Annotated in this window: 54 protein-coding genes, 1 tRNA gene and 1 pseudogene (1 of these 56 only partly in view); 18 read left to right on the top strand and 38 right to left on the bottom strand. The window is 72.7% G+C overall.

Going from position 1 to position 55,580, the window contains the following annotated elements:
* Nucleotides 1–447 (top strand): annotated as a pseudogene (locus ACFYT9_RS33615) (DEAD/DEAH box helicase); the annotation flags it as partial.
* A 128-nt stretch (nt 448–575) separates the two neighbouring features.
* A complete protein-coding gene (locus ACFYT9_RS33620; RefSeq protein ID WP_389169727.1) occupies nt 576–1,487 on the top strand; it encodes an alpha/beta fold hydrolase in 912 nt (303 codons plus the stop codon).
* Here ACFYT9_RS33620 and ACFYT9_RS33625 read toward each other — a convergent pair.
* A complete protein-coding gene (locus ACFYT9_RS33625; RefSeq protein ID WP_387270709.1) occupies nt 1,471–2,409 on the bottom strand; it encodes an NYN domain-containing protein in 939 nt (312 codons plus the stop codon). The two genes, ACFYT9_RS33620 and ACFYT9_RS33625, sit on opposite strands and share 17 nt — an antisense overlap.
* 181 nt (nt 2,410–2,590) lie before the next feature.
* Between ACFYT9_RS33625 and ACFYT9_RS33630 the strand changes: the two genes are divergently transcribed.
* Entirely contained in the window at nt 2,591–2,743 is a 153-nt protein-coding gene (locus tag ACFYT9_RS33630; protein ID WP_099054331.1) for a hypothetical protein, read from the top strand.
* Between the two features lie 150 nt (nt 2,744–2,893).
* Here ACFYT9_RS33630 and ACFYT9_RS33635 read toward each other — a convergent pair whose 3' ends face one another.
* The 4 genes from ACFYT9_RS33635 to ACFYT9_RS33650 form a co-directional block, all read right to left on the bottom strand.
* A complete protein-coding gene (locus ACFYT9_RS33635; protein WP_387270708.1) occupies nt 2,894–3,499 on the bottom strand; it encodes a MarC family protein in 606 nt (201 codons plus the stop codon).
* A gap of 195 nt (nt 3,500–3,694) precedes the next feature.
* Nucleotides 3,695–4,558 (bottom strand): PHP domain-containing protein, encoded by an 864-nt coding sequence (locus ACFYT9_RS33640; protein WP_389169891.1) that lies wholly within the window; start codon nt 4,556–4,558, stop codon nt 3,695–3,697.
* 146 nt (nt 4,559–4,704) lie between these two features.
* A complete protein-coding gene (locus tag ACFYT9_RS33645; RefSeq protein WP_376597626.1) occupies nt 4,705–5,343 on the bottom strand; it encodes a DUF6758 family protein in 639 nt (212 codons plus the stop codon).
* A 97-nt stretch (nt 5,344–5,440) separates the two neighbouring features.
* Entirely contained in the window at nt 5,441–6,031 is a 591-nt protein-coding gene (locus tag ACFYT9_RS33650; protein ID WP_389169731.1) for a suppressor of fused domain protein, read from the bottom strand.
* A gap of 429 nt (nt 6,032–6,460) precedes the next feature.
* Between ACFYT9_RS33650 and ACFYT9_RS33655 the strand changes: the two genes are divergently transcribed.
* Complete coding sequence (locus tag ACFYT9_RS33655) at nt 6,461–7,588, top strand: magnesium and cobalt transport protein CorA (RefSeq protein ID WP_376597630.1); 1,128 nt, start codon at nt 6,461–6,463, stop codon at nt 7,586–7,588.
* 25 nt (nt 7,589–7,613) lie between these two features.
* The gene (locus ACFYT9_RS33660) at nt 7,614–8,114 is read left to right on the top strand and encodes a hypothetical protein (protein ID WP_387270705.1); all 501 of its coding nucleotides are present in this window, start codon (nt 7,614–7,616) and stop codon (nt 8,112–8,114) included.
* A gap of 3 nt (nt 8,115–8,117) precedes the next feature.
* Here the strand turns inward: ACFYT9_RS33660 and ACFYT9_RS33665 are convergent, their stop codons facing one another.
* Complete coding sequence (locus ACFYT9_RS33665; RefSeq protein WP_389169735.1) at nt 8,118–8,915, bottom strand: hypothetical protein; 798 nt, start codon at nt 8,913–8,915, stop codon at nt 8,118–8,120.
* A 299-nt stretch (nt 8,916–9,214) separates the two neighbouring features.
* Between ACFYT9_RS33665 and ACFYT9_RS33670 the strand changes: the two genes are divergently transcribed.
* The 3 genes from ACFYT9_RS33670 to ACFYT9_RS33680 are packed head-to-tail and all read left to right on the top strand — an operon-like array spanning nt 9,215 to nt 12,235.
* The gene (locus tag ACFYT9_RS33670; protein ID WP_376597640.1) at nt 9,215–10,483 is read left to right on the top strand and encodes a magnesium transporter MgtE N-terminal domain-containing protein; all 1,269 of its coding nucleotides are present in this window, start codon (nt 9,215–9,217) and stop codon (nt 10,481–10,483) included.
* Nucleotides 10,476–11,057, top strand: a complete 582-nt coding sequence (locus ACFYT9_RS33675) for a DUF1003 domain-containing protein (protein WP_387270702.1) — start codon at nt 10,476–10,478, stop codon at nt 11,055–11,057. The genes ACFYT9_RS33670 and ACFYT9_RS33675 overlap by 8 nt, the downstream gene beginning before the upstream one ends.
* Nucleotides 11,058–11,101: 44 nt before the next feature.
* Complete coding sequence (locus ACFYT9_RS33680) at nt 11,102–12,235, top strand: Mrp/NBP35 family ATP-binding protein (protein WP_376597644.1); 1,134 nt, start codon at nt 11,102–11,104, stop codon at nt 12,233–12,235.
* A gap of 88 nt (nt 12,236–12,323) precedes the next feature.
* Here the strand turns inward: ACFYT9_RS33680 and ACFYT9_RS33685 are convergent, their stop codons facing one another.
* The 5 genes from ACFYT9_RS33685 to sigE all read right to left on the bottom strand — a co-directional run bounded on the left by ACFYT9_RS33685 (nt 12,324) and on the right by sigE (nt 17,048).
* On the bottom strand, nt 12,324–12,926 hold the full coding sequence (locus ACFYT9_RS33685) for a hypothetical protein (protein ID WP_376597663.1): 603 nt from the start codon (nt 12,924–12,926) through the stop codon (nt 12,324–12,326).
* An 88-nt stretch (nt 12,927–13,014) separates the two neighbouring features.
* Nucleotides 13,015–13,458 (bottom strand): sec-independent translocase, encoded by a 444-nt coding sequence (locus ACFYT9_RS33690; protein WP_389169740.1) that lies wholly within the window; start codon nt 13,456–13,458, stop codon nt 13,015–13,017.
* 114 nt (nt 13,459–13,572) lie between these two features.
* Nucleotides 13,573–15,360: a S1C family serine protease gene (locus ACFYT9_RS33695; protein ID WP_389169743.1), complete on the bottom strand. Its 1,788-nt coding sequence runs from the start codon at nt 15,358–15,360 to the stop codon at nt 13,573–13,575.
* A gap of 75 nt (nt 15,361–15,435) precedes the next feature.
* A complete protein-coding gene (locus tag ACFYT9_RS33700) occupies nt 15,436–16,293 on the bottom strand; it encodes an anti-sigma factor family protein (protein ID WP_376597650.1) in 858 nt (285 codons plus the stop codon).
* A complete protein-coding gene (gene sigE / locus ACFYT9_RS33705; RefSeq protein WP_360313431.1) occupies nt 16,290–17,048 on the bottom strand; it encodes an RNA polymerase sigma factor SigE in 759 nt (252 codons plus the stop codon). Before sigE ends, ACFYT9_RS33700 begins: the two co-directional genes overlap by 4 nt.
* Nucleotides 17,049–17,190: 142 nt before the next feature.
* Between sigE and ACFYT9_RS33710 the strand changes: the two genes are divergently transcribed.
* Complete coding sequence (locus ACFYT9_RS33710) at nt 17,191–17,856, top strand: O-methyltransferase (protein WP_376597652.1); 666 nt, start codon at nt 17,191–17,193, stop codon at nt 17,854–17,856.
* Nucleotides 17,857–18,186: 330 nt separating this feature from the next.
* Here ACFYT9_RS33710 and ACFYT9_RS33715 read toward each other — a convergent pair whose 3' ends face one another.
* Nucleotides 18,187–18,354, bottom strand: coding sequence for a DUF3117 domain-containing protein (locus ACFYT9_RS33715; RefSeq protein ID WP_009997451.1), 168 nt, complete (start codon nt 18,352–18,354; stop codon nt 18,187–18,189).
* Between the two features lie 312 nt (nt 18,355–18,666).
* Between ACFYT9_RS33715 and ACFYT9_RS33720 the strand changes: the two genes are divergently transcribed.
* Complete coding sequence (locus tag ACFYT9_RS33720) at nt 18,667–19,470, top strand: enoyl-CoA hydratase/isomerase family protein (protein WP_387270699.1); 804 nt, start codon at nt 18,667–18,669, stop codon at nt 19,468–19,470.
* Between the two features lie 4 nt (nt 19,471–19,474).
* Here ACFYT9_RS33720 and ACFYT9_RS33725 read toward each other — a convergent pair whose 3' ends face one another.
* A complete protein-coding gene (locus ACFYT9_RS33725; RefSeq protein ID WP_389169747.1) occupies nt 19,475–20,059 on the bottom strand; it encodes a DNA-3-methyladenine glycosylase I in 585 nt (194 codons plus the stop codon).
* Nucleotides 20,056–20,382: a DivIVA domain-containing protein gene (locus ACFYT9_RS33730; RefSeq protein WP_389169750.1), complete on the bottom strand. Its 327-nt coding sequence runs from the start codon at nt 20,380–20,382 to the stop codon at nt 20,056–20,058. The genes ACFYT9_RS33725 and ACFYT9_RS33730 overlap by 4 nt, the downstream gene beginning before the upstream one ends.
* Nucleotides 20,383–20,503: 121 nt before the next feature.
* Here ACFYT9_RS33730 and folP point away from each other — a divergent pair, with 121 nt between their 5' ends.
* Both folP and ACFYT9_RS33740 read left to right on the top strand, forming a co-directional pair.
* Entirely contained in the window at nt 20,504–21,364 is an 861-nt protein-coding gene (gene folP / locus ACFYT9_RS33735) for a dihydropteroate synthase (RefSeq protein ID WP_376597659.1), read from the top strand.
* Nucleotides 21,365–21,598: 234 nt separating this feature from the next.
* Nucleotides 21,599–23,899: a M9 family metallopeptidase gene (locus ACFYT9_RS33740; RefSeq protein ID WP_389169754.1), complete on the top strand. Its 2,301-nt coding sequence runs from the start codon at nt 21,599–21,601 to the stop codon at nt 23,897–23,899.
* 48 nt (nt 23,900–23,947) lie between these two features.
* On the opposite strand, the gene ACFYT9_RS33745 is transcribed toward ACFYT9_RS33740, so the two are convergent.
* Both ACFYT9_RS33745 and dapE read right to left on the bottom strand, forming a co-directional pair.
* On the bottom strand, nt 23,948–24,697 hold the full coding sequence (locus ACFYT9_RS33745; protein ID WP_360313417.1) for a TIGR00730 family Rossman fold protein: 750 nt from the start codon (nt 24,695–24,697) through the stop codon (nt 23,948–23,950).
* Between the two features lie 75 nt (nt 24,698–24,772).
* Nucleotides 24,773–25,888: a succinyl-diaminopimelate desuccinylase gene (gene dapE, locus ACFYT9_RS33750; protein WP_387270696.1), complete on the bottom strand. Its 1,116-nt coding sequence runs from the start codon at nt 25,886–25,888 to the stop codon at nt 24,773–24,775.
* Nucleotides 25,889–25,917: 29 nt separating this feature from the next.
* On the opposite strand from dapE, the gene ACFYT9_RS33755 reads away from it, so the two are divergent.
* Both ACFYT9_RS33755 and ACFYT9_RS33760 read left to right on the top strand, forming a co-directional pair.
* Nucleotides 25,918–26,823: a hypothetical protein gene (locus tag ACFYT9_RS33755; RefSeq protein WP_389169757.1), complete on the top strand. Its 906-nt coding sequence runs from the start codon at nt 25,918–25,920 to the stop codon at nt 26,821–26,823.
* Between the two features lie 352 nt (nt 26,824–27,175).
* Nucleotides 27,176–27,616 (top strand): ATP-binding protein, encoded by a 441-nt coding sequence (locus ACFYT9_RS33760; RefSeq protein WP_389169759.1) that lies wholly within the window; start codon nt 27,176–27,178, stop codon nt 27,614–27,616.
* Nucleotides 27,617–27,694: 78 nt separating this feature from the next.
* On the opposite strand, the gene ACFYT9_RS33765 is transcribed toward ACFYT9_RS33760, so the two are convergent.
* The gene (locus ACFYT9_RS33765) at nt 27,695–28,789 is read right to left on the bottom strand and encodes a bifunctional succinyldiaminopimelate transaminase/glutamate-prephenate aminotransferase (RefSeq protein ID WP_389169762.1); all 1,095 of its coding nucleotides are present in this window, start codon (nt 28,787–28,789) and stop codon (nt 27,695–27,697) included.
* 92 nt (nt 28,790–28,881) lie between these two features.
* Nucleotides 28,882–29,202 carry a ferredoxin gene (gene fdxA, locus ACFYT9_RS33770; RefSeq protein WP_030207635.1) on the bottom strand — a complete coding sequence of 107 codons (321 nt, stop codon included), beginning with the start codon at nt 29,200–29,202 and terminating at the stop codon, nt 28,882–28,884.
* 112 nt (nt 29,203–29,314) lie between these two features.
* Between fdxA and ACFYT9_RS33775 the strand changes: the two genes are divergently transcribed.
* Both ACFYT9_RS33775 and ACFYT9_RS33780 read left to right on the top strand, forming a co-directional pair.
* The gene (locus ACFYT9_RS33775; RefSeq protein ID WP_389169765.1) at nt 29,315–30,319 is read left to right on the top strand and encodes a GNAT family N-acetyltransferase; all 1,005 of its coding nucleotides are present in this window, start codon (nt 29,315–29,317) and stop codon (nt 30,317–30,319) included.
* A 7-nt stretch (nt 30,320–30,326) separates the two neighbouring features.
* Entirely contained in the window at nt 30,327–31,184 is an 858-nt protein-coding gene (locus tag ACFYT9_RS33780) for a tetratricopeptide repeat protein (protein ID WP_389169767.1), read from the top strand.
* A gap of 17 nt (nt 31,185–31,201) precedes the next feature.
* Here the strand turns inward: ACFYT9_RS33780 and ACFYT9_RS33785 are convergent, their stop codons facing one another.
* Both ACFYT9_RS33785 and ACFYT9_RS33790 read right to left on the bottom strand, forming a co-directional pair.
* Nucleotides 31,202–32,002, bottom strand: a complete 801-nt coding sequence (locus ACFYT9_RS33785; RefSeq protein WP_389169769.1) for an inositol monophosphatase family protein — start codon at nt 32,000–32,002, stop codon at nt 31,202–31,204.
* 58 nt (nt 32,003–32,060) lie between these two features.
* Nucleotides 32,061–32,732 (bottom strand): MBL fold metallo-hydrolase, encoded by a 672-nt coding sequence (locus ACFYT9_RS33790; RefSeq protein WP_376602881.1) that lies wholly within the window; start codon nt 32,730–32,732, stop codon nt 32,061–32,063.
* Between the two features lie 160 nt (nt 32,733–32,892).
* Here ACFYT9_RS33790 and ACFYT9_RS33795 point away from each other — a divergent pair, with 160 nt between their 5' ends.
* Nucleotides 32,893–33,801 carry a GlxA family transcriptional regulator gene (locus tag ACFYT9_RS33795; RefSeq protein WP_387270713.1) on the top strand — a complete coding sequence of 303 codons (909 nt, stop codon included), beginning with the start codon at nt 32,893–32,895 and terminating at the stop codon, nt 33,799–33,801.
* Nucleotides 33,802–33,826: 25 nt separating this feature from the next.
* On the opposite strand, the gene ACFYT9_RS33800 is transcribed toward ACFYT9_RS33795, so the two are convergent.
* The 6 genes from ACFYT9_RS33800 to ACFYT9_RS33825 form a co-directional block, all read right to left on the bottom strand.
* A tRNA-Ala gene (locus ACFYT9_RS33800) sits at nt 33,827–33,901 on the bottom strand.
* Nucleotides 33,902–33,988: 87 nt separating this feature from the next.
* Complete coding sequence (locus tag ACFYT9_RS33805) at nt 33,989–34,351, bottom strand: DUF1304 domain-containing protein (protein ID WP_376602880.1); 363 nt, start codon at nt 34,349–34,351, stop codon at nt 33,989–33,991.
* A gap of 170 nt (nt 34,352–34,521) precedes the next feature.
* Nucleotides 34,522–36,834 carry a hypothetical protein gene (locus tag ACFYT9_RS33810; RefSeq protein ID WP_389169773.1) on the bottom strand — a complete coding sequence of 771 codons (2,313 nt, stop codon included), beginning with the start codon at nt 36,832–36,834 and terminating at the stop codon, nt 34,522–34,524.
* A 165-nt stretch (nt 36,835–36,999) separates the two neighbouring features.
* Complete coding sequence (locus ACFYT9_RS33815) at nt 37,000–37,353, bottom strand: DUF6113 family protein (protein WP_389169776.1); 354 nt, start codon at nt 37,351–37,353, stop codon at nt 37,000–37,002.
* Nucleotides 37,350–38,279: an N-acetyl-1-D-myo-inositol-2-amino-2-deoxy-alpha-D-glucopyranoside deacetylase gene (mshB, locus tag ACFYT9_RS33820; RefSeq protein ID WP_389169779.1), complete on the bottom strand. Its 930-nt coding sequence runs from the start codon at nt 38,277–38,279 to the stop codon at nt 37,350–37,352. Before mshB ends, ACFYT9_RS33815 begins: the two co-directional genes overlap by 4 nt.
* 41 nt (nt 38,280–38,320) lie before the next feature.
* The gene (locus ACFYT9_RS33825; protein WP_360314411.1) at nt 38,321–38,515 is read right to left on the bottom strand and encodes a hypothetical protein; all 195 of its coding nucleotides are present in this window, start codon (nt 38,513–38,515) and stop codon (nt 38,321–38,323) included.
* A 225-nt stretch (nt 38,516–38,740) separates the two neighbouring features.
* On the opposite strand from ACFYT9_RS33825, the gene ACFYT9_RS33830 reads away from it, so the two are divergent.
* Entirely contained in the window at nt 38,741–40,975 is a 2,235-nt protein-coding gene (locus ACFYT9_RS33830) for a prolyl oligopeptidase family serine peptidase (protein WP_389169783.1), read from the top strand.
* On the opposite strand, the gene ACFYT9_RS33835 is transcribed toward ACFYT9_RS33830, so the two are convergent.
* The 12 genes from ACFYT9_RS33835 to typA all read right to left on the bottom strand — a co-directional run.
* The gene (locus tag ACFYT9_RS33835; RefSeq protein WP_387270685.1) at nt 40,951–41,889 is read right to left on the bottom strand and encodes a hypothetical protein; all 939 of its coding nucleotides are present in this window, start codon (nt 41,887–41,889) and stop codon (nt 40,951–40,953) included. The genes ACFYT9_RS33830 and ACFYT9_RS33835 overlap by 25 nt on opposite strands.
* 189 nt (nt 41,890–42,078) lie before the next feature.
* Complete coding sequence (locus ACFYT9_RS33840; RefSeq protein ID WP_389169785.1) at nt 42,079–43,287, bottom strand: ABC transporter ATP-binding protein; 1,209 nt, start codon at nt 43,285–43,287, stop codon at nt 42,079–42,081.
* The gene (locus ACFYT9_RS33845) at nt 43,280–44,263 is read right to left on the bottom strand and encodes an ABC transporter ATP-binding protein (RefSeq protein WP_389169787.1); all 984 of its coding nucleotides are present in this window, start codon (nt 44,261–44,263) and stop codon (nt 43,280–43,282) included. The genes ACFYT9_RS33840 and ACFYT9_RS33845 overlap by 8 nt, the downstream gene beginning before the upstream one ends.
* A gap of 8 nt (nt 44,264–44,271) precedes the next feature.
* Complete coding sequence (locus ACFYT9_RS33850; RefSeq protein ID WP_376604824.1) at nt 44,272–45,258, bottom strand: ABC transporter permease; 987 nt, start codon at nt 45,256–45,258, stop codon at nt 44,272–44,274.
* Complete coding sequence (locus ACFYT9_RS33855) at nt 45,251–46,174, bottom strand: ABC transporter permease (RefSeq protein WP_376604826.1); 924 nt, start codon at nt 46,172–46,174, stop codon at nt 45,251–45,253. The genes ACFYT9_RS33850 and ACFYT9_RS33855 overlap by 8 nt, the downstream gene beginning before the upstream one ends.
* 113 nt (nt 46,175–46,287) lie before the next feature.
* A complete protein-coding gene (locus tag ACFYT9_RS33860) occupies nt 46,288–47,913 on the bottom strand; it encodes an ABC transporter substrate-binding protein (protein WP_389169791.1) in 1,626 nt (541 codons plus the stop codon).
* Nucleotides 47,914–48,088: 175 nt separating this feature from the next.
* On the bottom strand, nt 48,089–49,177 hold the full coding sequence (locus ACFYT9_RS33865) for an ABC transporter ATP-binding protein (protein ID WP_387278102.1): 1,089 nt from the start codon (nt 49,175–49,177) through the stop codon (nt 48,089–48,091).
* A complete protein-coding gene (locus tag ACFYT9_RS33870; protein ID WP_389169794.1) occupies nt 49,170–50,228 on the bottom strand; it encodes an ABC transporter ATP-binding protein in 1,059 nt (352 codons plus the stop codon). The genes ACFYT9_RS33865 and ACFYT9_RS33870 overlap by 8 nt, the downstream gene beginning before the upstream one ends.
* Nucleotides 50,229–50,242: 14 nt before the next feature.
* A complete protein-coding gene (locus ACFYT9_RS33875; protein ID WP_376603868.1) occupies nt 50,243–51,202 on the bottom strand; it encodes an ABC transporter permease in 960 nt (319 codons plus the stop codon).
* Nucleotides 51,195–52,124, bottom strand: a complete 930-nt coding sequence (locus ACFYT9_RS33880) for an ABC transporter permease (protein ID WP_376603870.1) — start codon at nt 52,122–52,124, stop codon at nt 51,195–51,197. The genes ACFYT9_RS33875 and ACFYT9_RS33880 overlap by 8 nt, the downstream gene beginning before the upstream one ends.
* 140 nt (nt 52,125–52,264) lie before the next feature.
* Nucleotides 52,265–53,881 (bottom strand): ABC transporter substrate-binding protein, encoded by a 1,617-nt coding sequence (locus ACFYT9_RS33885; protein WP_389169798.1) that lies wholly within the window; start codon nt 53,879–53,881, stop codon nt 52,265–52,267.
* Nucleotides 53,882–54,339: 458 nt separating this feature from the next.
* Nucleotides 54,340–55,580, bottom strand: the 3' portion of a protein-coding gene (gene typA / locus ACFYT9_RS33890; RefSeq protein WP_387278108.1) for a translational GTPase TypA. It continues 661 nt past the right edge of the window; only the last 1,241 of its 1,902 coding nucleotides appear in the window; the start codon falls outside the window, past its right edge; it ends in the stop codon at nt 54,340–54,342.

Consider the following 55,580-nt stretch of genomic DNA (forward strand, 5'->3'; position numbering starts at 1 on the left):
GAAGCCCCCAAGGCTCCCCGCAAGCGGACCGCCGCCAAGAAGACGGCCGAGGTCACCGAGACCCCCGCCGCCACCGAGGAGACCCCCAAGGCCCCCCGTAAGCGGACCGCCGCGAAGAAGACGGCCGCCGCCGTCGTCACCGAGGCGCCCGCCGCCGAGGAAGCCCCCAAGGCTCCCCGCAAGCGGACCGCCGCCAAGAAGACGGCCGAGGTCACCGAGACCCCCGCCGCCACCGAGGAGACCCCCAAGGCCCCGCGCAAGCGGGCCACCGCGAAGAAGACGGCCGCCGCCGTGGCGCCGGACGCGTCGGAGCCGCAGAAGGCGACGACGACCCGACGCCGCACGGTGAAGAAGGCCGTCGCCGAGGCTCCGGCCGAGGAGGCGCCGAAGGCTCCGCGCAAGCGGGCCGCCGCCAAGAAGGCCGCCCCGGCCCAGCCGGAGGCGTGACGACGGGCCCGGACGACCGGGCATGACGGCGGCCCGGCCCCCCCACCAGGGGCCGGGCCGCCGTCGTGTTCCCCGGGCCCGCGGGCCCGGCCCCGGCCCGGAGCACCTCCTCCGGTTACAGTCCTTGCATGAGCAAGCCGCGCTCCCTGTCGCTGCCGCCCCGCACCCGGGCCCACCGCCTGGAGACGGTGCGCGGCGGATTCGCCGTGCTCGACACCGCCCCGGCGGGCGAGCGGCGCGGCACCGTCCTGCTGCTGCCCGGCTACACCGGCAGCAAGGAGGACTTCCTGGCGCTGCTCGGCCCGCTGAGCGAGGCCGGGTTCCGGGCCGTCGCCGTCGACGGGCGCGGGCAGAACGAGTCGTACGGCCCCCGGGGCCGCGCCGCCTACCGCCGCCGGGCCCTCGCGCTGGACGCGGTCGCCCAGGCGATGGCGCTGGGCGACGGGCCCGTGCACCTGCTCGGGCACTCCTTCGGCGGGCTCGTGGCCCGCTCGGCCGCGGTGCTCGCACCCCGGGCCTTCCGCTCGCTGACGCTGCTCTCCTCGGGACCGGGCAGGGTCGCCCGCCCCCAGCGGATCCGGATCCGGGCGCTGCGGGCCGGGCACGCGCTGCTGGCGAAGGAGCGGGTCTGGCAGACCACCCGGTGGCTGGACAGCCGCGGCGAGGAGCCGGACGAGGCGGTCGACTCCGTCGAGGTCACGGGCTTCCTGCGGCGGCGCTGGATGCTGACGAAGGTGGCCCAGCTGTCCGGCGCCGGCCGGCTGCTGCTGCGCGACCCGGACGGGCCGGCCGAGCTGGCCGGCCTGGCGCTGCCGGTGCACCTGGCGTACGGCTCCGACGAGATGGTCTGGCCGCCGGGCGAGCTGGCGGCGGTCGCCGCCCGTACCGGCGCGCACCACACCGTCGTCGCGGGCGCCGGGCACTCCCCCAACGTCTCCCACCCGCGCGAGCTGGCGGAGCGCCTGACCGCCTTCTGGGAGCGGGCGGACGCGGCGGGCGAGCGGGAGGAGCCCGTCCTCAGGGTCAGTACTGCGCCCTGAGGTGCTGCCAGAATCCGTCGCGCAGCGCGCGCCGGAGGGCGCCGTGGCCGCGCAGCGAGCGGCTGAGCCGGGTCTCGGCCTCGACGAGGAGGTCCTGGTCGACGGCGGCGGGGAGGTACGGGTCGCCGGGCAGGAGTTCGGCGAGCCGGTCGCGGCCCCGCTCGCCCAGCCAGGTGGCGGCGATCTGGGCGCCGACGAAGCGCACCTCGTCGCGCGAGGGCGGCGGCTCGGCCTCGTTCTCGTACATGCTGACGGGGCGCCGCGTGACGTAGGGCCGGCAGAAGTCCAGGTCGAAGGTGCGCTGGCTGTCGACCTCCCAGAGCAGGGCCTCGGCCTGGTTGGGTCCGTCGGCGGCCTCGATGCCCCAGAGGTGGACGCGGGCGCCGTAGCCCTGGGCCGCCTCGACCGCGGAGACGAGGTCCTCGTCGCCGCCGACGAGGGCGGCGTCGCTGATGGCGCGGTGGCGGGCGAGCGACTCCAGGTCGGTGCGGATGAGGGAGTCGACGCCCTTCTGCTGGTTGTTGGCGTTGAGGTTGCCGAGGCGGACCTTGACGTCGGGGAGCTCGGCGATCGACTGCTGCTCGGGGGTGTGGATGCGGCGGCGGGCGCCGTCGTACCAGTAGACCCGGAGCAGCCGGCTGTCGGCGAAGATCGTGCGGGCCGTGTCGATGAAGGCGTCGATCAGGCCCTCGGCGTCGAGGTCGAAGTTGCGCCGGTCCTCGGTGCCCGCGACCAGCAACCCGGCCGAAGCATGGACGTAACCGGCGTCGACGAAGATGGCGTGGGTGGACGGGGTCTTGGCCACCTCGGCCAGCATCCGCCGCAGGAGCTCGTTGGTGTGCTCCAGGCGGGCCTCCAGCGCGCCGAGGGCGCGTGAGGTGTCGTCGTCGGCGGGCGGGGCGGGGTGCGTGGCGTCGTTCATCGGCCCTCATTGTCCGCTGTGGGAGGGCGGGCCGCCACACCCGCTACCCATGAGTAGTTAGCCAGCCGAAAATTTTCTTTAGGCAAGGGAATGTTTCGGGTGGGGCCGCCGTTGAAGACAGATGTACACAGTCGTACACAGTTCTCCGCATGGAGGATCAACTCGGACGAAGGGAGAAGCCATGCGCTTCGAAATTCTGCGCCTCGACGACATCGACGGTACGCCCGTCGACTCGACCGTCGTGGACGCCGCCTCCGTCAACCGGATCGTGCAGCAGGCCGCGGCTATCGGCCAGCGCATCTGGATCCGACCCGCTGAGACCTCCGCCTCGTAACGGGGCAGGTCCACACCACGCACCGCGCCCCCGCGCGGACTCCGCTCGACGGAATCCGCACGGGGGCGCAGTGGTGTCCGGACCCGGGACGGGCCCCGGGGTGGGCCCAGGGCCGGCCCGAGGGTGGACCCAGGGTCGGCCCCGAGGGGGTCAGCTGCCCTGGATGACCTGGGTGACGCCGTTGATGATCTGCTGTACCGCGATCGCGGAGAGCATCATGCCGGCGAGCCGGGTCACGAGCACCACGCCGCCGTCCTTGATGACGCGGATGATCAGCAGCGAGTAGCGCATGGCCAGCCAGAGCACGAGGTGCATCGCGGCGATGGCGGCCCAGACGGAGACCTGGGCGGCGGCGCTGTCGGCGTGCTGGACGGCGAGGATCACCGAGACGATGGCGCCGGGCCCGGCGAGCAGCGGCATGCCGAGCGGCACGAGGGCGACGTTGACGTCCTTGGTCTGCTTCGGCTCGTCGGTCTTGCCGGTGAGCAGGTCGAGCGCGATGAGGAGCAGCAGGAGGCCGCCCGCGATCATGAGGGCGGGGACGGAGACGTGCAGGTAGTCCAGGATCTGCTGGCCGAGGAGGCCGAAGACGGTGATCACGCCGAAGGCGACGGCGACGGCCTGCCAGGCCATCCGGCGCTGGACCTTGGCGGGGCGGCCGGAGGTCAGCGCGAGGAAGATCGGCGTGATGCCGGGCGGGTCCATGATCACGAACAGGGTGAGGAAGAGCGAGCCGAAGACGGCGACGTCGAACACGGTGGGGTGCCTTGCGGTGAGGTCGAACGGTGGGGTGGGGGCACCCGGATCCGGAACTCTGCGTTCCGGCTCTGGGGCAGGAGAGTGGCCTCCCCCGCGCGGCGGACACGCGGGGACGGGGGAAGAAGGAGGGGCGGCGGACAGCACCGCGCCCCGCCGTCAGGCGACGACGGGGAGGGCGGCCCGCTAAAGGCCCTAGGCCGGGACTCCGCCGGCGCCGGGGACGGGGAAGGCGCCGGTGGCACGGCGGGTGATCTCGCCGTAGATCTCGGGGTCGGTGGTGAACTCGCCGAGCCGGCAGGTCTTGCGGCTGCCGTGGTAGTCGCTGGAGCCGGTGACCAGCAGGCCCAGCTCCTTCGCGAGCCCGCGCAGCCGCGCCCGGGTGGGCGCGTCGTGGTCCATGTGGTCGACCTCGATGCCGTCGAGCCCGGCCGCGGCGAGGGCCGCGATCGCGGACTCCGGCACCACCTGGCCGCGCTTGACGGCGGCCGGGTGGGCGAAGACCGTGACGCCGCCGGCCGCCTTCACGAGGCGGACCGCGTCCACCGGGTCCAGCTCGTGCTTCTGCACGTGGGCGCGGCCGCCGTCGGCGAGCCACGCGGTGGTGAAGGCCCCGGAGACGTCGGGGACGACACCGAGCTCCACCAGCGCCTCGGCGACGTGCGGCCGGCCGACCGAGCCGTCGCCGGCGATCCGGGCGACCTGCTCCCAGGTCACGGGCACGCCCAGCTCCTGGAGCCGGCCGACGATGGCGCGGGCGCGCGGCACCCGGTCGTCGCGGACCAGCTCGCGCTCGGCGAGCAGGGCCGGCTCCTCGGGGTCGAAGAGGTACGCGAGCATGTGCAGGCCGATGCCGTCGAGGCGGCAGGAGAGCTCGGCGCCGGGGACGACGGTCAGCCCCTCGGGTGCGGCGGCGATCGCCTCCGCGTGCCCGCGGGTGGTGTCGTGGTCGGTGAGCGCGACGACGTCGAGCCCGGCCGCGGCGGCGTTGCGCACGAGCTCGGCGGGGGTGTCGGTGCCGTCGGACGCCGTGGAGTGGCTGTGCAGGTCGATGCGCACGACGCGGTTCTCCAGGGGCTCGGCACGGACGGGGCGACGCTCCAGCATAACGGGCGGCGCACACCGGAATGTACGGATCCGACCCGCGGTGAGCCCATTACGTCGCCGGGTGGGTCCGTACGCCCTCCCGGGCGGCGGACGTGCCGTCAGCCCAGCAGGCGCGGAGTGAGCGCCCCGCAGGGCAGCAGCTCGACCTCGGCACCCGCGTCCCGCAGGTCGGTGAGGACGAGCTCGTCGTACATCAGCAGTCCGGACTGCTCGGGCCAGACGATCGCCCAGAGCCAGAGCCCGCGGGCCTCGCCGGCGAAGACGGCCCGGTCGTGCGGGGTGCCGGTGACGTGCCAGAGCGGAGTGGGGCGGCCCGCGGCGAGGACCTTCGCCTGCGGGGGCTTGTCGATGGCGATGCCGGAGCCGGGGTCGGGGCCGTCGATGCCCGCGTACCGGGCGCCGAGGCCGACGCCCAGCTCCTCGGCGACGAGCAGCAGCTCGCCGATCCCGCCGAGCGGGCCGGGCCCGGAGCAGGCGACGGCGGTGGCGCGACCGCCGCTGCGGTCGTCACCGGCGTAGGCGACCCCGGTGAAGAGCCAGCCGACGGGGAGCGGCCAGGGCATCCAGACGGGCACCTGGGAGCGGTGCACGACGACGCCGAGGGCTTCGACACTGGGCGGGATCACGGGCTGCAGCGGATGCACGGGCCCGTGGACGTCGCACTGCCAGGAGTCGGCGAAGAGACCGGGCGCCCTGACCCGACCACCACACTTCGGACAACTGGGTTCGCCCCTCATAGGGCTCAACGGTCCTACCGCGCGCGCCTCCCGTCAAGAACGGCCGCGCCCCGATCACCCGTCCGGCCCGCGCCCCCTCACCCGGGCGCCCGGGCCCTCAGTCCAGCGCCACCGAGCCGCGCAGCGGGTCGCGCAGGTCGGTGCCCCTGGCGAGCCAGCGCTCCTCCAGGGCCTGCGCCCCGTGCACCCGCTTCCAGGCGGCCTCGTTCGGCGTCATCGGGAGCAGCGGCAGGAACCGAACCGGGTCCAGGGGCTCGTTCAGATCCAGGTCCTCGACCAGTCCGCCGGACTCCGCGACCAGGACCGAGCTGAAGCCGGCCCCCGGCCACAGCGGCTCGCCCAGGTCGAGCGAGGCACCGGGGGCCACGACGACGCCTTCCACCTGCGGGGTGGCGGCGAGCACCGCCAGCGGGCGCAGCACCTTGTCGGTGTCGGCCCGGCCGAGCCGGACGGTCAGGACCAGCTCGGCGCGCGGCCCCTTCACCGGGTCGGCGAGGGCGGCGGTCGGGTCGGCCATCGGCGCGGCGGACATGCCGAGCGTGGCGTAGCGCACGAGCCCCGCCGCCGCGTCGACGAAGCGGAGCACCTCGATGCGGTCGGTGCCGAGGAAGGTCACTGCGGCCCGCGCGTCCGGTTCACCCAGGGCCGTGCGCAGCCGGGCCTCGACCAGTGCAAGAACTTCTCCCATGCGGCGAGCATAGATCGCGCATGGAACGGGCAAAGTAAGGGATTGACCCTCGGTCGGCTGATAGTGTTGGCCAGTGGTCGGGTTTCCCGACTGCTCGTCACACGTCGTCCCTCACGAGGGACCGGCCGGAGGAGGTGGGACTGCGATGGATCGAAGTCGATCGGGCAGTACCAGCCGCTCTTCCGCCGCACCGCACCCGAGCCCGGTGCGTTCCTCTCTCCGGTGAACCCGGGTCCCTGAACCGCGGACCCCCTTCTCCGGCATCGCGTCCGACGGAAGAGCACTCCCCTCTTTGCCTGTCTGTGTTGCGAACGCCGTCGCCACGAGCCGCCGGTGCCGCCCGCTTTGTGGACGAAGCTCTCTTCTCGCCCTCATTCCGGGTTGCGCCACGCTCTCGTCGACGGCCTGTCCGTGAAGGAGAGCACGCCCATGTCGATGATCCGCGACCTGCGCGCCGCCGTTCGTCCGAGCCTGCGCCAGAGCCCCCGCAAGACCCCGACCACGTACACGAACTACGACCCGACCCGCGACCACTCGGCCTCCAGCGCCATCGTCGACTGCGCGGTCTACCGCGACGGGGAGCGGGTCGAGGACCGCGCCTGCCTCACCCCGCGCGGCGCGATGGCGCAGGTGCGGGAGTCCGGCGGCTTCGCGTGGATCGGTCTGCACGAGCCGACCGAGGCCGAATTCGCCGGTATCGCCGCCGAGTTCGGGCTCCACCCGCTCGCCGTCGAGGACGCCGTCCACGCCCACCAGCGGCCCAAGCTGGAGCGGTACGACGACACCCTCTTCACCGTCTTCAAGACGATCCACTACGTCGAGCACGCCGAACTCACCGCCACCAGCGAGGTGGTGGAGACCGGCGAGCTGATGTGCTTCACCGGACCCGACTTCGTCATCACCGTCCGGCACGGCGGCCAGGGCTCGCTGCGCAACCTCCGCCACCGCCTCCAGGGCGAGCCCGAACTCCTCGCCAAGGGCCCCTCCGCCGTCCTGCACGCCCTCGCCGACCACGTCGTCGACGGCTACATCGCGGTCGCCGACGCCGTCGAACTCGACATCGACCAGCTGGAGATCGACGTCTTCTCGCCGGCCACCAAGGGCTCCAAGCGCGGCACCGACACCGGCCGGATCTACCAGCTGAAGCGCGAGGTGCTGGAGTTCAAGCGGGCCGTCACCCCGCTGCTGCGCCCGATGCAGCTGCTGAGCGAGCGGCCCATGCGGCTGGTCGACCCGGACATCCAGAAGTACTTCCGGGACGTCGCCGACCACCTCGCCCGCGTCCAGGAGCAGGTCGTCGGCTTCGACGAGCTGCTGAACTCGATCCTCCAGGCCAACCTGGCGCAGGCGACCGTCGCGCAGAACGAGGACATGCGCAAGATCACCTCGTGGGCGGCGATCGTCGCCGTCCCCACGGCGGTCTGCGGCGTGTACGGCATGAACTTCGACCACATGCCGGAGCTGCACTGGAGGTACGGCTACCCGATGGTGCTCGGCGGCATCGCCGTCATCTGCTTCACCATCCACCGCACGCTGAAGCGCAACGGCTGGCTCTGACGGGCCTGCCGCTAGGCTGCGGGCCATGACAGAAGAGCTGTTCCTCGTCGAGGAGGCCACCAAGAAGTCCGGCCTCGTGTGGGTCCGGGGCACCGGGCCCGCCCGGGCGCTCTGGCACGTCTGGCACGACGGTGCCGCCCTCGTGGTCGGCGACGGGCCCGGCGAGCAGCCACTGCCCGGCCTCGCCGACGGCGCCACCGCCGAGGTCACCGTCCGCAGCAAGGACAAGGGCGGCCGGATCGTCTCCTGGACGGCCGCCGTGCGCCAGCTCGTCCCCGGCACCGAGGAGTGGGACGCGGCCGTCGCCGAACTCAAGGGCAAGCGGCTGAACGCCCCCGACGGCGAGGCCGTGCCCGAGCGCTGGGCGCGCGAGTGCCGCGTCCTGCGCCTCGACCCGCGCACCGCCACCACCGACCTGCCGGACGGCTCCCTCGCCGCCGTACCCCTGCCGTCCGGGGCGACCACCCGCCACCCGATCCCGGCCGCCCTGCCGAAACTGCTGTTCCGGCGCAGGCGGAAGGGCTAGCCCTCAGGTCCGGGGCAGCTGGCGGCCGTAGTCGAGGGTCTCTTCGCGGCCCGGCTCGGTCAGGGGGAAGTCCGTGTCCCACTCGGTGAGCACCACCAGGCCCGCTCCCCCGCCCCGGGCGAACTGGAGCGGGTACGGGGAGCCCTCCAGGGCCACGTCGAGGGTGCCGCCCTCGCCGTCCGGGCCGCCCTTCACCTTCACCGTGCGGACGCCGCCGATCTGGTCCCGGTCGCCCTTGACGACGTCCCCGTGCAGCCCGATGAGGCCGCTCAGCAGCTGGTTCATCTCGGTGAAGCCGCGCAGCTGCTTGTAGGAGGGGTCGTCGCTCGGCACCTTCACGTACATGTCGTCCAGCTTGTCGGCGGCCTCCGTGTCGGCCTCGCTGGGCTTGTCGTCGCCCTGCTCCTCGTGCGTCCAGAAGCCGGCGTCCGCCTTGAGGTAGAGCGCGTCACCGACCCGCAGCAGCTCGAAGGTGCTGTTCTTCGTGGTGACCGAGCCGGCTCCGCCGTTCCGCTTCAGCCGCATGTTCAGCTTGAAGGTGCCGCCCTTGCTGACCAGGGTGCCGGAGAGCCTGACCGCCTTCGCCGTGCCCGCCGCCGTGCGGGCCTCGCGCTCGATCTCGGACGCCGGCAGCCTCCCGACCCCGTTCGTCCCCTCGTCCGGGTCGGCCCCGCAGGCCGTGAGGCCCACCGTGAGACCCGCGCACAGGGCCAGCGGCACGAAGGTCCTGCGGAAGCGGGCGGCGGGGGTGAGGGAGGGTCGTGCCGACGGGATACGCGATGACGGGGTGCGGACGGTCACCTGCGCTGCCTCTCGTTCTTCGGTGGGGGAACGGCCCCGGCCGTGCAGACACGGCGGAAGGGGCCGCCGGGGTGGGCCGGACGCGCCGACCGGTGCCGGTGGGGGGCGGCAGTCCGCAGCGTACCCGGGCGGACCCGGCGTCCCCGCAGGCAGCCGGACGGCGGCGCTGCCGGAGCGGGGTGGAACACCACGGGCTAGCCTGAACCGTGCGAAGCCCGACAAGGGCCCCGCAACGGACGCGCAGGCCCCGCGGGCGGCGCGGCGACCCTGGATCGTGCGGCACCGAGGAGGCGCGAGGCATGGCGGCAGGCGCCCCCCGGATCTTCGTCTCCCACCTCGCCGGCGTGGCCGTCTTCGATCCCGTCGGCGATCAGGTGGGCCGGGTCAGCGACGTGGTGGCGATGCTCCGCGTCGGCCGCCGTCCGCCCCGGCTGCTCGGGATGGTCGTGGAGGTGCTGAGCCGGCGGCGGGTCTTCGTCCCGATGACCCGGATCACCGGAGTCGAGTCCGGCCAGGTCATCACCACCGGCGTGGTGAACATGCGCCGCTTCGAGCAGCGGCCGACCGAGCGGCTGGTCCTCGGCGAACTCCTCGACCGCAGGGTGACCCTGGTCGAGACCGGCGAGGAGGTCACCGTCCTCGACGTCGCCATCACGCAGCTGCCCGCCCGCCGCGACTGGGAGATCGACCGGGTCTTCGTCCGCCGGGGCAAGGGCGGCGCCCTGCGCCGCAAGGGCGAGACGCTGACCGTGGAGTGGTCGGCGGTCACCGGCTTCTCCCTGGAGGAGCACGGGCAGGGCGCCGAGAGCCTGGTCGCCACCTTCGAGAAGCTGCGCCCCGCCGACCTCGCCAACGCGCTGCACCACCTCTCCCCCAAGCGGCGCGCCGAGGTCGCCGCGGCCCTCGACGACGACCGGCTCGCCGACGTCCTGGAGGAGCTGCCGGAGGACGACCAGGTGGAGATCCTCGGCAAGCTGAAGGAGGAGCGGGCCGCGGACGTCCTGGAGGCGATGGACCCGGACGACGCCGCCGACCTCCTCAACGAGCTGCCGGAGGACGAGAAGGAACGGTTGCTCACCCTGATGCAGCCGGACGACGCGGCCGACGTGCGTCGGCTGATGTCGTACGAGGAGCGGACGGCGGGCGGTCTGATGACGACGGAGCCGATCGTGCTGCGCCCGGACGCCACCGTCGCCGACGCGCTCGCCCGGGTGCGACAGCAGGACCTGTCGCCGGCGCTCGCGGCGCAAGTGTACGTGTGCCGGCCGCCGGACGAGACGCCGACCGGGAAGTACCTGGGCACGGTGCACTTCCAGCGGCTGCTGCGGGATCCGCCCTTCACCCTGGTCAGCTCGCTCGTCGACAGCGACCTGCCGCCGCTCGGCCCGGACACCCCGCTGCCGGCCGTGACCAGCTATTTCGCCGCGTACAACCTGGTGGCGGCGCCGGTCGTGGACGAGAGTGGCTCCCTGCTCGGCGCGGTCACCGTGGACGACGTGCTCGACCACCTGCTGCCGGACGACTGGCGGGAGACGGAGTTCCACGAGGAGGGGGTGCGCGGTGGCTGAGCGGTCGCAGGAACGGGACCGGGACCGGGAGCGGGAGCGCGACCGGCAGCTCCCCCGCATCCGGCTCGACCAGCCCCGGATCCGCCGCTCGCGCCTGCTGCCGGAGTACGACCCCGAGGCGTTCGGGCGCATGTCGGAGCGGATCGCGCGGTTCCTCGGGACGGGCCGGTTCATCGTCTGGATGACGGTGATCATCATCGCCTGGGTGGTGTGGAACATCTTCGCCCCGGCGTCGCTGAAGTTCGACGAGTACCCCTTCATCTTCCTGACGCTGATGCTCTCCCTCCAGGCCTCGTACGCGGCTCCGCTGATCCTGCTGGCGCAGAACCGGCAGGACGACCGGGACCGGGTCAACCTGGAGCAGGACCGCAAGCAGAACGAGCGCTCGATCGCCGACACGGAGTACCTGACCAGGGAGATCGCGGCGCTCCGGATGGGCCTGGGCGAGGTCGCCACCCGGGACTGGATCCGCTCCGAACTCCAGGACCTGGTGAGGGAGCTGGAGGAGCGCGGGCGGGATCGCGGTCTATTCCCGCCGGACGGCGAGCGGCGGAGTGACGTACCCGACCGTTGACAGCCCTTTCATGGCTACGTGGTCGTCGCCGTACCATCAGACCTATGGCTACGGAAGACGCGGTGCTCGAGGCACTGGCGACGGTGAACGACCCCGAGATCAATCGTCCGATCACTGAGCTCGGCATGGTCAAGTCGGTGGAGATCGAACCCGACGGCAAGGTCGCGGTGACGGTCTACCTGACGGTCTCCGGCTGCCCGATGCGCGACACCATCACGCAGCGCGTGACCGAGGCCGTCTCCCGCGTCGAGGGCGTCACCGGCGTCGACGTGACGCTGGACGTGATGAGCGACGAGCAGCGCAAGGAGCTGGCGGCGGCGCTGCGCGGCACCACCGCCGAGCGCGAGGTGCCGTTCGCGAAGCCGGGCTCGCTGACCCGGGTGTACGCGGTCGCCTCCGGCAAGGGCGGCGTCGGCAAGTCCTCGGTGACGGTCAACCTGGCCGCGGCGATGGCCGCCGACGGTCTGAAGGTCGGCGTCGTCGACGCGGACATCTACGGCCACAGCGTGCCGCGCATGCTGGGCGCGGACGGGCGTCCGACCCAGGTCGAGAACATGATCATGCCGCCGTCGGCGAACGGCGTGAAGGTCATCTCGATCGGCATGTTCACTCCGGGCAACGCGCCCGTGGTGTGGCGCGGCCCGATGCTCCACCGCGCGCTCCAGCAGTTCCTGGCGGACGTGTACTGGGGCGACCTGGACGTCCTGCTGCTCGACCTGCCCCCGGGCACCGGCGACATCGCGATCTCCGTCGCGCAGCTGGTGCCGAACGCGGAGATCCTGGTCGTGACGACCCCGCAGCAGGCGGCGGCCGAGGTCGCCGAGCGGGCCGGTTCGATCGCGGTGCAGACCCATCAGAAGATCGTCGGCGTGGTGGAGAACATGGCGGGCCTGCCCTGCCCGCACTGCGACGAGATGGTGGACGTCTTCGGCACGGGCGGCGGCCAGCTGGTCGCCGACGGCCTCTCCCGCACCACGGGCACGACGGTCCCGGTCCTGGGCTCGATCCCGATCGACGTACGGCTGCGCGAGGGCGGCGACGACGGCCGCCCGGTCGTCCTGTCGAACCCGGAGTCGCCGGCCGGTGCGGCCCTGCGCTCCATCGCCGGAAAGCTCGGCGGCCGCCAGCGCGGTCTCTCGGGCCTGAGCCTGGGCATCACGCCGCGGAACAAGTTCTGACCCCGGGGCGGACCCGGACACGTCCGGCCGCCGACGGACACGGCGAAGGGCGCCCCGGTGCGGGGCGCCCTTCGGCGTGTCGGGAGCCTCAGGCGTACGGCCCGAGGTCCTTGATCTGGGCGAAGCCGAGCCCGTAGGCGCTCATGCCCCGCCCGTACGCCCCGAGGTGCACGTCCCCCGTGGAGCCGGCCAGCACCCAGCCGAACTCGGACTCGCGGTAGTGGAAGGGCACCGGCACCCCGTCGACCGGCAGCGACAGCGCGGACCAGGCGGGCCCGTCGAGGTCGTCGGCCAGCTCGAAGGCCGTCTCGGTCTGCTGGTCGAGCCAGTGGTCCCGCAGCCCGTGGTCGAGCGAGGCGGGCCAGGTGTGGGCGAGCAGCCCGGAGCCGGCCAGCCAGGCGGCGGAGGAGACGGTGGTGGCGTCGAGGACGCCGGTGCCGTCACCGCTGCGGCGCACGGGGTGCGCGGCGACCGTCACGACGACGGCGAACCGCTCCTTCTCCGCGCCGGCGACCTCGGACTTTATCGACGGCTCGTCACCGTGGCCCACCGAGCCGTGCTGCACGGTGCCGTCCGCCGCCGTGCCGATCTGCATCAGCCGGCGGGGCCCGGTGAACGCCTCGTCGAGCCCGTACCAGGCGAAGGGCGCGCGCTGAAAGCCCTCGGCTTCCACCCGACTCGTCGTCTTCATCTCGGCCGCCTCCTCGTTCTTCCCCCGGACCTCGTCCAGGGGTACCCCCAACTCAAGGAGGATAGCGACCGGTCGGTGACCGCCCGTGTCAGGTCGCGTCGGAGTCGTACGGCGGCCGCTCGGGCGTGTCGGGCTTGTCCTGCTTCTTCAGCAGGTCGGGCGCGGAGCCGTTGACCGTCGCGGGGGCGGCGGCGGGTGCGCTCTCGCGGCTGTTGACCGCGTCGGCGACCTCGTTCATCTCCTTGCGGAGGTCGAACGTGGAGCGCAGCTCCATGAGCTCGCTGAGGTCCTCGTTGCCGTCGAGCTGCTTGCGGATGAAGGTCTTCGGATTGAGGTCCTCGAACTCGAAGTCCTTGAAGTCCGGGCCCAGCTCCGTGCGGATGTCCTGCTTGGCGCTGTCGGAGAACTCGCGGATCTTCCGGATGAAGCCCGAGATGTCCTGGATGACCTTGGGCAGCTTGTCCGGGCCGAAAATGAGCACGGCGAGCACGATGAGCGTCACCAGCTCGAGTGCGCCTATGTCGCTGAACACCTAGTAGCTCCTTCACGCCGGACCATGGCGGCCCGCACCACGGTACCCGCCCGGACTGCCGGACGGGTACCTTGCGATGTCCGCCACATGTACCTCGGGTGCCGCCCGTGCGGCTCAGCCGCCCTGGGCCGCACCGAGGGTGACGGTCCTGGTCAGTTCCTTTCCGCCCCGGGTCAGCGTGAGGGCGAGCTCGTCGCCGGGCCGGTGGGCGCGGATCTTCACGATCAGCTCCTCGCCGTTGTGCACCCGCTGGCCGTCGACCTTGGTGATGACGTCGCCGGGGCGCAGGCCGGCCTTGGCGGCGGGGCCGTCGGGGGTGACGGAGGGGGTGCCGTCCTTGCCCTTGTCGCCGACGCGTGCGCCGTCGCCGTTGAACTGCATGTCGAGGCTGACGCCGATGACCGGGTGGGTGGCCTTGCCGGTGTTGATGAGCTCCTCGGCGACCCGCTTGCCCTGGTTGACCGGGATGGCGAAGCCGAGGCCGATGGAGCCGGCCTGGCCGCCGCTGCCGCCGTCCCCGTCGCCGGAGCCGCCGGCGGCGCGGATGGCGCTGTTGATGCCGATGACGCGGCCCTTTCCGTCGAGGAGGGGGCCGCCGGAGTTGCCGGGGTTGATGGGCGCGTCGGTCTGGAGGGCGTCGACGTAGGAGATGTCGCTGCCGTCGCCCTTCTCGCCGCCGGCGGTGATCGGGCGCTCCTTGGCGCTGATGATGCCGGAGGTGACCGTGTTGGAGAGGTCGAAGGGGGCGCCGATGGCGACGACGGGGTCGCCGACGCGGACGTCGTCGGAGTTGCCGAGCGGGAGCGGCCTGAGTCCGGTGACGCCGGTGACCTGGACGACGGCGAGGTCGTAGCCGGCGTCCTTGCCGATGAGCTTGGCGGAGGCGGTCTCGCCGCTGGAGAAGGTGACGGTGATGTCGCCGGAGGAGGCGGCGGCGTCGACGACGTGGTTGTTGGTGAGGATGTGGCCGCGGTTGTCGAGGACGAAGCCGGTGCCGGTGCCGGCCGAGCCGCCGCCGCTGACGTGCAGGGTGACGACGCCGGGCAGGGCGGCGGCGGCGATGCCGGCGACGCTGTCGGGCGCGCGGTCGGTGGTCCCGGCCTCGGACTGCGGCAGTTCGACGCGGTTGAGGCCGCCGTTGCGCTCGACGTAGGCGCCGACGCCGCCGCCGATGACGCCGGTGAGGAGGGCGAAGGCGAGGGCGCCGACGAGGGCGAGGCCGCGCCGGGACTTCTTGCGGGCGGGCGGCGGTACGGCTCCGGCGGCGGCGCCCCAGGGGTCGTACTGGCCCCAGGCGGGCGTCTGCGGCGGCATGGGCCCCTGCGGCGGCGGCACGGCGGCCCCGTGCGGGGGTACGGCGCCGTGCGCGGGCGGGGCGGCCTGCGGGGGTACGGCGGGCTGCGGGGCCGGGAGGGGCGCGGTGGGGTGCTGTACGGGCGGTGCGGGGGCCCACGGGCCCGGCTCGCCGTAGGGCGGCGTGCGGTACTCGTCGGGCTCGTGGAGCGGCTGCTGCGCGGCGGCCGGCTCCGGCGCGGTGACCGCGGCGGTGACGGGCGCGGCGGTGGCGGGCGCGGACTCCGGAAGTTCCCGCGCGGCATCGGCGGCGACGGCCGGGGCGGGCTCCGGCGCGGGGGCCGGGGCGGGAGTCGGAGTGGGCTCCGGGGCGGGCTCCGGCGAGCGGGCCGGCGCAGGGGCCGGGGCGGGCTCCGGCGAGCGGGCCGGGGCGGGGTCCTTCGTCATGTCGACCTTGGGTGCGGCGGCCGGCTCCGGCGGGGCGGCCTCGGCCCGGTCAGGGGCCTGGAGGGCGAAGTCGTCCTCCTCCGCCGGGGGCGGCGTGGGTATCCGCGCCGCCTCCGGGGGCGTCGAAGGCCGGCTCCACCAGTTCGGCTTCCCGTCGTCCATGCTCTCCCCGCAACCGCTGACCCGTGAGCGTCCCTGTGTCGGGCGCTCTGACCGAGGATTCAACCAGGTCGGGGGTCAGCGAGGGGAGCCCGGCGGGGTGACGGGCGGGCTGGGGGCCGGGCTGGGCACCGGTCCGAAGGCCGGCTGGAGCGCGTGGGGCGTGGTGCGTATGAAGGGCGAGAGCGCGAAGAGGGGCTGGGCCTGCGCGACCCGGAGCCGTACCGGCGCGGCGGGTCCCGCCCGGTCCACGCCCGGGACGGCCCCCGAGGCGACCGTGCCGCCCGGGACGAGCGGGGCGCTGCCGATCGCCTGGGCGCCGCCGGTGGAGCCCTCGGAGCGGTCCGCCCGGCCGGCCGCCGTGCCCGACGCGGAGCCGGGGCCCGCGGAGGCGCCCGCGCGCATCGGGGTGACGGCGGTGCCCGTGCCCTGGCCGCCGCGGGCGGTGGTGTTCAGGGAGCTCTCGACGGGCAGGGTGCCGCCGAGGGCGATGGCCGCGAAGGAGACGGCGCCGGCGGCGGCGACCGCGAAGCGCCGGCCGCGGCCGGACTGGGGGAGGGAGTGGACCCGGAAGCCGGTGCCGGTGTCGGGGTCGCGGGGGACGGCGGGGGGCGCGGTGGCGAAGCCGTCGCTCTTCACACCGCCGGCTTCGAGAAGCTGCTCCAGCGGGGAGCGTCCGGGCTCCCCGGGACCGCCGGGAAGGCCCTGGAGGCGGGCGAGGAAGCCCTCGGAGGGCTGGGGGGCTCCGCTGGAGGCGAAGACGCTCTTCAGGGCGCGCTGGGCGTCGGCCTCGGCCTTGCAGCGGGCGCAGGTGGCGAGGTGGGCGAGGACCCGCTCGCGGGCGTCGTGGCCGAGCTCGCCGTCGACGAGCGCGGCGAGCCGGTCCCCGAGGTGGTGCTCCGCGGGGCTCGGGGACGGAGGACGGGTGGCGCTCACGCTGTCCCGGCCTCCCATCCGACGGTGGCCAGGGCGCGCTCCGCGCGGGCCTCGGGCGACCGGTGCTTGAGGGCCTTGCGCAGGTGGGAGCGACCGCGGTGGATGCGGCTGCGGACGGTGCCGAGCTTCACGCCGAGGGTCGCGGCGATCTCCTCGTACGACAGTCCCTCGATGTCGCACAGGACGACGGCGGCGCGGAACTCGGGCGCCAGGGTGTCGAGGGCCTGCTGGACGTCGGCGTCGAAGTGGGTGTCGTTGAACACCTGCTGCGGGGAGGGCTCACGGCTGGGGAGCCGCTCGGCGGCGTCGTCGGCGAGCGCGTCGAAGCGGATGCGCTGCTTCCGGCGGACCATGTCGAGGAAGAGGTTGGTGGTGATGCGGTGCAGCCAGCCCTCGAAGGTGCCGGGGGTGTACGTCGACAGCGAGCGGAAGACGCGGACGAAGACCTCCTGGGTGAGGTCCTCGGCGTCGTGCTGGTTGCCGGTGAGGCGGTAGGCCAGGCGGTAGACGCGACCACTGTGCGTGCTGACGATCTCCTCCCAGGTGGGCGGAGTCCACGCCTGCGATTCCGCATCCGATGCGAAGGTCGCGGTGGTGGGTGCGGTGGCGGTGGTGTGGAGCTTGTCAGCGGTGTCGGTCACGGATTTCGGCTCACCCGCCGACCTGAGGAGGCGCCTGAACGCCCCTCTCCGATCCACAGGCGCAGCCGCACCTCCCCTATCGGCTCTGGTGGTGTCCAGTGGAGCCCCTACCATAGCCACCTCGCCCGTTAGCTCCGGATAAGAATCTTTACGAGCATTTGAATCGGCGCCGTCCGCCGCTTCTCGTGCCCGTCCCTCCCCTGGTGAACGCCCGGTCCCATCTGCGGGTTCCCGCTGACAGCGGATACAGTCACCGTTGCGTCAACTAAGGGGACAGGAGAGGGCCATTACCGCCAACCGGCAGACGAACTGGGCGTTCGCCGACGCCTTTGTCGCCGAGGACGAAGCGCTGCGCTGGGCCCGGGAGCGGGCCCGTGAGGCAGGGCTGCCCTCGGTGTCGCCGGGCACGGGTGCGGCGCTGCGTCTGCTGGCCGCGTCGGCGGACGCCAAGGCGGTGGCCGAGATCGGTACGGGCACGGGCGTGTCGGGGATCTACCTGCTGCTCGGGATGCGCCCGGACGGCACCCTCACCACCGTGGACGTGCAGCCGGATCACCAGCAGTTCGCCAAGGCGGCGTTCCGGGCGGCGGGCTTCGCGGGCAACCGGGCGCGGTTCATCCCCGGGCGGGCGCTGGACGTGCTGCCGCGGCTCGCGGACGGCGGGTACGACCTCGTCTTCTGCGACGGCGACCGCGGGGAGTACCCGGACTATCTCGCTGAATCGTTGCGCCTGCTCCGACCTGGGGGTCTGGTCTGCTTCGAGGGCGTCTTCGCGGACGGCCGCACGGTCGACTCGGGCGCCCAGCCGGCCGAGGTGCAGCGGGTCCGCGAGCTGCTGCGCACGGTCCGCGAGAGCTCCCAGCTGCTGCCGACCCTGCTGCCGGTGGGCGACGGCCTGCTGTGCGCGGTCCGGCGCGGCTGAGCCGGAAGCCGGACCCGGCGCGGCCGGACCGAGGCCGGTCCCCCGCGGGTCGTCCCGCGTCCCGTCCGGCGGAGATGCCCCCGTAGCCCTGCCCCGGCGGGCCCTGCCCCGATCGCTGCCCCGGCGGGGCCGAACCGAGGCCGGAAGCCGCTGCCCCCCGAGGCGGGAAGCCGGGCGCACGAGCCGGTGCGGCCGGGCGGGACCTCCCCGCCCGACTCCGGACCCGTCCCCCTGGACCTGTCCGCCCAGGGACACCGTCCGGCCCCGGACACACGGCTGCCCCGGGCGGCCGGGGCCGTACCGGGGCAGCGGTGCAGGAATGCGGGAGGGTCAGCCGACGACCTTCTTCAGGGCGTCACCGAGAGCCTCGGCCTCGTCCGGGGTCAGCTCGACCACGAGCCGACCGCCGCCTTCGAGCGGAACGCGCATGACGATGCCCCGCCCCTCCTTGGTCACCTCGAGCGGGCCGTCGCCCGTCCGCGGCTTCATGGCCGCCATGCTCGTTCCCCTTCCTGAAACCAGCTCATCCACAACCGGGCAGCTCCGTGCACCGGAGCACGCGTCGCCGGCTTCGAACACATTGCTTCCAGGTCATTATCCCGCATCGCAGGACCCGATGACCAACATCGATCCGCATCGCTTCCGCAACGCGCTCCCGCAAAACCCCATATTTCGGCGTCGGGCCTGCGATACTTCGCCGCCGCGGGTCGCTCCGCGGGCCCCGATTCTTTGACGCAGGTCACATGGGCGGTACGGGTGATCTCCGTCATGCTGGGCGGATCAGCCGACGCAACGGACGAAGGGGTCCCGATGGCCGACACGGTCCTGTACGAAGTGAGCGACGGGCTCGCCACCATCACGCTCAACCGGCCGGAGGCCATGAACGCGCTGAACGTGGCCGCGAAGGTGGCGCTGCGGGACGCGGCCGAGGCGGCGGCGGCCGACCCGGCGGTCCGGGCGGTGCTGCTCACGGCGGCGGGCGACCGGGCGTTCTGCGTGGGGCAGGACCTGAAGGAGCACGTCGGGCTGCTCCTCCAGGACCAGGAGTCGGGCACCCGCGCCACGATGAACACGGTCCGGGACCACTACAACCCGATCGTCCGCGCGCTCGCCGGCATGCGGAAGCCCGTGATCGCCGCGGTGAACGGCGTCGCCGCCGGCGCCGGCTTCGGCTTCGCGCTCGCCGCGGACTACCGGATCGTCGCCGACACCGCCACCTTCAACACCTCGTTCGCGGGCGTGGCGCTCACCGCCGACTCGGGCATGTCCTGGACGCTGCCGCGGCTGATCGGTCAGAGCCGCGCCTCGGACCTGCTGCTCTTCCCGCGCTCGATCGGCGCCCAGGAGGCGTACGAACTGGGCATCGTGAACAGGCTGGTCCCGGCCGCCGAGCTGGCCGCCGAGGCGGAGAAGCTGGCCCGACGGCTCGCCGAGGGCCCGACGGTCGCCTACGCGGCCCTGAAGGCGTCCGTGGCGTACGGCGCCGACCACTCCCTCGACGAGGCGCTGGACAAGGAGGACGAGCTCCAGACGCTGGCCGGCGCCTCCGAGGACCACTCCATCGCGGTCCGCGCCTTCCTGGCGAAGGAGAAGCCGAAGTACCTGGGGAAGTAGGCGCCTACCGGCCGCCGCCCCGGGCCGCGCAGTCCTTCAGGTGGTCGTCGACCAGGCCGCACGCCTGCATCAGGGCGTAGGCCGTGGTCGGGCCGACGAAGCGGACGCCCCGCTTCTTCAGGGCCTTGGCCAGGGCCGTCGACTCGTCGGTGACGGCGGGGACGTCGGCAAGGGTGCGCGGGGCGGGGCGGGCGGGGTCGGGGGCGTGGGACCAGATCAGGGTGTCCAGCTCGCCCGGGTCCCAGCCGGCGAGCAGCTTCGCGTTGGCGAGGGTCGCGTCGATCTTGGCGCGGTTGCGGATGATGCCCTCGTCGACGAGGAGCCGCTCGCGGTCGGCGTCGCCGAAGCCGGCGACGGCCTCGATGCGGAAGTCCGCGAAGGCGCTGCGGAAGCCCTCGCGGCGGCGCAGGATCGTGATCCAGGACAGGCCGGACTGGAACGCCTCCAGGCAGAGCCGCTCGAAGAGGGCGTCGTCGCCGTGGACCGGGCGGCCCCATTCCTCGTCGTGGTACGCGGTGTAGTCCTCGGCCGACAGCCCCCAGGGGCAGCGCGGCAGCCCGTCGGGGCCGGGGATCGCCCCGCCGGTCATCGCTCGTCGCCCTCCGCCGCGTCGCGGGCCGGCGCGCCCGCGAGGGCCGCCTCCAGCTCGGCGATCCGGGCGTCGCGCTCGGCGAGCTCCGCGGCGAGCCGGTCCAGGACGTCGTCGACGTCCTCCATGCGGTAGCCGCGGGCGGCGACCGGGAGGCGCAGCGCCTCGACGTCCCCGCGGTCCACGGGGCGGCTCAGCGGCAGCGGGTCCACCAGCTGCTCGGGGGCCGCGTCGGGCAGCACCTCGCTGTCGCCGCCGCCGACCACGGCGAGGGTCACGGCCGCGACGACCACGACCATCGTGATGAGCAGAAACCAGAACACCAGCGCGCCCTCTCCCGGAATGGATAACGTCCCGTGCCGATCGTGCCATGCGCCGCCGACGGTTAGGGTCACAGACGGTGCGGTCGACGCCGCCGAAGGGTCGCGAGGGAGGACATAAGGGATGCTGCGCTTGGGACGGCGTGAGTTCGGGCCGCACGAGCCGGTGATCATGGCGATCGTGAACCGGACCCCGGACTCCTTCTACGACCAGGGCGCGACGTTCCTCGACGAGCCGGCGCTCACCCGCGTCGAGCAGGCGGTGGCCGAGGGCGCGGCGATCATCGACATCGGCGGCGTGAAGGCGGGCCCCGGCGAGGAGGTCACCGCGGCAGAGGAGGCCCGCCGCACGGTGGGCTTCGTCGCGGAGGTCCGGCGCCGCCACCCCGACGTGGTGATCAGTGTGGACACCTGGCGGGCGGATGTCGGCGAGGCGGTCTGCGAGGCCGGCGCGGACGTGCTCAACGACGCGTGGGGCGGGGTGGACCCGCGGCTCGCGGAGGTCGCCGCGCGGTACGGGGCGGGGCTGGTCTGTACGCACGCGGGCGGCGCGGAGCCGCGCACCCGGCCGCACCGGGTGGAGTACGAGGACGTGATGGCCGACATCCTGCGGGTGACGGTGGGGCTGGCCGAGCGGGCGGTCTCGCTGGGCGTGCGGCGGGACGGGATCATGATCGACCCGGGCCACGACTTCGGGAAGAACACCCGGCACAGCCTGGAGGCGACGCGTCGCCTCGGCGAGATGGCGGAGACCGGCTGGCCGGTGCTGGTGTCGCTCTCCAACAAGGACTTCGTCGGGGAGACCCTGGACCGCCCGGTGAAGGAGCGCGTGCTCGGGACGCTGGCGACGACCGCCGTGTCGGCGTGGCTCGGCGCCCAGGTGTACCGGGTCCACGAGGTCGCCGAGACCCGTCAGGTGCTCGACATGGTGGCGACGATCGCGGGCCACCGCGAGCCGTCGGTGACCAGGCGCGGCCTGGCCTAGCCACCCCAGGGGTTCCACGACACCGCCCCCGGTCCCGTCGCTCACGGGACCGGGGGCGGTGTCGTGCGTCCGGGGCCGGGCGGGCGGGGGCGCGACCGGGTTCTGTCACACCCCTTCCCGTCGCCATGTGACGTGTGAAATTGTACGTCCGCTCCGCACGCCTTGACGGAGCGCCGTCAATCACTCCCCCACGTGTCCGGCCGCCCCGCGGCCGTGCAAGGCCAGGAGGCCCAGGTGACATCCGCCCGAATATCGGGACTGCCGTACCGCGTACGGCTTCTGACCGCCGCAGTGGCGTCCTGTCTGGCGCTCGGGGTCCTCGCCCCGGCCGGCCAGGCGGCCGCAGCCCCCTCCCCCGCCACCGCCACCGCTCCCGCCGCCGCTCCCACCGGCGCCGCCCCGCGGCCCGCGAGCGTCCCCGCACCCGAGACCCTGGAGGCCGACCGCGCCGCCGGGCGGGTCCCGGTCTCCGAGCGGCCGCCGATCCTCGCCGCCACGGACCCGGCCGCCGCCGCGAAGCCCTCCGCCGCCCGGACCGCGACCGCCGCCTGCGACACCGCCGCCTTCACCACCCGCACCGGCAGCGCCCTGGTCGAGCTGGTCAAGGCGTCCGAACCGGGCTGCGTGAACGAGCTGTTCGGCCTCACCGGCAGCGCCGCCCGGGGCGCCTTCCGCGAGGCGCAGATGGTGACCGTCGCCGACGCGCTGCGCGCGAACTCCGCCGCGTACCCCGGCGACAACAGCACCTCGACCTTCCAGCTGGTGCTCTTCCTCCGCGCCGGCTACTACGTCCAGTGGTACCACTCCGGTGACGTCGGCACGTACGGACCGGCCCTCACCACCGCGATCCGGGGCGCCCTCGACGGGTACTTCGGCCACCCGCGCTCGCGCGACGTCACCGCCGCCAACTCCGGGATCCTCGGCGAGTCGGTCACCCTCGTCGACAGCGCCCAGGAGAACGTCCGCTACCTCCCGGTCGTCAAGCGCCTCCTCACCGACTACGACGCCGCCCGGTACAACGCCGTCGCCGGCATGCCCGCCGCCGTCAACAACGTCCACACCGTGCTCTTCCGCGGCCACCAGACCGCCGGCTTCCTCGCCGCCGTCCAGGCCGACCCGAGCCTCCTCGACACGCTCGCCGCCTTCGCCGCCCGCAACAAGGCGCTCCTCGGCGGCACCCACGGCTACCTGCCGTACAACAGCGCCCGCGAGCTCGGCCGCTTCCTCCAGTACCCGGCGCTGCGGAGCACGCTCCAGCCGCTCGTCCGCAGGCTCGCCGACCAGAGCGCCCCGAGCGGGAACACCGCCCACCTCTTCGCCGCGCTCGCCGAGATGGTCGACGCCTACGACCCGGCCCGCGCCGCCGAGTACGGCACCGCCGACGCCGCCGCCCGGCTGCGCGCCGGGATCCTCGTCACCAGCCACGCGTGCAGCCCGTCCGTCCGGATCCTCGCCCAGGCGGTGACCGCGGCGAACCTGGCCGCCACCTGCGACAGCCTGCTCCGGCAGGACGCGTTCTTCCACGCCGTCGCCCGCGACCCCGGCCCCGTCGCCGACGACCACAACACCACCCTGGAGGTCGTCGTCTTCGACACGCGCCAGGACTACCAGGTGTTCGCCGCGGCCATCTACGGCATCGACACCGACAACGGCGGCATGTACCTGGAGGGCGACCCGTCCGTGCCGGGCAACCTGCCCCGCTTCCTCGCCTACGAGGACACGCGCGTGCTGCCCGACTTCCAGGTGTGGAACCTGAACCACGAGTACACGCACTACCTGGACGGCCGCTACAACATGCACGGCGGCTTCACCGCCGGCGTCTCCACCCCCACCATCTGGTGGATCGAGGGCTTCGCGGAGTACGTCTCGTACTCCTACCGGAAGCTGCCGTACGACGCGGCGACCGCCGCCGCCGGCCTGCACACGTACAAGCTGAGCACCCTCTTCGACACCACCTACGAGAACTCCGACACCGAGCGCACCTACCGCTGGGGCTACCTGGCCGTGCGCTACATGCTGGAGAAGCACCGCTCCGACGTGGACGCCGTGCTCGCCAAGTACCGGACCGGCGACTGGAACGGCGCCCGCAGCCTGCTGAAGACCACCATCGGCACCCGCTACGACGCCGACTTCGACGCCTGGCTGACCGCCTGCGCCGCCGGCGCCTGCGCCACCGTCCCGGATCCCGGTCCGGGCCCGTCCCTGCCCGAGTGCGCCGGCCCGGACACCCGCAGGCTCGACCGGGACTGCGCCCGGAGCGGCGTCTCCGCGACCACCGGCAACTACGCCTACCACTACCTGTACGTGCCGGCCGGCACCCCGCGGCTGACGATCACCACGACCGGCGCGAACGGCGACGCCGACCTGTACTACAACGCCTCCGCCTGGGCCACCACGAGCGCCTGGACGAGCCGCTCCGCCCGGACCGGCAGCGCCGAGACGCTGACCGTGGAGAACCCGCCCGCGGGCTACGTCTACATCAGCCTGCACGCCCGGCAGGGCTTCACCGGGGCGAGCGTCTCCGTCCGGTACTGACCCGGGGCCGCCCCGCCCCCGCGAGGGCGGGGCGGCCGCCGGAACTCCCTACCGGCCGACCTCCTTGGTGACGAGCGCGACCGCCTCCTCCACGTCGTCCGTGACGTGGAAGAGGAGCAGGTCGCGCTCGGACGCCTTGCCGCCCGCGACGACCGTGTCCTTCAGCCAGTCGACGAGCCCCTTCCAGTACGCGCTGCCGAACAGCACGATCGGGAAGCGGGTCACCTTGCGGGTCTGCACCAGCGTCAGCGCCTCGAACAGCTCGTCGAGCGTGCCGAGGCCGCCGGGCAGGACGACGAAGCCCTGCGCGTACTTCACGAACATCGTCTTGCGGACGAAGAAGTACCGGAAGTTCACGCCGATGTCGACGTGCGGGTTGAGCCCCTGCTCGAAGGGGAGCTCGATGCCGAGACCGACCGAGACTCCCTTCGCCTCCCGGGCGCCCTTGTTGGCCGCCTCCATGGCGCCCGGGCCACCGCCCGTGATCACCGCGAAGCCCGCCTCGACGAGCGCCCGGCCGATCCGCACCCCCGCCTCGTACTCGGGCGAGTCCGGCTTCGTACGGGCCGAGCCGAAGACGCTGATGGCGCTCGGCAGTTCGGCGAGCGCGCCGAAGCCCTCGACGAACTCGGACTGGATCCGCATGACCCGCCAGGGGTCGGTGTGCACCCACTCCGAGTCGCCCTCGGTGTCGAGCAGACGCTGGTCCGTGGTGCCCGGCTGGACCTGGTCCCGCCGCCTCAGCACCGGACCGAGGCGCTGCTCCTCCGGCTTCGCCATTCCCTCGGGAATGCCCATGGCCTGCTCCCTCCGCCGATCCACGATCTTTGCTGTTGGGTCAGCGTAGGACCAGAGAGGTGACGAAACGCGAAATTACGGGAGACGGGCGGTCAGCCAGTCGTGGAGACGTGCCTCGCAGTGGTGGATCCGGTCCACGTGGACGTGCTCGTCCCGCTTGTGCGCGTAGATCGGGTCGCCGGGGCCGTAGTTGACCGCGGGCACGCCGAGCGCGCTGAAACGGGAGACGTCGGTCCAGCCGAACTTGGGCATCGCGGTGCCGCCCACGGCCTTCATGAACGCCTCGGCCGCCGGGTGGGAGAGGCCGGGCAGCGCGCCGGGGCTCTCGTCGTCCACGACGAACTCGGCGATGTCGCAGTCCGCGAAGACCTCGCGGACGTGCGCGAGGGCCTCGGCCGGCGAGCGGTCGGGGGCGTACCGGTAGTTGACCGTCACCGTGCAGGCGTCGGGGATGACGTTGGTGGCGACCCCGCCCTGGATCGCGACCGCGTTGAGGCCCTCGTGGTACTCCAGGCCGTCGATGACCGGCTTGCGCGGCTCGTACGCGGCGAGGCGGGCGAGGATCGGCGCGGCGGAGTGGATGGCGTTGGAGCCCATCCAGGAGCGGGCGGAGTGGGCGCGCTCGCCGGCCGTGTGCAGGATGACCCGGAGCGTGCCCTGGCAGCCGCCCTCGACCTGCCCGTCGGACGGTTCGAGGAGGACGGCGAAGTCACCCTCCAGCCAGTCCGGGTGGGCGGCGGCGATCTTCCCGAGGCCGTTGAGGTCGGCGGCGACCTCCTCGTTGTCGTAGAAGACGAAGGTGAGGTCGCGGTTGGGCTCGGGGACGGTCGCGGCGATCCGGAGCTGGACGGCGACGCCGGACTTCATGTCGGAGGTGCCGCAGCCCCAGAGGACGCCGTCCGCGTCGAGCCGGGACGGCACGTTGTCGGCGATCGGCACGGTGTCGATGTGGCCGGCGAGGACGACCCGCTCGGCGCGGCCGAGGTCCGTCCGGGCCACGACGTTGTTGCCGTGGCGGTCGACGCGCAGGTGCGGCAGGGCGCGCAGGGCGGTCTCGATCGCGTCGGCGAGCGGCTTCTCGGTCCCGCTGACGGAGGCGAAGTCGACGAGGTCGGCGGTGAGCGCGGCCCCGTCCCGGGTGAGGTCGAGCGGGGTCTCCTGAGCAGTCTCCTGCGGGGTGATGTCAGCCATATGCCGACCCTAACCCGGCCTCCAGTACGGTGGGCCCCGTGTCCGACTCCCCCCGCCCCGCCCGCCGCGGCCGACTCGCCCGTTCGGCCGCCGCTCTCGCCGTCCTGTGCGGCCTCGCGTCGTACATCGCCGTCCACCAGGTGACCGGCAGCAAAGGCGCGCCGCGGTGCGCTCTGGGCAGCGGGGAGGGGCGCTACGAGTTCACCCCCGAGCAGGCGTCGAACGCGGCGACGATCGCGGCGGTCGGCACCTCGCGGGGGCTGCCGGAGCGGGCGGTGACGATCGCGCTGGCGACCGCGCTCCAGGAGTCGGCGCTGCGGAACATCGAGCACGGCGACCGCGACTCGCTCGGCCTCTTCCAGCAGCGGCCGTCCATGGGCTGGGGCACGCCGGCCGAGATCATGGACCCCGTCTACTCGGCGACGAAGTTCTACGAGGGCCTGGAGAAGGTCCCCGGCTACTCGCGGATGCCGCTGACGGTGGCGGCGCAGAAGGTCCAGAAGAGCGGCTTCCCGCAGGCGTACGCCAAGCACGAGCCGGACGCGACGCTGCTGTCGGCCGCGCTGACCGGCCGCGCGCCGGCCTCCCTGACGTGCACGGCGGACCTGAAGGAGGGCCGCCCCGGCGACCCCTCGCTCGTCCGTACGGAGCTGGTACGGGCCTTCGGCCAGTCCGCGGCACCCACCTCCGTCTCCGGCGGCGCCAGCGCGGGTCGGTCCGCCGCGGAGCCGGCCGTCCTCGTCGTCCCCGTCCCCGGCGGCACGGAGCGGCGCGGCTGGGAGCTGGCGCAGTGGGCGGTGGCGCGGGCCGACACGCTGCGGGTCGCGGAGGTCTCGTACGGGGGCAGGGTCTGGCGCGCGGACGACTCCGGTGGCGGCTGGGACACCACGACGTCCCCCCGCACCCCGACGGTCCGCCTCCGCCTCAGCCGCTGACCCTCCCGGCCGCGCGGCGTCGCGGGACGCCGCCCTCCGGTGGCGCTCCGTCCCGCTTCCACGGGGGTGGACTCGTGTGCGAGGGGTCGCTCGGTGTGGGGATCCGGGGGGGTCGGTGCGGGAGGGGTGGGGTGCGGGGGGGCGCGGGAGGTCCGGGGGGCTTGGGGTGCCTAGGGAGAGACGGTTCGGCAGGGCGCACGCGGCGGCCACGTTCGTCCGCTTTCCTCCCCACCTGACAATACGACCCATTGCCCAGCCTTTACCTTCGACGCCCGCAACCTCCCCCGCCCCCACTTCGGTTGTGCAGCCCGCAACGCCGAACACCCCACCGTCTCTCCGTCGAAGGAGCACCATGTCCCTCCCCCTGACCCGCCGGATCGCCCGCGCCGCCCTGATCGTCGCGGCCGGCGCAGCCCCCGTGGTCGGTGCGGCCGGATCCGCGAGCGCGCTGGACCACAGCCTCGCCCCGACCGGCGCCCTCGGCGGCCTGACCGCCCTCGACGCGGCGGACGCGGGTTCGGCCGTCGACGGTGCCGCGCAGACCACGACCGGCGTCGCCGGTGCCGCCGGCGGCCAGGCGGTCGGCTCGGCCGTCCCGGCGGCCGGCAAGGCCGTGGGCTCCGCGGGCAGGACGGCCACCCCGGCCGCCCAGAAGATCGCGGGCGAGACCGCCGGCAGCGCGGGCCAGGCGCTGGGCGAGACGGCCGGTGCCGCCGCCGGCAGCGCCCCCGCGGGCGGCGCGCTGGGCGGCGCCCCGGCCGGCCAGATGCTGGGCGGCCTGCCCATCGGCTGAACCGCCGGCGGATACGCGGAAGGGCCCGGGTCGCACACGCGCCCGGGCCCTTCCGCGTACCGTCGGCCGGTCAGCCGGTCAGCCGAGGCGCTTGACCGCCGCCGCGACCCGCTCGTCCGTGGCCGTGAAGGCCACCCGGACGAAGCGCGCGCCCGCCTCGCCGTAGAAGTCGCCGGGGGCCACCAGCACGCCCTTGTCGGCCAGGTACGCGACCGTGTCCCAGCAGGGCTCGTCGCGGGTCGCCCACAGGTAGAGGCTGGCCTCGGAGTGCTCGATGCGGAAGCCGTGGGCCTCCAGGGCGGCCTTCAGGGCGTCGCGCCGGGCCGCGTACCGACCGCGCTGCTCGGCGACGTGCGCGTCGTCGCCGAGGGCGGCGACGGTGGCGGCCTGGACGGGCGCCGCGGTCATCATGCCGCCGTGCTTGCGGATCTGGAGCAGCTCGCCGAGGACGGCCGCGTCGCCGGCGATGAACGCCGCCCGGTAGCCCGCCAGGTTGGAGCGCTTGGAGAGCGAGTGGACGGCGACGATCCCCTCGTACGAGCCGCCGGAGACGTCCGGGTGCAGGACCGACACCGGGTCGGCCTCCCAGCCCAGTTCGAGGTAGCACTCGTCGGAGAAGACGAGGACGCCGTGCTCGCGGGCCCAGGCCACGATCCGGGTCAGCTCCTCCCGCGGGAGGACCCTGCCGGTGGGGTTGGACGGGGAGTTGAGCCAGAGCAGCTTCAGGCCGGCCGGGTCGAGCTCCGTCGGGTCGTCGTAGACGACGGGCTCCGCGCCGCAGAGCCGCGCGCCGACCTCGTACGTCGGGTAGGCGAGCCGCGGGTAGGCGACCCGGTCGCCGGGGCCGAGACCGAGCTGGGTCGGCAGCCAGGCGACGAGCTCCTTGGAGCCGACCACCGGCAGCACGTTCTCGTGGGCGAAGCCGACCGCGCCGAGGCGCCGCTCGCACCAGCCGGTGAGCGCGTCGCGCAGCGCGGGCGTGCCCCAGACCGTGGGATAGCCGGGCGAGTCCGCCGCGGCCACCAGGGCCTCCTGGATCAGCGCGGGAACCGGGTCGACCGGCGTGCCGACCGACAGGTCCACGATCCCGTCCGGGTGGGACAGGGCCGTCTTCTTGTACGGCTCCAGCTTGTCCCAGGGGAAGACGGGCAGGCGCGAAGAGACAGCGCTCACGGGTTGGCTCACTTCCTCAGTACGTACGCGATACGCGTCGGTCCCGTACGGCGGCGGAGCCGTACGGGACCGAGAGCGGGTGCAACGAAAGATCAGCCGTTCTGCGGCGGCAGGGCGGCGATGAAGGGGTGGTCACGCTCGATCTCGCCGAGCTTGGAGGCACCACCGGGCGAACCCAGGTCGTCGAAGAACTCGACGTTCGCCTTGTAGTAGTCCTTCCACTCCTCCGGGGTGTCGTCCTCGTAGAAGATCGCCTCGACCGGGCAGACCGGCTCACAGGCTCCACAGTCGACGCACTCGTCCGGATGGATGTAGAGAGATCGCTTGCCCTCGTAGATGCAGTCGACGGGGCACTCCTCGATGCAAGCCTTGTCCTTGACGTCGACACAAGGCTGCGCGATGACGTAGGTCACGCTGTCGTTCCTCCTCGGTAGGGCTGGTCTGCGCGGGAGCGCGGTGTCGTCGATGCCCGCACCTAGTATCTCCGTTCTTGGGGGCGATCCGAACAGGAGGGGCGGAGAAGCTGTGGAAATCACCGGTGGAGGGTTGCTAGAGGTCCGTGTCACCAGTGCTGACGTGGGAAAACGTGTCTCCGTTCGGTACGTGACCCAGTCCGCCGGTACGGGCGGGCGATTCACCGACGCGGTCGGTGTGCTCACATCCTGGGACGGCGGTGTGCTCACGATCACACGAAAGAGCGGCGAGACCGTCCGGATCCCGGAACTCCGCCTGGTCGCGGGCAAGATCGTGCCCCCCGCACCGGCCCGCAGGCGCGGCCCCGCCGCCGGCTTCCCCGAGCTCTCCCGGGCCGCCGCCCGCGCGTGGCAGCCGGTCGAGAGCGAACAGCTCGGCGAGTGGACCCTGAGGGCCGCCGACGGCTTCACCCGGCGGGCCAACTCGGTGCTCCCCTCGGGCGATCCCGGACGCCCCGTCGCCGAGGCTCTGGAGGCCGTACGGGAGTGGTACGCGGAGCGGAAGCTGCCCGCGTACGTGCAGACCGCGACCGGAGCCGAGGGCACCCAGGAGCTGCTCTGCGCCGAGCTGGAACGGCTCGGCTGGCACCGTGAGGTCACCGCCGAGCTGCGGATCGCCGCCCTCGCCCCGCTCGCCGACCGGGAGCCGGGCCCGGTGGAGGTCGTCCTCTCCCGGACGCTCGGGGCACCGTGGCTGCGTCGCTACCAGCGCTTCGCCGGAGGGAAGCAGGAGGTGTGGCGGCACGTGCTCACCTCGGGCCCGAGTGTGTGGTTCGCGTCCGTGGCGGGCACGGGAGAGGTGCCGGCGGCCATCGGCCGTTGTGTCGTCGACGGACGCTGGGCCGGGTTCATGGCGGTGGAGGTGGACCCGGAGCAGCGTCGCCGGGGCCTCGCCACCGCCGTGATGGCCGCGCTCGCCCGGCAGGCCCTCGACGAGGGCGCGTCGGCGGCCTGGCTCCAGGTCGAGAGCGACAACGGCGGCGCGCGGGCGCTGTACGACGGAATGGACTTCGCGGTGCACCACCACTACCACCACTACCGGCAGCCGGAGGCGTGAGCGCGGCGTGAGCGCGGAGGACCCCCTGAACCCGCCGTCAGGCCGACCGCCCGACCGGCGGCGGGAGTTCGCGGAGGAGGCCCGGGCCGAGCGGCCCGACCTGGCCCGGCTCTGTCTGCTGATCTGTGCCGTGGCGGACCCGGCGGTGACCGAGCACGACCTCGTCGAGGCGGACGTCGAGCTCGACCGGCTCGCCGGTCTCGTCCCGTACGCCACCCGGCGCACCGGTGCCTGGAAGGCGGCGCTGGGGGAGCTGCTCGGTGGCCGGGAGGGCTTCGAGGGGGTCCCCGCCGACTACCAGCGTCTGGAGTCCTCGCTCCTGCACGAGGTGCTGCGGCGGCGGCGCGGCCTGCCGATCCTGCTCTCCGTGGTGTGGATGGAGGTGGCCCGGCGGGCGGGGGCGCCGGTGTACGGGCTCGGGCTGCCCGGCCACTTCGTCGTCGGCTTCGGCGACCCGGCCGAGCTGGACCTCGCCGACCCCTTCGCGGGCGGGCGGCCGATGACCGCGGAGGACGCCGAGCTGCTGGTGGCGAGCGCGACCGGCGAGGCCCTGGACCGCTCGATGCTGCGGCCGGCCGAACCGGGCGCCGTCGTGCTGCGGATCCTCGGCAACATCCGCGCGTGGGCGGCCCCCCGTCCCGAGCGTTCCGACGTGGCCCTGTGGGCGGTGGAGCTGGCGCTGCTGCTCCCCTCGCACCCGGCCCGCCTCCGCTACGAGCGGGCGGAACTCCTCGTCCAGCGCGGCGACTTCCTGACCGGCGCGGCGGAGATGGAGTCGTACGCGCAGATCATGGACGCGGTGGATCCGGAGACCGCCGCGGCGATCCGCCACCAGGCCCAGGCGGCCCGCGCGCGGCTCAACTAGGTCTTGTCGGATACCCCCTAGGCGTTTCGCGGGCGGATCAGTTCCATCAGGCGGGCGTGGGTGTCGGGGTCGGCGGCGGCGACGAGGCCGCGTGCGGGGCGGCCGTCCCCGACGGGGGTGCCGTCGATGCCGGTGACGACGCAGCCGGCGGCGCGGCAGAGGGCGATGCCGGCGGCGAAGTGGACGCTGCCGGAGAGGTCGCCGCCGTCGGTGACGTACGCGGCCCGCTTGCCGGCCGCGACCCAGGCGAGCGCGAGCGTCGTGGAGACGACGCGGGGGCGGAAGGCGGCGACGAAGCCGGGGTGGGCGAGGAGGTCGACGGCGCGGAAGCCGGGCGCGCCGGGGAACGGCGGGTCCAGGTTGACGTCGACGAGGCCGGTGGCGGGGGTGGGGGCGAGGGGGCTGCCGTCGGGTCCCCACGCGCGCGTGCCGTCGGTGCGGAACACCTCGCCGTCGTCGCCGCCGAAGGGGTCGGCCACGGCCGCCGCCCCGCCGCGCAGGGCCACGTTGACGGCGACGAGCTTGTTCCCGACGGCGTAGTTGAGGGTGCCGCAGAGGGGGTCCACCAGCCATTCGCGGTCCGCGGCCGCCGCGCCCTGCCGGCCGCCCTCCTCGCCGAGGACGGCGTCGTCGGGCCGGGCGGCGCGCAGCACGTCGAGGATGGCCCGCTCGGCCGCCAGGTCGGCGGTGGTGGCGAAGTCGCCCGCGCCCTTGTCGACGCGGTCGAGGTCCCTCCCGTGGAGGCCGCGGACGACCTCGGCGCCGGCGCGGGCGGCCGCAGCGGCGACCTCGGTGTCGGAGAGCTTCTGGACGATCATGGAGCGAGGGTATGCGGGGAGCCCGGGGCGGGTGCCTCGTTCCGGGGATCCCGGTCGGTCAGAGCGGGGTGCTCGCGTCGGGGACGAAGGGCGCTCCGTGTCCCGGGACGACGAGGTCCGCCGCGTCGAGCACCCGGAGCCGGGAGGCCCGCAGCAGGGCGCGGTCGGGGGCGACCGGGTCGTCGGCGGGGCCGGCCGCGTGCCACCACAGGTCGCCGGCGAAGGCGACGACGCCCTCGTCCGTGCCGGCGAGGAGGGTGATGTCCTCGGCGCTGTGCCCGGGGGTGCGGATCAGGCGCAGGGACGGGGTCAGCTCGTGGCCCTCGGCGTCCCGGTTCGTCCACCCGTCGCCGTCGTACTCGACTCCGTGGTCGTGGACCCGGGCCCGGCGGAAGAGGCCGGCGTTCAGGGTGTTGTCGGGGTGGTGGTGGCTGAGCACGACGTCCGTGATGTCGTCGGGGCCGAGGCCGAGCGCGGCGAGCGGGTCCAGGATGGCGCCGACGCCGGGCACCATGCCCGGGTCGAAGATCACGTGCCGGTCGCCGTCCGTGACGTACGAGACGGTGGCGGCGACGCCGGGGCCGGTGGAGCCCACGTATCCGGTGGTCAGGACGGTGAAGCGGGCGCTGCGGCCGCGCGGGGCGTCCGCGCGGGCCGGGGCGGCGGTGGTGTCGTGCGGGGTGGTGGTGTTCGGCGTGGCTGCGGTGGTGTCCGGCGTCCGTGTCGTCATGCGTCGATCCTCCCGGCGCCGCGCGGGGGCGGCGAGTGGCACGTATGCCACTGATCGCGGGATCTGTGCCAACCCTCTCGGAGGGCGGTGGAGCGCGTGGCAGACTTCCCGCGTGCCCGCCTTCACGACTGTCGCCGCCTACGCGCCGCCCGGTGTCGGCATGCTCGCCGTCGGGGTCGTCGCGGAGGTGTTCGGCCCGCACGGCGAGGGGGTGCCGGGCTTCGACCTGGCCCTCTGCTCCGACCGGCCGGGCCCGGTCCCCTCGGACTGCGGGGTGCCGCTCTCCGTCCCGCACGGGATCGACCGGCTCGCCTCCGCGGATCTGGTGATCGCCCTGCCGGGGGCGGGTTTCCGCACTCCGCCCGGGCCGGACGTGCTCGATGCCTTCCGGGCCGCCCACGCGCGGGGCGCGCTGGTGGCGGCGCACTGCGTCGGCGCGTTCGCCCTCGCCGCCGCCGGGCTGCTGGACGGGCGCCGGGCGACGACCCACTGGCGGTTCGCGGACCTCCTCGCCCGCCGCCACCCGGAGGTCACGGTGGACGCCGGCGCCCTCTACGTCGACGAGGGGCAGGTCGCCACCGGCGCGGGCGCGGCGGCGGGCTTCGACCTCTGCCTCCACCTGCTGCGCCGGGAGCACGGCGCGGCCCTCGCCAACGCGGTCGCCCGGGACATGGTGCTGCCCTCGCACCGCGAGGGGGGCCAGGCGCAGTACGTCTCCTCGCCCGTGCCCGAGGACGGCCGGGACACGCATCTGGCCGAGGTCCTCGCCTGGGCACGGGCGAACCTCCACGAGTCCCTGACCGTGACGGAGCTGGCCCGCAGGGCCATGATGAGCCGGCGCACCTTCGCCCGCCGTTTCACCTCGGCCACCGGCACCACCCCGCACGCCTGGCTGCGCGGCCTGCGGCTGAGCGGTGCGGAGGAGCTGCTGGAGACGACGGACCTGCCCGTCGAGGAGATCGCCCGCCGCGTCGGCTACGGCAGCGCGGCCGTGCTCCGGGAGCAGTTCGTGCGCCGCCGGGGAGTGCCGCCCCGGACCTACCGGCGGACGTTCACGACGTCGCCGTAGCGGGGGGGCGGAAAGAGGAGGAGGGAGCGGGGCGACCGGATTCGAACCGGCGTCCTCCGAGATGCCATCGCGGCGCATTACCTCTGTGCTACGACCCCGCTCCCAGGCCGCCGAGTCTAGGCAGGGCCGTTTCCCGTGGTCAAACGCTTTGGGGAGCAGTACTGGTGAGGCTCCGTCAGGGGCGCTGTCAGCCGGCGACGAGGACGGCGGAGAGGGCCAGTGCGCCGGGGAGCGCCTGGGCGTAGAGGATGCGGCGGTCGGCGGTGGCGGCGCCGTACAGGCCCGCGACGACCACGCAGCAGAGGAAGAAGACCCGCACCCGGAAGCCGACGGGGTCGTCGGCGACGAGTCCCCAGACGAGTCCGGCGGCGAGGAAGCCGTTGTAGAGGCCCTGGTTGGCGGCCATGGCGGCGGTCTCGCGGGCGAGCCGGGCGTCGAAGCCGGAGAAGCGGCGGCCGGGCTCCTTCTCCCACAGGAACATCTCCAGCACGAGGATGTAGAGGTGCAGGAGCGCGATGAGGGCGACGAGGATGTCGGCGGTCAGCGGCATGCGCCCATTGTGGGCGCGGGGCGGTCCACGACGGCGGTACGACGCGGGGCGGGGCCGTACGCGGTGGGGGCGGCGCGGGCGGGGTCGTACGGCCTCCGGAACATGCGACACCCCCCGCCGGACGGGCCCGCGGGGGGTGTCGGATCGGCCGCGGTGGCGGCGGAGGGCGGTCAGCCCTTGCCGCTGAGGTCGATCGTCGCGGTGCGCTCGGCCTTGGTCTTGCCGCGGAGGGCGTCGCGCATGACGAAGGCGACGTCGTCGGCGGAGACCTCGTGCTTCGAGCCGTCGCCCTTGGTGACCATGACGCCCTCGAAGGTGCCTTCGAGGAGGCGGGTGATCGCCTTCTTGTCGTAGACCTCCACCAGGTGTCCGTCGACGGCCTTCATGGAGAGGATCTGCGGCAGCGAGCGGGCCGGGCCGAAGTCGATCTCCTTGCCGCCGGCCCGGATGGTGATCCGGCCGGACATGGCGGGCTCGGCGAACTCCTTCATCGCCCGGTCCAGTTCGGCCTTGGTGACCGTGGGCCTGCGGACGCTGACCGGGAGTTCGACGAGGTTGGACCGGCCGGTCTCGACCTGGGCGCGGAAGGCGTCCTTGACGGAGATCATCGCGCGCTGGACGTCGATGCCCTGGCCGGGCTTGCCCTCGACGGCGGTGACCTTGTTCGGGGCGAACAGGATCGTCGCCTCGGACGCCGACGAGGAGGAGCCCGCGAGGTCCTGGAGGGCGACGGCGAGCTTCTCGTCGTCCACCGGGAAGACCGGCTTGGCGACGCGCTCGCCGCCGAAGAGCGAGCCGATCACCGAGACGGGGTTGTAGTCGCTGCCGGCGGCGCCCCGGACGGTCTCCTGGCTGTCCAGGGCGAGACCGGCCTTGTCGGGGGCGAGCTGGACCTTCTTGCCGCCGACCGTGAGCTGGAGCGGGGTCGCGGCGCGCTTGCCGAGGCTCGCCTCCAGCTTGTTGACGGCCTCGTCCCGCGTCCCGCCGCCGATGTCGACGCCGAGGACGGTGGTGCCCTTGGGGACGTCGGAGTGGTTGAGGAGGAGTCCGGCGCCGTAGGCGACGCCGGCGAGGCCGACGACCCCGGCGGCGAGGAGGACCAGCTTGGAGCGGCCCTTCTTGGCCGGGGCGGCAGGCTTCGGCGCGGGCTTGGGGGCCGGTGCGGGCGCCTGGGCCCGCTCCTGGCGGGCGGGCCGGGGGCCGGGCGCCGGGCGCCCGTCGGGGCCGGGACGGCCGGCGGCCGCGGGCACCACGGGGATGCCGCTGGTCAGGGTGTCGCCGGAGACCTGGCCGCCGCCGGGACCACCGGGACCCGGCCGCCCGGCGCCCGGCGCGGGCTGCTGCGGGGTCAGGATCGCGGTGTCGTCGGACATGCGCGGCGGGCCGCCGGCTCCGTGGGGACCGGGACCGCCCGGAACCGGAGCACCGGCCGTCGGACCACCGGGAACCGGGCCGCCGGGAACCGGACCACCGGGAACCGGGCCGCCCGCCATCGGGCCGCCGGGAACCGGGCCGCCCGCCGGGGGGCCGCCGGCGACCGGGCGCCGGGGCATGGCGGGGCGCTGGGGCGCGCCGCCGCCGAGGTCGGCGATCCCGCTGACCGGGCCCGCGGTCGGGCCGGTGGGCTGCCCGTCGTAGCGGGGCGTGCCGGCCGCCGGGGTGCCGTCGTACAGCGGGGTACCGCCCGCGGGGGTGCCGTCGTACGCGCGCGTGCCGCCGGGCGGGGTGCCGTCGTACAGCGGGGTCCCGGCCGCCGGGGTGCCGTCGGGGGACGCGGCGCCGGGGTGGGGGCCGTCGTAGAGGGGGATGCCGGCGGCGGGGGTGCCGTCGTAGCCCGGAAGGGTGCCGGTGTCGTACAGCGGGTTGCTGACGGGGCGGCTGGAGGGCGCGCTGCCGACCGTGGGCACGCCGGCGGTCGCGGAGCCCGCGAAGCCGGTGCCGGGGGTCTGCGGGCCGCCCAGGGCCTTCGGCCCGGACGCGGGCGCGGCGGGTGCCGTCGGCGCGGCGGGGGTGCCCGCGGGGGCCGGGCCCGCGTTCTTGCGGGGCGCGAACCAGTCGCTGGTCTCCTTGGCCTGCGGCGGCTCGGGCGCGGCCGGGGCGGGAGCCGGCTCCGGCTCGGGCTCCGGGGCCGGCGCGGGAGCGGGCCGCTCCGGCTCGGCCGCCGTCGGAACGGCGGCCGCGGCGGCCGCGGCGGCCTCGTCGGCGGAGGCGCCGGCGACGGGCTTGCGGACCACGACGGGCGGGATCGGCCGCGAACCCGGAATGTTGATGCGGATCCGGGTGGTCAGGGTGGTCTCGGTCTTCGGCTCCTCAGGCGGTGCCGAGGGCGCGCCGGCGGTCTCCTCCGGCGCGTCCTGCGCCGGGTGGAGCGACGGATACTGCCGGGACCCGTACGGCTGGGTTCCCGACGGGTAGGCGGCCCCGCCGCGCCCCTGGGCGCCGGAGGACGAACTGTCGGTCTCTCGACCAGTTTCACGACTCAAAGCAGGATCTCCCGGTTGGCTCCGCCGCCCGCTCTTGCTGATGCTCGTACTGTCCCGGGCGGTTCGGCGGCGCGCACCACCATACTGTCCGGCGCCGCCGGTTATCCGCCCGGTGCGAAGTCCGGTCCCTCACACGTGGTCCGGCGCGAGGGTCCGCGGGGTGCTCTACGGGGTGGTCTGCGGCAGCCTGCTGACGGTGGCGCAGAGCACGGCGGCCCCCATTCCCCCGAAGAGGAAGAGCAGCTCGCCGATGCCGCCGCCGAAGAGCCCGTCGCCCTCGGGGCGGCCGAAGCTGAGCACGATGACGGCGAGGAGCCAGCCTCCGCCGGCGGAGGCGAGGCCGACCTGGTTGCCGGTGGCGCGCATGCCGCCGTAGAAGAGGGCGGCGGTGCCGAGCAGGGCGAGGAGCAGGCCGAGGGGGAACCAGGCGGCCTGGACGAGGGCCCCGGCGGCGCCGACGACCGCGCCGAGGACGAGGAGGCCCAGGTAGACGGCGTACCGGACGGCGGGGGTGGTCATCGTCCCGCCCCCTCTGCGCCGTCGGCGGGGAGGCCCGCGAAGAGGTCGGTCTCGCGCGCTCCGGCGGGGGCGCCCGAGGTGCCGCGGACGAGCTCGTAGTGCTCGGTGGTGAAGAGCGGCTGGCCGAGGTCGTTGGAGAGGGCGAACCAGGGGCCGTCGACGGCGACCTGCGTGACGTGGGCGGCCATGGCGGCGCTCTTGCGGGCCGCGTACGAGTCCCCGGCGGCGAGGTCGCCGCCGTCGATCTCGGTGGTGATCCGGTCCTCGTCGACGACGCCGGGGACGTCGTCGAGGGCGGCGTCCTTCGGGAAGGCGGAGCCCTCGGCGGCCAGGCGGGCGAAGCCGGCCTCGGCGTCGGGGCGGGGCACCCGGTTCCAGTAGATCTTGGCGATGGTGTGGGCCGGGCCGAGGTCGGGGCGGTGGCCGGGGTCGGCGGCGAGGTCGGCGGCGCGCATCGCGACCCGGTGGGCCTGGATGTGGTCGGGGTGGCCGTAGCCGCCGTCCGGGTCGTAGGTGACGAGGACCTGGGGGCGGGTCTCGCGGATGACCTCGACCAGGAGGGTCGCGGCGGTGTCCACGTCCGTGTTCCAGAAGGCGTTCTCGCGCTCGTTCTGGGGGACGCCCATCATGCCGGAGTCGCGGAAGCGTCCCTCACCGCCGAGGAAGCGGTGGTCGGTGACGCCGAGGGCGGCCATGGCGGCGGCGAGTTCGCCGACGCGGTGGGGGCCGAGCCGGTCCTCGCGGTCGGGGGCCAGGTGGGCGAGACCGGGCGGGATGACCTCGCCCTCCTCGCCCAGGGTGCAGGTGACCAGGGTGACAAGGGCGCCTTCGGCCGCGTACCGGGCCATGGTGGCGCCGTTGTTGATCGACTCGTCGTCGGGGTGCGCGTGCACGAGGAGCAGACGACGGGCGGGGAGATCGGTCATGGCCCCACCCTACGAGGCGGGGCCGCGGGTGACCGCCCGGGTCAGAACTTGAGGCCGGAGATCATGCTCGCCACGTTGGTGGTCAGGGTGGTGATGGAGTCGGAGAGGGAGGAGCTGGCCAGGTAGAAGCCCAGGAGCGCGCAGATCGCCGCGTGTCCGGCTTTGAGCCCGGATTTCCGGATCAGCAGGAAGACGACGATCGCCAGCAGCACCACCACGGAGATCGAGAGTGCCACGGCGGTTCACCTCCACCTTCGGTCGGATATGCGAGCACTGAGTCGAGCGGGACGCGTACGGACGGTGCCGGTGGTCGGGGCGTCGGGCATGTGCCCGGCGCTCGCCCACATGTGCATACCCACGGAGAGGCATCCACCAAGCGCTACGGATCATAACTATCCGTGCCCTCGCATCGATCGGCGTACGGGCGCACAGAGGGGGCGTACAACGCTACTTTCAGCCGTATGACCATGCATCAGCAGTCTTCGTCCGCCCCATCCGTGGGGCTCTCCTTCCCGCGCCTGCACGCCCGCACCCAGCGGTTCGGCCTCGGTGTGCCGCGCGGGTTCTCGGTGTCGCCCGACGGGGAGCGGGTCGCCTTCGTCCGCTCCGGATCGGGGACCGACCGGACACACGCGCTGTGGGTGCTCGACCTGCCCGCGGACGGCGGGGAGCCGGCGGAGCGGGTCGTCGCGGAGCCTTCGGCGCTGCTCGCCGGGGCCGCGGAGGAGCTGTCCGCGCAGGAGCGGGCACGGCGGGAGCGGAGCCGGGAGGGGTCGGCGGGGATCGTCGGGTACGCGGTGGACGCGACGGTCGAACTGGCGGCGTTCGCCCTGTCCGGACGCCTTTTCACGGCCGAGCTGCGGGCCGGTACGGCGCGGGAGCTGACGGTCCCGGGGCCGGTGATCGACCCGCGGCCGTCGCCGGACGGGCGCCGGGTGGCGTATGTGTCGGGGGGTGCGCTGCGGGTGGTCGGAGCGGATGGTTCCGGTGATGCGGAACTGGCTGCTCCGGAGGACGCGCACACCACGTACGGATTGGCCGAATTCATCGCATCGGAGGAGATGGGCCGGGACCGCGGATTCTGGTGGTCGCCCGCCTCGGACCGGCTCCTGGTGGCCCGGGCCGACGACCGGGCGGTGCGCCGCTGGTTCATCGCGGACCCGGCGCACCCGGAGCGCGAGCCGCAGCGGGTGGGGTACCCGGCGGCGGGGACGCCCAACGCGGAGGTGCGGCTCTTCCTGTACGGCCTCGACGGCGCGCGCACCGAGGTGGTGTGGGACCGGGAGCGCTTCCCCTACCTCGCGCGCGTGCACTGGTCCGCGGCGGGCGCTCCGCTGCTGCTGGTGCAGGCGCGGGACCAGCGGAGCGGGCGGATCCTCGCGGTGGACACGGCGGCCGGCACGACGGCGACCGTGCGGGAGGAGGAGGATCCGGCCTGGCTGGAGCTGCTGCCGGGGGTGCCGTGCTGGGCGCCGGACGGGCGGCTCGTCCGGGTCGAGGACCACGGGTGGGAGGCCTCCCGGGCGACGGACGGTGGGCGGCCGGCGGGCGAGGGCGGGACGCGGGCGCTGACCCTCGGCGAGGAGCGGCTGACGGACGCCTCGCTGCATGTGCGGGCGGTGCTCGACGTGGGCGAGGACGACGTGCTGGTGTCGGCGTCGGCGGGCACGGGCGCGGTGGAGCCGGAGACCGGCGAGGCCCATGTGTACCGGGTGTCGGAGCGGGGCGTGGAGCGGGTCTCGGAGGGCGTGGGCTGGCACGGGGCGGTGCGCTGCGGGGCCGTGACCGTGCTGGTGTCGGCGCGGCCGGACGCGCCGGGAGCGGTGGCGCGGGTGCTGCGCGAGGGGCGGCCGGTGGCGGTGGTGGGCTCGTACGCGGCCGAGCCGCCGCTGCGGGCCCGGCCGGTCCTCACGGAGGCGGGCGAGCGGCGGATCCCCTGCGCGGTGCTGCTGCCGTCCTGGTACGAGGAGGGGCAGGGGCCGCTGCCGGTGCTGATGGATCCGTACGGCGGCCCGCACGGCCCCCGGGTGGTGGCCGCGCACAACGCGCACCTGACCTCGCAGTGGTTCGCCGAACAGGGCTTCGCGGTCGTGGTGGCGGACGGCCGGGGGACGCCGGGGCGTTCTCCGGCCTGGGAGAAGGCGGTGCTGCGGGACTTCACGGTGGCGCTGGAGGACCAGGTGGCGGCGGTACGGGCGCTGGCGGAGCGGTTCCCGCTGGACCTGGGGCGGGTCGCGATGCGGGGCTGGTCGTTCGGCGGCTATCTGGCGGGGCTCGCGGTGCTGCGCCGGCCCGACGTCTTCCACGCGGCGGTGGTGGGGGCGCCGGTGACCGACTGGCGGCTGTACGACACCCACTACACCGAGCGGTACCTGGGCACGCCGGAGGCGGATCCGGAGGTGTACGCGGCGCAGTCGCTGCTCACCGACGACGGCCTGTCGGCGCCGGAGGAGCCCGCCCGGCCGATGATGGTGGTGCACGGTCTGGCGGACGACAACGTGGTGGTGGCGCACGCGCTGCGGCTGTCGTCGGCGCTGCTGGCGGCGGGCCGGCCGCACGAGGTGCTGCCGCTGTCGGGGGTGACGCACATGACCCCGCAGGAGCAGGTGGCGGAGAACCTGCTGCTGCTCCAGGTCGACTTCCTGAAGCGGTCGCTGGGCGGCTTCCCGGGTCACCAGCCGGGCGGGCGCGGGTAGGGCGGCGGCGGGACCGCCGCCGGGCTCCGGGGGCCGGGCGCCGCGTCGGGGACGCCGCGCCCGGCGAGGAGGACGAGGACGGCGGCCCCGGCGAGCACGCCGTAGCCGGTGGTGGCCAGGCCGGGGACGTCGACCTGGGGGGCCATCACGTAGTGGACGTCGAGGTGGAGGTGGACGCGGGCGATCCGGGCGAGTTCGGCGAGGCTGACGGCCAGGAGGACGCCGCCGGCGAGGAGGCCGGGGGCGCGGGTGTGGCGGGCGGCGGTGAAGGCGGAGACGGCGGCCGTCAGGTACAGGGCGACGAGGACGGCGGAGAGCCAGCCGGGCGGGACGCCGAGGGCGGCGTCGAGGGCGGACCTGCCGCCGGTGAAGCGGTCGACGGCGAGCCGGGGGTCGGCCCGGGCGGCGAGGCGGACCTCCCGGGCGAGCAGCAGGAGGGCGGCGACGGCGAGCAGGAGGCCGGCGGCGACGGCCGGTCCCGGGCGGGGCCGGGTGGGGACGGGCTCGTCGGGGCCGCGGGGCGGGCGGCGGCCGGTGAGGGCGGTGACGAGGAGCCCGGCGGCGAGGGCGAGTTCGGTCAGGGCGGTGACGAGCGGGCCGGTGTTGTGGGTCCAGAGGCCGGGGAGGCGGACGGCGAGGGTGAGGGCGCCGGTGGCGGCGAGCGCGGCGGCGGCGTGCCGGGAGCGGAGGGCCGCGAGGGCGGTGCCGGCGGCGGCGAGGCAGAGGACCGGGTCGAGCAGGGTGGTGGCCGACCGGGCGCGGGAGTGCGTGAAGCGGTCGCCGGTCCAGTACCGGAACAGGTCCTCGGGCGAGCCGAGGGCGGCGAGGTCGCGCAGGATCCAGACGAAGGGGACGAGGGCGAGTGCGGCGGCGAGCGCGGCCCCGGTGAGACGTGCCGGTCGAGTCACAGTCACGCGGCCGATACTCACGGTCGGGGGCGGCCGGGACAAGCGGTTCGGGCGGATGGCCGGTGCCGAGGTGACGGAGTACGGCCGGCGGGGCTCCGAGAGAAGCCCCGCCGGTCGACGGCACCCGCACGGCCGCATGTCCGACAGGATCCAGTATGCGGATATCGGAGCCGATTCCCGGCGGTTGCGGGGGTGTTACAGGGTCTTCGGGCTGCCCGGCTCCTCCGGAGGCCCCGGCTCGCCGGGCGGTCCCGGCCTCTCCTGCTCGTGCTCGTCCCGCTCCTGATCCTGAACCTGATCCTCCTCCTCCTCCGCCGCCGCCGCGGCCTCCGCCGGGGCGGGGCCCTCCTCCAGGGGCTCCACGTGGTCGAGCGAGTCCTCCGGCGGGACGACCGTCTTCTCCTCGGCGAAGTGGCAGGCGGAGTCGTGCTTGGCGGGGGTGTCGATGAGGCGGAAGACGGCCGGGACGGCGAGCAGCGGGACCTCCAGTTCGCACCGCTCCCGCGCCTTCCAGCAGCGGGTGCGGAAGCGGCAGCCGGAGGGGATGTTCGCCGGGGAGGGGACGTCTCCGGTGAGGATGATCCGCTCGCGGTGGGCGCGGGCCTCCGGGTCGGGCACGGGCACGGCGGAGAGCAGCGCCTGGGTGTAGGGGTGGGTGGGGTGGTCGTAGATCTGGGCGTCGGTGCCGATCTCGACGATCCGGCCGAGGTACATGACGCCGACCCGGTCGGAGATGTGCCGCACGATCGAGAGGTCGTGGGCGATGAAGACGTAGCTGAGGGAGAACTCCGACTGGAGCCGGTCGAGGAGGTTGACGACCTGCGCCTGGACGGAGACGTCGAGGGCGGAGACCGGCTCGTCGGCGACGATGATCTCGGGCTGGAGGGCGAGGCCGCGGGCGATGCCGATGCGCTGGCGCTGGCCGCCGGAGAACTGGTGCGGGTAGCGGTTGATGTACTCGGGGTTGAGGCCGACGACGTCGAGCAGGTCCTGGACCTTGCGGCGCCGGTCACCCTTCGGCGCGACCTCGGGGTGGATCTCGTACGGCTCGCCGATGATGTCGCCGACCGTCATGCGCGGGTTGAGCGAGGTGTACGGGTCCTGGAAGACCATCTGGATGTTGCGGCGGACCGCCTTGAGGGCGCGCGCCGAGAGCTTGGTGAGGTCCTCGCCCTTGTACCTGATCGTGCCGGAGGTCGGCCGCTCCAGGTTGACCAGCATCTTCGCGACGGTGGACTTGCCGCAGCCGGACTCGCCGACGATGCCGAGGGTCTCGCCGGCGGCGAGGTCGAAGTCGACGCCGTCGACGGCCCTGACCGCGCCGACCTGCTTCTTGAAGAGGATGCCCTGGGTCAGCGGGTAGTGCTTGTGCAGGTCCCGGACCTCGAGAATCGCCTCAGCCATGGAGGCACTCCTTCCAGAAGTGGCAGGCGCTGGTGCGCGGGACGGGCGATTCGGTGACCTCGTACAGCGGGGGCACGTCGGTCCGGCAGACGTCCTGGGCCATCGGGCAGCGCGGGTTGAAGGCGCAGCCGGGCGGGATGGCGAGCAGGTTGGGCGGCAGGCCCTTGATCGCGTAGAGCTCCTGGCCCTTCTGGTCCAGGCGCGGGATCGAGTCGAGCAGGCCGCGGGTGTAGGGGTGGGCGGGCGCCTTGTAGATCTCGTGGACGGGGGCGTGCTCGACGATCCGACCGGCGTACATGACGGCGATCTTGTCGGCGACGTCGGCGACGACGCCGAGGTCGTGGGTGATGAGGATGAGGCCCATGTTGAGTTCGCGCTGGAGCTCCGCGAGGAGGTCCATGACCTGGGCCTGGACGGTGACGTCGAGGGCGGTGGTGGGCTCGTCGGCGATGATCAGCTCGGGTTCCAGGGCGAGCGCCATGGCGATCATGATGCGCTGGCGCATGCCGCCGGAGAACTGGTGGGGGTACTGGCCGACGCGTTCCTTGGCGGCGGGGATGCGGACCCGGTCCATCAGCTCGACGGCCTTGGCGCGGGCGTCCTTCTTGCTCGCCCCGCGGTGGACGACGAACATCTCGCCGAGCTGTTCGCCGACGCTGATGACGGGGTTGAGGGAGGAGAGGGCGTCCTGGAAGATCATCGCCATCCTGGCGCCGCGGACCTTCCGCCGCTCCTCCTCCTTGAGCGTGAGGAGGTCCTGGCCCTGGAAGAGGATCTCACCGCCGGTGATCTTCCCGGGCGGCATGTCGAGGATGCCCATGACGGCCTGGGCGGTGACGGACTTGCCCGAGCCGGACTCGCCGAGGACGGCGAGGGTCTCCCCCGCGTCGACCGAGTAGTTCACGCCGTTGACCGCCTTGGCCACCCCGTCCCGGGTGTGGAACTCCACGTGCAGGTCGCGCACTTCGAGCAGCATGGGTGTCCCTACCTCAGCTTCGGGTCGAGGGCGTCGCGGACGGCGTCGCCGAGCATGATGAAGGCGAGCACGGTGATCGCGAGCGCGCCGGAGGGCCAGAGCAGCATGTGCGGGGCGTTGCGGATGTACGGCGAGGCCGAGGAGATGTCGATGCCCCAGGAGACGGTGGGGGGCTTGAGGCCGACGCCGAGGAAGGAGAGCGTCGCCTCCAGGGAGATGTACGTGCCGAGCGCGATGGTGGCGACGACGATGACGGGCGCGACGGCGTTGGGTGTGATGTGCCGGAGCAGCATCCGGGAGTTGGAGGCGCCGAGCGCGCGGGCGGCCTGCACGTAGTCGTTCTGTTTGGCGGTGATCACCGAGCCGCGGGCGATGCGGGAGAGCTGCGGCCAGCCGAGCAGCACCATGAAGCCGATCACGGGCCAGACGGTGTTGTTGCTGACGACGGAGAGCAGGACGAGGCCGCCGAGGATGACCGGGATGGCGAAGAAGATGTCGGTGATCCGGGAGAGGAGGCCGTCCCACAGTCCGCCGTAGAAGCCGGCGAGGCCGCCGAGGACGGAGCCGAGGAGCGTCACGCCGAGGGTGGCGAGGACGCCGACCTGGATGGAGGCCCTGGCCCCGTAGACCGTGCGGGTGTAGACGTCGCAGCCCTGCCCGTTGAAGCCGAAGGGGTGGCCGGGCTGGGAGCCCTCCTGGGCCTTGGAGAGGTCGCAGTCGAGCGGGTCGCCCGAGGCGATCAGGGACGGCCAGATGGCGATGACGACCAGGAAGAGGATGACGAGACCGGAGACGATGAAGACCGGGTTGCGCCGCAGGTCGTGCCAGGCGTCGGACCAGAGGGAGCGGGCCTTCTTGTCGGGCCCGGTGCCCTTCGGACCGCCCGGGGTCTTCTCCAGGGTCTCGCCCTCGGCCATGGCGAGGTCGGTCGCTCCCCCGGCCCCGGTCGCGGCGATCGCGCGGCCCTCTTCCAGCGGTTCGAGCGGCTCAGGCATAGCGAATCCTCGGGTCAAGGACGGCGTACAGGAGGTCCACCAACAGGTTGGCCAGCAGGAAGATCAGGACGAGGATCGTCACGAAGCCGACCACGGTCTGGGTGTTCTGCCGGACGATGCCCTGGTAGAGCTGGTAGCCGACGCCGTGGATGTTGAAGATCCGCTCGGTGACGATGGCGCCGCCCATGAGCGCGCCGATGTCGGCGCCGATGAAGGTCACCACCGGGATGAGGCTGTTGCGCAGCAGGTGGCGGCTGATCACCCGGCGGCGCGGGAGGCCCTTGGCGACGGCGGTGCGGACGTAGTCGGCGCGCTTGTTCTCGGCGATCGAGGTGCGGGTGAGCCGGGTGACGTACGCGAGCGAGACGGAGGCGAGGACCAGGCCGGGGACGATCAGCTCGTCGAAGGTGGCGGCGGGCGAGACGGCGGGGTCGATCCAGCCCCACTTGACGCCGAGCAGCAGCTGCACGAGCAGGCCGGTGACGAAGGTGGGCACGGAGAGCACGACCAGGGTCAGCAGCAGGACGGTGGTGTCGACGGGCCGGCCGCGCTTGAGGCCGGTGAGCACGCCGAGGCTGATGCCGATGACGATCTCGAAGAGGATGGCGACGATCGTCAGGCGGATGGTGACCGGGAAGGCGGTGGCCATCAGCTCGGTGACGGGCTGTCCGTTGAAGGCGGTGCCGAAGTCGCCGGTGAAGACGTTGCCCATGTAGGTCAGGTATTGCTGCCAGACGGGCTTGTCGAGGCCGAACTCCTGCCTCAGCCGGGCGGCGGTCGCCGGGTCGCAGGCGCGGTCGCCGCAGAGTCCGGCGATGGGATCGCCCATCACGTTCACCATCAGGAAGATCAACAGCGTGGCGCCGAAGAAGACCGGGATCATCTGCAGCAGCCGCCGGATCACGTATCGACCCATGCGAGGCTCCGGGGGTTGGCTCCGGGAAGGGGTGGGGGAAGGCGTACGGCCCGGCGCGGGAGGGGTCCGCGGGCCGGGCCGTACGGCGCCGATCTGCTACGGCCTGCGGCCGGTCACTTGACCGTGATCTGGTCGTAGACCGGGACGCTGAAGGGGTTGAGGGTGACGTTCTCGACCCGGTCGGAGTAGCCGGCGCTGCCGTTCTGGTACCAGAGCGGGATCGCGCCCATGTCGTCGCGGAGGACCTCCTCCGCCTGCTGGAAGAGTCCGACGGCCTTCGGGATGTCGGACTCGGCGTTGGCCTGGTCGACGAGGTTGTCGAACTCCTCGCTCGTGTACTTGCCGTCGTTGGACGAGGCGTTGGTGTAGTAGAGCGGCTGGAGGAAGTTCTGGATCAGGGGGTAGTCCATCTGCCAGCCGGCGCGGAAGGGGCCGGTGAGCTTCTGGGTGGTGACCTGGTTGCGGTAGTCGGCGAAGGTGCCGATGGGGTTGCCGACGCAGGCCGTGTTGTTGCCGAGGGCCCGGTTGATGGAGTTGCAGACGGCGTCCACCCACTCCTTGTGGGAGCCGGTGTCGGCGTTGTACGAGATCTTCATCGTGCCGCCGGGGATGCCGCCGCCCTCGGCGACCAGCTTCTTCGCCTCGGCGGCGTCGTACTTGCAGAAGTCGCCGCAGATGTCCTTGAAGCCGCCCTCCTCGCCGAGGACCGGGGAGGTCCAGTCGACGGCGGGCGTGCGGGTCTTCTGGAAGATCGTGTCGGTGATCTGCTGGCGGTCGATGGCCATCGACAGGCCCTGGCGGAGCTTCTCCTGGCCGGGCTTGTTCCACGCGTCGTCGTAGAACGGGAACGACAGGGTCTGGATGATGCCGGCCGGGGTGTTGATGTACCGGTCGCCGAGGTCGGCGGAGACGTTCTTGAGCTGGGCGGCCGGCACGTCGTCGACGAGGTCGAGGTTGCCGGCGATCAGGTCGGTGTAGGCGGTGTTGTTGTCCGTGTAGACCTTGAGGGTGATGCCGCCGTTCTTGGCCTTGTCGTCACCGGGGTACTCGTCCCAGCGCTTGAGCTCCATCTGGGAGCCCTTGGCGTACGAGTCGATGGTGTACGGGCCGTTGCCGACGGGCTTGGACAGCCAGGCGTCGTGGTCGTCGAAGAACATCTTCGGGAGCGGGGCGTAGGCGGCGTAGCCGAGGGTGTCGGGGAAGGTCGAGAACTTCTGGGTGAGCTTGACCGTGAAGGTCCGCGGGCCGGTGACCTTGAGGCCGGACATGGTCTCGGCGGTGGCCTCGCCCTCGTCGGGGTGGACCTTGTCGTACCCCTCGATGTAGCCGAAGAAGTAGGCGTTCTTCTGGTTGTTCTTCAGGCTGGCGCCGTAGTTCCAGGCGTCCACGAAGGACTGGGCGGTGACCTGCTCCCCGTTGGAGAAGGTCCAGCCCTCCTTGACGGTGACGGTGAAGTTGGTCGAGTCGGTCGTCTCGATCGACTCGGCCAGCATGTCCTTCGCCTCGCCGGTCTTGGGGTCGTACTGCTTGAGACCGCGGAAGATCATCGACAGGACCTTGCCGCCCTGGACCTCGTTGGTGTTGGCCGGCTCCAGCGGGTTCTGCGGGTCTCCCCAGGAAGAGCTCACCACACCGTCGGCCCCTCCGCCGCCGCTGTCGTCACCGCCGCCGCAGGCGGTCGCCGCGAGGGCGACGGCGGTGGCCAGTGCGGCCCACTTGGCGTGCGTGGCTCCGCGCATGGAGTGCCTCCCGATTGTCCTAAGCGTGACTTAGGGCCCAATATCACCCGATATTGACGGGAGTGCACTTTCATGGCGTCCGAGCGGGTACCCGAGCGGTCACGCGGACGCGGAAGGGCCCCTCGCACCCGGCGGGGGTGCGAGGGGCCCTGGTCCTTCGGACCGTCACGGTCGGTCAGCCCGCGTGGACCACGTCCCGCTCCTCGGCGAAGTGGCACGCCGACTCGTGGGCCGCGGGGGTGTCCTGGCCGCGGAAGCGCTCCGGGATCGCGAGCAGCGGCTGCTCCTCGGCGCACTTCTCCTCGGCCTTCCAGCACCGGGTGCGGAAGCGGCAGCCCGACGGCGGGTTGGCCGGCGAGGGCACGTCGCCCGTGAGGATGATGCGGTCGCGGTGGACACGGGCCTGCGGGTCCGGCACCGGCACGGCGGAGAGCAGCGCCTGGGTGTACGGGTGCGTCGGGTGGTCGTAGATCTCCGCGTCCGTACCGATCTCGGCCATCTTGCCGAGGTACATGACGCCGACGCGGTCCGAGATGTGCCGGACGATCGACAGGTCGTGCGCGATGAAGATGTAGGACAGGTTGAACTCGTCCTGGAGCTTCTCCATCAGGTTGATCACCTGCGCCTGGACGGAGACGTCCAGGGCCGAGACGGGCTCGTCGCAGATGATGATCTCCGGGTTGAGCGCGAGGCCACGGGCGATGCCGATGCGCTGGCGCTGGCCGCCGGAGAACTGGTGCGGGTACCGGTTGATGTACTCCGGGTTCAGGCCGACGACGTCGAGCAGGTCCTGCACCTTGCGGCGCCGCTCGCCCTTCGGGGCCACCTCGGGGTGGATGTCGAAGGTCTCGCCGATGATGTCGCCGACCGTCATGCGCGGGTTGAGCGAGGTGTACGGGTCCTGGAACACCATCTGGATGTTGCGGCGGACAGCCTTCAGCGCGCGGCCGGTCAGCTTGGTGATGTCCTGGCCCTTGTAGAAGACCTCGCCCGCGGTGGCCCGCTCCAGGTTCATCAGGAGCTTGGCGACCGTGGACTTGCCGCAGCCGGACTCGCCCACGATGCCGAGGGTCTCGCCCTGGTAGAGGTCGAAGGAGACCCCGTCCACGGCCTTGACCGCGCCGACCTGCTTCTTGAAGAGGATGCCCTGCGTCAGCGGGAAGTGCTTCTGCAGGTTGCGCACCTGGAGGATCGGCTCCCCCCGCTGGACGGGGACGTCCAGCGCGGCGGCCACGGCCTCGTCGTTCTTGCTGAGCTCAGCCATGGATCGTCTCCTTCCAGAAGTGGCAGGCGCTCTTCCGGCCCGGGAGATCCGCGCCGTCCTGCTCGGTGACCGGCGCCAGGGCCGGGATCTCCGTACGGCAGAGATCGGTGGCCTTGGGGCAGCGCGGGTTGAAGGCGCAGCCCGTCGGGACCTTGAGCAGGTTCGGCGGCAGACCCTTGATCGCGTAGAGCTCCTGGCCCTTCTGGTCCAGGCGCGGGATCGAGTCCAGCAGACCCCGGGTGTAGGGGTGCGCCGGGCGGCCGTACAGCTCGTGCACGGGCGCCTGCTCGACGATCCGGCCGGCGTACATGACGGCGATCTTGTCCGCGACGTCGGCGACGACGCCGAGGTCGTGGGTGATCAGGATCAGACCCATGTTGTACTCGCGCTGGAGCTCCGCGAGGAGGTCCATCACCTGGGCCTGGACCGTCACGTCGAGAGCCGTGGTCGGCTCGTCGGCGATGATCAGGTCGGGCTCCAGGGCGAGCGCCATGGCGATCATGATGCGCTGGCGCATACCGCCGGAGAACATGTGCGGGTAGTCGCCGACCCGCGCCTTGGCGGCGGGGATCTTGACCTTGTCCATCAGCTCGATGGCCTTGAGCCTGGCGTCCTTCTTGGACAGGCCCTGGTGGACGCGGAACATCTCGCCGAGCTGGTAGCCGACGGAGAGGACCGGGTTCAGCGAGGAGAGCGCGTCCTGGAAGATCATCGCGATCTTCCGGCCGCGGATCTTGCGGCGCTCCTCGTCGGACATCTTCAGCATGTCCTCGCCGCGGAACAGGATCTCGCCCTGCGGGATCCTGCCGGGCGGCATGTCGAGGATGCCCATGATGGCCTGGGCGGTGACGGACTTGCCCGAGCCGGACTCGCCGAGGACGGCGAGGGTCTCGCCGGCGTCGACCGAGTAGTTGACGCCGTTGACCGCCTTGGCCACACCGTCACGGGTGTGGAACTCGACGTGCAGGTTCTTGACTTCGAGCAGCGGGCCGTTGTGGTGCGCGCTCTCGCGCGGCGCCGGGACGGTCGCGGTCTTGTTGATCGTGCTCACGATGTACGCCCTCCTCAGCGCAGCTTGGGGTCGAGGGCGTTGCGCACCGCATCGCCGAACATGAGGAACGAGAGCACCGTGATCGACACCATCACCGACGGGACGATCAGGACGAACGGCGCGTTGCGCAGCTGCTCACGTCCCGTGGAGACGTCGCCGCCCCACGACACCGTCGGCTCGGCCAGGCCCACGCCGAGGAACGACAGGGTGGCTTCGGCCGCGATGTAACCGCCGAGGGCGATGGTGGCGACGACGATGATCGGCGCCAGGGCGTTCGGCAGGATGTGCTTCAGCAGGATGCGCGTGGTCGAGGCGCCGAGCGCCTTGGCCGCGACGACGTAGTCCGCCTGCTTGATCGTGATGACCGCGCCGCGGGCGACACGGGCGATCTGGGTCCAGCCGAGGAAGGCGAGGGCCAGGATCACGACCCAGACGGTGCGCTCCTCGAAGGTGGTGAGGACCACGAGGGCGCCGAGCAGGAACGGGATGCCGAAGAAGATGTCGGTGATCCGGGACAGGATCGTGTCCGCCCAGCCCCCGAAGTAGCCGGCGAGCATGCCGACCAGGGTGCCGAGCAGGGTGACCAGGACCGTGACGCCGATGCCGACGGTGAGCGAGGCGCGGGCACCGTAGACGATGCGGGCGTAGATGGAGCGTCCCTGGCCGTCGTAGCCGAGCCAGTCGGGGGCGAAGAAGTTGCCCCAGTTCGGCTTCTGGAGGTAGTGGTTGGCCAGGTCCGCGTGGCGCGGCGAGGCGCTCGTGAAGAGTCCGGGCCAGAACGAGATCACCAGCAGCAGCAGGATCAGCGCGGCGGACACCAGGAACATCGGCTGGCGGCGCAGGTCGTGCCAGGCGTCGGACCAGAGGGAGCGCGCCTTCGCGGGCGCGGGACCGGACTCCGGACCCGGTGCGACGGTCTCGGTGACGACAGGACCGGGAGCGGTCAGCGTCTTTCCGTCAGTCGTGTCAGGCATACCGAATCCTCGGGTCCAGGACCGCGTAGAGCAGGTCGACGAGCAGGCTGGTGAGGAGGTAGACGAGGATGATCAGCGACGCGATGCCGACGACGGTCATGCCCTCACGGCGGAACAGCGCCTCGTAGATGGCGCCACCGACGCCCTTGACGTTGAAGATGCCCTCGGTCACGATCGCGCCGGTCATCAGGGTGCCGATGTCGGTGCCCAGGAAGGTGACGACGGGGATCATGGAGTTGCGCATCAGGTGGACGCCGACGATCCGGCGGCGCGGCAGGCCCTTGGCCACCGCGGTGCGCATGTAGTCGGCGCGCAGGTTCTCCGCCATCGACGTACGGGTCAGCCGGGCCACGTACGCGAGGGACAGCGAGCCGAGCACGATGGCCGGCAGCATCATGTCCGTGATCGCCGGGTCCTCCGGCACGGTGGCCGTCGTGATCTCGAACTGGAAGGCGAAGAGGTACTGCATCAGGAAGCCCAGCACGAAGGAGGGCATGGAGATCAGGACCAGCGTCAGGGTGAGCAGGCCGCGGTCCCGGATGCTGTTCGGGCGCAGACCGGCGACGACACCGAGACCGACGCCCACGAGCACCGTGAAGGTGAACGCGAAGATCGTCAGCTGGATCGTGACCGGGAAGGCGGCGGCGATGATGTCGGCGACGGGGCGGCCGCTGACGATCTCGGTGCCGAAGTCGCCCTGCAGCAGGTTGCCGAGGTAGCTCGCGTACTGGAGCAGCAACGGCTTGTCGAGGCCGAGGTCAGCCCGGATGCTGGCGAGTCTTTCGGGGTCGAACGACTGATCGCCCATGAGCGCTCTGACGGGGTCACCGGGCAGCGCGTACATCATGGAGAAGATCAAAAGGGTGGACCCGATGAAGACCGGGACCATCTGGAGCAGTCGTCGTACGACATAGCGCCCCATGGGTGCCTCCGTGAGGGGTTTACAGCAGCTGCGGGGGCCGCCCGTTTCGAGAGGGGGCGGCCCCCGCAGCCTCCCGCCGTCGCCGGTTCAGGCTGTGGCGGGCGATGGCCGAGTAGAGGGGGTGAGCTGTGCGAACCCGATTACTTGGGGGTGACCGCGTTCAGCACGATCTCGCCGTGGAAGTCGACACCCACGTTGGTGACGGCCTTTCCGTGGCCGGCGTTGGTGCGGTAGTACCAGAGCGGGATGGCCGGCATCTTCTGCGCCAGCTTCTTCTCCACCTCCTGGTACGCCTTCACCGACTCCTCGATCGAGTTGGCGTTGTCACCCTTGGCCATCAGCTCGTCGATCTCCTTGTCGGAGAAGCGACCGCTGTTGGACTCGGCCTTGGAGTGGTAGAGCTCCTTCAGGAAGTTCACGTTGACCGGGTAGTCGGCGATCCAGCCACCGCGGTACATGCCCTTGACCTGGTTGGCGTCGCGGGCCTCGAGGTCGGTCGGGAAGTCCGGCTTCGGGTCGCCGACGCAGTCGACGCCGGTGGCGTTGCGGATCGACTCGCAGACCGCGGTCACCCACTCCTTGTGGCCGCCGTCGCTGTTGTACTGGATGGTGAACTTGTTGCCCGGGACGCCGCCGCCCTCGGTGATGAGCTGCTTGGCCTTGGCCGGGTTGTACTCGGTGATCTCACCGAGCTCCTGGAAGCCCTTGACCTGCGGCGGGGTGAAGCCCTTCGCCGGGGTACGGGTGTTGTTCAGGACGGTCTTGGTGATCGTGTCACGGTCGATCGCCATGGACAGACCCTGGATGACCTTCGGGTCGATGTCCTTGAAGGTCTTCGAGTACCAGGCCGGGACGAGCGACTGGACGCCGGCGAAGGACACCTCGAGCGCACCCTCACCGAGGTCCTGCTTGTACTTCGGCAGGTCGGTCGGGCCGACGGTCTTGACGATGTCGAGGTTGCCGGAGAGGAGGTCCTTGTAGGCCGCCTCGACCGTCGTGTAGCTCTTGAACTGGAGGCCCTTGTTCAGGGCACGGTTCGGGCCCTTGTAGTCGTCGAAGGCCTTCATCTGGATGAGCTTCTTGCGGTCCCACTTCTCGAACTGGTAGGGACCGTTGCCGACCGGCTTCAGGCCGAAGGCCTTCGGGTCGTCGTAGAAGACCTTGGGCAGCGGGGCGAAGGTCGTGTAGCCCAGCTTGTAGTTGAAGTACGGGACCTTGGTCTTCAGCTCGATGGTGAAGGTGCTGTCATCGAGGACCTTGAGGCCGGACATGGCCTCGGCCTTCGGGTCGCCCTTCTCGGGGTTCAGGTCGTCGTAGCCCTTGATGTCCGAGAACCAGTAGGCGTTCTTCTGCTTGTTCTTGGCGTTGGCGTACCAGTTCCAGGCGTCGACGTACGACTTGGCCGTGACGGCCTCGCCGTTGTGGAACTTCCAGCCGTCCTTCAGCTTGACGGTCCACAGCTTCGAGTCCTTGGTCTCCACGGACTCGGCGTTGGTGAGGACGATCTCACCCTTGTCGTCGAACGTCAGCAGCTGCGTGAAGAGCGCACGAATCGCGTAGCCACCGTTGGACTCGTTCGTGTCGGCCGGGATGAGCGGGTTCTGCGGCTCGCCGACGTCGATGGAGACGTAGCCCTCGGGCTTGCCCGAAGCCTTGCTGTCCTTCTTGGTCCCGCCGTCGCTCCCGCCACAGGCGGTCGCAGCCAGGGCGACGATGATCGCGCCCGTTACCCACTTGGCGCTCTTGGCACCGCGCATGGGTTTCCTCCTCATGAGTCCACTTGTCACTACGAGAAGGGCACTTCGAGACCTGCCGACACCCCTGACGGCGCTGATCCCCCGGTACCCCGAGTGTGCTCGTGAGTCGGCACTCCCCACAGTGCGTGACCCATTGACCCGAGCTCAATGCAGCCAACTATTAAGTACGCCCGAGCCGTAAACCACACTTAAGTGGTCTCGTTTTGACAACATCACCAAGGCCCCAGATACCGAAATCCGGACAAACTGAGCACAGACAGACACCCCCGAAACGGACCGTTAACACACGTACCGGAGAGCGATGACCGGAATCCGGACGCGAGGGCGGGGCAATGCGTTTGACGAAAAGGGCCTGGCCACTCGCACATGATGCGAGTGGCCAGGCCCTTGGTGTGAGATGCGGCTCAGCCGTTTTTCAGCCGTCGCTCAGCCGCTTTCCGGCCGTCGCCGGCGGCGCGTCAGCTGTTCTTGGCGCGCGAGGCGGAGCGGCTGCGCTCCTTCTGGTCCAGGACGACCTTGCGGATGCGGACGGCCTCCGGGGTCACCTCGACGCACTCGTCGTCGCGGCAGAACTCCAGGGACTGCTCCAGGGAGAGCTTGCGCGGCGGGACGATCGCCTCGAACGAGTCGGCCGAGGAGGACCGCATGTTCGTGAGCTTCTTCTCCTTGGTGATGTTCACGTCCATGTCGTCGGAGCGGGAGTTCTCGCCGACGATCATGCCCTCGTACACCTCGGTGCCGGGGTCGGTGAACAGGACGCCGCGCTCCTGGAGGTTGGTCATCGCGAAGGCGGTGACGGCACCCGCGCGGTCGGCCACCAGGGAGCCGTTGTTACGGGTCTGGAGCTGGCCGAACCACGGCTCGTGGCCCTCGTGGATGGAGTGGGCGATACCGGTGCCGCGGGTGTTGGTGAGGAACTCCGTACGGAAGCCGATGAGGCCGCGGGACGGGACGACGAACTCCATGCGGACCCAGCCGGAGCCGTGGTTCGACATGTTGTCCATCCGGCCCTTGCGGACGCCCATGAGCTGGGTGACGGCGCCCATGTGCTCCTCGGGCACGTCCACCGTGAGGCGCTCGACGGGCTCGTGGATCTTGCCGTCGACCTCCTTGGTGACGACCTGGGGCTTGCCGATGGTGAGCTCGAAGCCCTCGCGGCGCATCTGCTCGACCAGGATGGCGAGCGCGAGCTCGCCGCGGCCCTGGACCTCCCAGGCGTCCGGGCGCTCGGTCTCCAGGACGCGGAGCGAGACGTTGCCGATGAGCTCGCGGTCGAGGCGGTCCTTGACCTGGCGGGCGGTGACCTTGCGGTCCTTGACCGCCGACTTGGCCTCGGCGCCCTTGCCGGTGCCGCCGCGGCCGACGAGCGGCGAGGTGTTGGTGCCGATGGTCATGGAGATGGCCGGCTGGTCCACCGTGATCAGCGGCAGCGCGATCGGGTTCTCCGGGTCGGCCAGGGTCTCGCCGATCATGATGTCGGGGATACCGGCGACGGCGCAGATGTCACCGGGGCCGGCGACCTCGGCCGGCTTGCGGGTGAGGGCCTCGGTCATCATCAGTTCGGTGATGCGGACGTTGGAGACCGAGCCGTCCCGCTTGATCCACGCGACCGTCTGGCCCTTGCGCAGCTCGCCCTGCTCGACGCGGAGCAGCGCGATGCGGCCGAGGAAGTTGTCGGCGTCCAGGTTGGTGACGTGGG

The sequence above is a fragment of the Streptomyces sp. NPDC004435 genome (genome assembly GCF_042873895.1).
Taxonomy (GTDB): domain Bacteria; phylum Actinomycetota; class Actinomycetes; order Streptomycetales; family Streptomycetaceae; genus Streptomyces.

Bases quoted from the DNA above. Each gene is read 5' to 3' on its own strand.
- ACFYT9_RS33885 (WP_389169798.1), bottom strand. From the start codon at position 53,881: ATGCGCGGTGCCAAGAGCGCCAAGTGGGTAACGGGCGCGATCATCGTC.
- ACFYT9_RS33805 (WP_376602880.1), bottom strand. From the start codon at position 34,351: ATGCCGCTGACCGCCGACATCCTCGTCGCCCTCATCGCGCTCCTGCAC.
- ACFYT9_RS33625 (WP_387270709.1), bottom strand. From the start codon at position 2,409: ATGAACGACGCCACGCACCCCGCCCCGCCCGCCGACGACGACACCTCA.
- ACFYT9_RS33875 (WP_376603868.1), bottom strand. From the start codon at position 51,202: ATGCCTGACACGACTGACGGAAAGACGCTGACCGCTCCCGGTCCTGTC.
- ACFYT9_RS33860 (WP_389169791.1), bottom strand. From the start codon at position 47,913: ATGCGCGGAGCCACGCACGCCAAGTGGGCCGCACTGGCCACCGCCGTC.
- ACFYT9_RS33795 (WP_387270713.1), top strand. From the start codon at position 32,893: ATGCTCGCCGTCGGGGTCGTCGCGGAGGTGTTCGGCCCGCACGGCGAG.
- ACFYT9_RS33845 (WP_389169787.1), bottom strand. From the start codon at position 44,263: ATGCTGCTCGAAGTGCGCGACCTGCACGTGGAGTTCCACACCCGGGAC.
- sigE (WP_360313431.1), bottom strand. From the start codon at position 17,048: ATGGTAGGGGCTCCACTGGACACCACCAGAGCCGATAGGGGAGGTGCG.
- ACFYT9_RS33840 (WP_389169785.1), bottom strand. From the start codon at position 43,287: ATGGCTGAGGCGATTCTCGAGGTCCGGGACCTGCACAAGCACTACCCG.
- ACFYT9_RS33720 (WP_387270699.1), top strand. From the start codon at position 18,667: ATGGCCGACACGGTCCTGTACGAAGTGAGCGACGGGCTCGCCACCATC.
- ACFYT9_RS33745 (WP_360313417.1), bottom strand. From the start codon at position 24,697: ATGGGCATTCCCGAGGGAATGGCGAAGCCGGAGGAGCAGCGCCTCGGT.
- ACFYT9_RS33855 (WP_376604826.1), bottom strand. From the start codon at position 46,174: ATGGGTCGATACGTGATCCGGCGGCTGCTGCAGATGATCCCGGTCTTC.
- ACFYT9_RS33865 (WP_387278102.1), bottom strand. From the start codon at position 49,177: ATGGCTGAGCTCAGCAAGAACGACGAGGCCGTGGCCGCCGCGCTGGAC.
- ACFYT9_RS33670 (WP_376597640.1), top strand. From the start codon at position 9,215: ATGGCGGCAGGCGCCCCCCGGATCTTCGTCTCCCACCTCGCCGGCGTG.
- ACFYT9_RS33760 (WP_389169759.1), top strand. From the start codon at position 27,176: ATGTCCCTCCCCCTGACCCGCCGGATCGCCCGCGCCGCCCTGATCGTC.
- ACFYT9_RS33660 (WP_387270705.1), top strand. From the start codon at position 7,614: ATGACAGAAGAGCTGTTCCTCGTCGAGGAGGCCACCAAGAAGTCCGGC.
- ACFYT9_RS33815 (WP_389169776.1), bottom strand. From the start codon at position 37,353: ATGACCACCCCCGCCGTCCGGTACGCCGTCTACCTGGGCCTCCTCGTC.
- folP (WP_376597659.1), top strand. From the start codon at position 20,504: ATGCTGCGCTTGGGACGGCGTGAGTTCGGGCCGCACGAGCCGGTGATC.
- ACFYT9_RS33790 (WP_376602881.1), bottom strand. From the start codon at position 32,732: ATGACGACACGGACGCCGGACACCACCGCAGCCACGCCGAACACCACC.
- ACFYT9_RS33880 (WP_376603870.1), bottom strand. From the start codon at position 52,124: ATGGGGCGCTATGTCGTACGACGACTGCTCCAGATGGTCCCGGTCTTC.
- ACFYT9_RS33630 (WP_099054331.1), top strand. From the start codon at position 2,591: ATGCGCTTCGAAATTCTGCGCCTCGACGACATCGACGGTACGCCCGTC.
- ACFYT9_RS33685 (WP_376597663.1), bottom strand. From the start codon at position 12,926: ATGAAGACGACGAGTCGGGTGGAAGCCGAGGGCTTTCAGCGCGCGCCC.
- ACFYT9_RS33650 (WP_389169731.1), bottom strand. From the start codon at position 6,031: ATGGGAGAAGTTCTTGCACTGGTCGAGGCCCGGCTGCGCACGGCCCTG.
- ACFYT9_RS33785 (WP_389169769.1), bottom strand. From the start codon at position 32,002: ATGATCGTCCAGAAGCTCTCCGACACCGAGGTCGCCGCTGCGGCCGCC.
- ACFYT9_RS33695 (WP_389169743.1), bottom strand. From the start codon at position 15,360: ATGGACGACGGGAAGCCGAACTGGTGGAGCCGGCCTTCGACGCCCCCG.
- ACFYT9_RS33645 (WP_376597626.1), bottom strand. From the start codon at position 5,343: ATGAGGGGCGAACCCAGTTGTCCGAAGTGTGGTGGTCGGGTCAGGGCG.
- ACFYT9_RS33725 (WP_389169747.1), bottom strand. From the start codon at position 20,059: ATGACCGGCGGGGCGATCCCCGGCCCCGACGGGCTGCCGCGCTGCCCC.
- ACFYT9_RS33850 (WP_376604824.1), bottom strand. From the start codon at position 45,258: ATGCCTGAGCCGCTCGAACCGCTGGAAGAGGGCCGCGCGATCGCCGCG.
- mshB (WP_389169779.1), bottom strand. From the start codon at position 38,279: ATGACCGATCTCCCCGCCCGTCGTCTGCTCCTCGTGCACGCGCACCCC.
- ACFYT9_RS33830 (WP_389169783.1), top strand. From the start codon at position 38,741: ATGACCATGCATCAGCAGTCTTCGTCCGCCCCATCCGTGGGGCTCTCC.
- ACFYT9_RS33715 (WP_009997451.1), bottom strand. From the start codon at position 18,354: ATGGCGGCCATGAAGCCGCGGACGGGCGACGGCCCGCTCGAGGTGACC.
- ACFYT9_RS33620 (WP_389169727.1), top strand. From the start codon at position 576: ATGAGCAAGCCGCGCTCCCTGTCGCTGCCGCCCCGCACCCGGGCCCAC.
- dapE (WP_387270696.1), bottom strand. From the start codon at position 25,888: ATGGCTGACATCACCCCGCAGGAGACTGCTCAGGAGACCCCGCTCGAC.
- ACFYT9_RS33680 (WP_376597644.1), top strand. From the start codon at position 11,102: ATGGCTACGGAAGACGCGGTGCTCGAGGCACTGGCGACGGTGAACGAC.
- ACFYT9_RS33655 (WP_376597630.1), top strand. From the start codon at position 6,461: ATGTCGATGATCCGCGACCTGCGCGCCGCCGTTCGTCCGAGCCTGCGC.